67 protein-coding genes and 1 tRNA gene (2 of these 68 cut by a window edge) are annotated in these 56,885 nt (G+C 29.0%); 67 read left to right on the top strand and 1 reads right to left on the bottom strand.

Going from position 1 to position 56,885, the window contains the following annotated elements:
• The 37 genes from ACLGL0_RS02890 to fabZ form a co-directional block, all read left to right on the top strand.
• Nucleotides 1–1,398: the 3' portion of a DUF2207 family protein gene (locus ACLGL0_RS02890; protein ID WP_411013553.1), read on the top strand. It extends 330 nt beyond the left edge of the window; the window shows 1,398 of its 1,728 coding nt (coding positions 331–1,728); the start codon falls outside the window, past its left edge; it ends in the stop codon at nt 1,396–1,398.
• A 59-nt stretch (nt 1,399–1,457) separates the two neighbouring features.
• Nucleotides 1,458–2,006, top strand: coding sequence for a LemA family protein (locus tag ACLGL0_RS02885; RefSeq protein WP_313962280.1), 549 nt, complete (start codon nt 1,458–1,460; stop codon nt 2,004–2,006).
• 86 nt (nt 2,007–2,092) lie between these two features.
• Complete coding sequence (locus ACLGL0_RS02880) at nt 2,093–2,566, top strand: YehR family lipoprotein (RefSeq protein WP_411013552.1); 474 nt, start codon at nt 2,093–2,095, stop codon at nt 2,564–2,566.
• Nucleotides 2,567–2,670: 104 nt separating this feature from the next.
• On the top strand, nt 2,671–3,132 hold the full coding sequence (locus ACLGL0_RS02875; protein WP_314558381.1) for a DUF1307 domain-containing protein: 462 nt from the start codon (nt 2,671–2,673) through the stop codon (nt 3,130–3,132).
• Nucleotides 3,133–3,159: 27 nt separating this feature from the next.
• Complete coding sequence (locus ACLGL0_RS02870) at nt 3,160–3,627, top strand: YehR family lipoprotein (protein WP_411013551.1); 468 nt, start codon at nt 3,160–3,162, stop codon at nt 3,625–3,627.
• Nucleotides 3,628–3,728: 101 nt separating this feature from the next.
• Entirely contained in the window at nt 3,729–4,199 is a 471-nt protein-coding gene (locus tag ACLGL0_RS02865) for a YehR family lipoprotein (protein WP_411013550.1), read from the top strand.
• Between the two features lie 103 nt (nt 4,200–4,302).
• Entirely contained in the window at nt 4,303–4,848 is a 546-nt protein-coding gene (locus ACLGL0_RS02860) for a DUF1307 domain-containing protein (protein WP_411013549.1), read from the top strand.
• Nucleotides 4,849–4,884: 36 nt separating this feature from the next.
• Nucleotides 4,885–5,358: a DUF1307 domain-containing protein gene (locus tag ACLGL0_RS02855; protein WP_411013548.1), complete on the top strand. Its 474-nt coding sequence runs from the start codon at nt 4,885–4,887 to the stop codon at nt 5,356–5,358.
• Between the two features lie 694 nt (nt 5,359–6,052).
• Nucleotides 6,053–6,532 (top strand): DUF1307 domain-containing protein, encoded by a 480-nt coding sequence (locus ACLGL0_RS02850; protein WP_411013547.1) that lies wholly within the window; start codon nt 6,053–6,055, stop codon nt 6,530–6,532.
• Nucleotides 6,533–6,555: 23 nt separating this feature from the next.
• Nucleotides 6,556–7,023, top strand: a complete 468-nt coding sequence (locus ACLGL0_RS02845; protein WP_411013546.1) for a DUF1307 domain-containing protein — start codon at nt 6,556–6,558, stop codon at nt 7,021–7,023.
• A gap of 18 nt (nt 7,024–7,041) precedes the next feature.
• Nucleotides 7,042–7,524 (top strand): DUF1307 domain-containing protein, encoded by a 483-nt coding sequence (locus tag ACLGL0_RS02840; RefSeq protein ID WP_411013545.1) that lies wholly within the window; start codon nt 7,042–7,044, stop codon nt 7,522–7,524.
• 217 nt (nt 7,525–7,741) lie between these two features.
• Nucleotides 7,742–8,212 carry a YehR family lipoprotein gene (locus ACLGL0_RS02835; protein WP_233056082.1) on the top strand — a complete coding sequence of 157 codons (471 nt, stop codon included), beginning with the start codon at nt 7,742–7,744 and terminating at the stop codon, nt 8,210–8,212.
• Between the two features lie 18 nt (nt 8,213–8,230).
• Nucleotides 8,231–8,710 carry a DUF1307 domain-containing protein gene (locus tag ACLGL0_RS02830; protein ID WP_411013544.1) on the top strand — a complete coding sequence of 160 codons (480 nt, stop codon included), beginning with the start codon at nt 8,231–8,233 and terminating at the stop codon, nt 8,708–8,710.
• Nucleotides 8,711–8,825: 115 nt separating this feature from the next.
• Nucleotides 8,826–9,296, top strand: a complete 471-nt coding sequence (locus ACLGL0_RS02825; protein WP_233056084.1) for a YehR family lipoprotein — start codon at nt 8,826–8,828, stop codon at nt 9,294–9,296.
• Nucleotides 9,297–9,723: 427 nt separating this feature from the next.
• Nucleotides 9,724–10,686 carry a metal ABC transporter solute-binding protein, Zn/Mn family gene (locus ACLGL0_RS02820; RefSeq protein WP_411013543.1) on the top strand — a complete coding sequence of 321 codons (963 nt, stop codon included), beginning with the start codon at nt 9,724–9,726 and terminating at the stop codon, nt 10,684–10,686.
• Nucleotides 10,687–10,755: 69 nt separating this feature from the next.
• Nucleotides 10,756–11,466, top strand: a complete 711-nt coding sequence (locus ACLGL0_RS02815; RefSeq protein ID WP_411013542.1) for a metal ABC transporter ATP-binding protein — start codon at nt 10,756–10,758, stop codon at nt 11,464–11,466.
• 3 nt (nt 11,467–11,469) lie between these two features.
• Nucleotides 11,470–12,354 (top strand): metal ABC transporter permease, encoded by an 885-nt coding sequence (locus tag ACLGL0_RS02810; protein WP_411013541.1) that lies wholly within the window; start codon nt 11,470–11,472, stop codon nt 12,352–12,354.
• Complete coding sequence (locus tag ACLGL0_RS02805) at nt 12,351–13,460, top strand: metal ABC transporter permease (protein ID WP_411013540.1); 1,110 nt, start codon at nt 12,351–12,353, stop codon at nt 13,458–13,460. The genes ACLGL0_RS02810 and ACLGL0_RS02805 overlap by 4 nt, the downstream gene beginning before the upstream one ends.
• 332 nt (nt 13,461–13,792) lie before the next feature.
• Entirely contained in the window at nt 13,793–14,851 is a 1,059-nt protein-coding gene (locus ACLGL0_RS02800) for an ABC transporter substrate-binding protein (RefSeq protein ID WP_233056092.1), read from the top strand.
• A gap of 92 nt (nt 14,852–14,943) precedes the next feature.
• Nucleotides 14,944–16,629 (top strand): ABC transporter permease, encoded by a 1,686-nt coding sequence (locus ACLGL0_RS02795; RefSeq protein WP_411013539.1) that lies wholly within the window; start codon nt 14,944–14,946, stop codon nt 16,627–16,629.
• Between the two features lie 8 nt (nt 16,630–16,637).
• Complete coding sequence (locus ACLGL0_RS02790) at nt 16,638–17,708, top strand: ABC transporter ATP-binding protein (protein WP_411013538.1); 1,071 nt, start codon at nt 16,638–16,640, stop codon at nt 17,706–17,708.
• Nucleotides 17,709–17,829: 121 nt separating this feature from the next.
• Complete coding sequence (locus ACLGL0_RS02785; protein ID WP_411013537.1) at nt 17,830–18,414, top strand: DUF3841 domain-containing protein; 585 nt, start codon at nt 17,830–17,832, stop codon at nt 18,412–18,414.
• A 173-nt stretch (nt 18,415–18,587) separates the two neighbouring features.
• The gene (locus ACLGL0_RS02780; RefSeq protein ID WP_411013536.1) at nt 18,588–19,034 is read left to right on the top strand and encodes a hypothetical protein; all 447 of its coding nucleotides are present in this window, start codon (nt 18,588–18,590) and stop codon (nt 19,032–19,034) included.
• A gap of 75 nt (nt 19,035–19,109) precedes the next feature.
• Nucleotides 19,110–19,709, top strand: coding sequence for a hypothetical protein (locus ACLGL0_RS02775; protein WP_314558428.1), 600 nt, complete (start codon nt 19,110–19,112; stop codon nt 19,707–19,709).
• A gap of 174 nt (nt 19,710–19,883) precedes the next feature.
• Nucleotides 19,884–20,402, top strand: coding sequence for a biotin transporter BioY (locus tag ACLGL0_RS02770; protein WP_233056099.1), 519 nt, complete (start codon nt 19,884–19,886; stop codon nt 20,400–20,402).
• Between the two features lie 231 nt (nt 20,403–20,633).
• Complete coding sequence (locus ACLGL0_RS02765) at nt 20,634–20,861, top strand: acyl carrier protein (protein WP_411013535.1); 228 nt, start codon at nt 20,634–20,636, stop codon at nt 20,859–20,861.
• Nucleotides 20,862–20,904: 43 nt separating this feature from the next.
• Nucleotides 20,905–21,342: an acetyl-CoA carboxylase biotin carboxyl carrier protein gene (gene accB / locus ACLGL0_RS02760; protein ID WP_314558434.1), complete on the top strand. Its 438-nt coding sequence runs from the start codon at nt 20,905–20,907 to the stop codon at nt 21,340–21,342.
• Between the two features lies 1 nt (nt 21,343).
• Nucleotides 21,344–22,711: an acetyl-CoA carboxylase biotin carboxylase subunit gene (gene accC / locus ACLGL0_RS02755; RefSeq protein WP_411013534.1), complete on the top strand. Its 1,368-nt coding sequence runs from the start codon at nt 21,344–21,346 to the stop codon at nt 22,709–22,711.
• A complete protein-coding gene (gene accD / locus ACLGL0_RS02750; protein ID WP_233056104.1) occupies nt 22,695–23,561 on the top strand; it encodes an acetyl-CoA carboxylase, carboxyltransferase subunit beta in 867 nt (288 codons plus the stop codon). Before accC ends, accD begins: the two co-directional genes overlap by 17 nt.
• On the top strand, nt 23,561–24,478 hold the full coding sequence (locus ACLGL0_RS02745; RefSeq protein ID WP_314558447.1) for an acetyl-CoA carboxylase carboxyltransferase subunit alpha: 918 nt from the start codon (nt 23,561–23,563) through the stop codon (nt 24,476–24,478). The genes accD and ACLGL0_RS02745 overlap by 1 nt, the downstream gene beginning before the upstream one ends.
• On the top strand, nt 24,478–25,425 hold the full coding sequence (locus ACLGL0_RS02740; RefSeq protein ID WP_411013533.1) for a beta-ketoacyl-ACP synthase III: 948 nt from the start codon (nt 24,478–24,480) through the stop codon (nt 25,423–25,425). Before ACLGL0_RS02745 ends, ACLGL0_RS02740 begins: the two co-directional genes overlap by 1 nt.
• A 9-nt stretch (nt 25,426–25,434) precedes the next feature.
• On the top strand, nt 25,435–26,379 hold the full coding sequence (gene fabK / locus ACLGL0_RS02735) for an enoyl-[acyl-carrier-protein] reductase FabK (RefSeq protein WP_411013532.1): 945 nt from the start codon (nt 25,435–25,437) through the stop codon (nt 26,377–26,379).
• Nucleotides 26,372–27,451, top strand: coding sequence for an NAD(P)H-dependent flavin oxidoreductase (locus tag ACLGL0_RS02730; protein ID WP_314558453.1), 1,080 nt, complete (start codon nt 26,372–26,374; stop codon nt 27,449–27,451). Before fabK ends, ACLGL0_RS02730 begins: the two co-directional genes overlap by 8 nt.
• A 4-nt stretch (nt 27,452–27,455) precedes the next feature.
• Nucleotides 27,456–28,352 (top strand): ACP S-malonyltransferase, encoded by an 897-nt coding sequence (gene fabD / locus ACLGL0_RS02725; RefSeq protein WP_411013531.1) that lies wholly within the window; start codon nt 27,456–27,458, stop codon nt 28,350–28,352.
• Nucleotides 28,345–29,079, top strand: a complete 735-nt coding sequence (fabG, locus tag ACLGL0_RS02720) for a 3-oxoacyl-[acyl-carrier-protein] reductase (protein ID WP_411013530.1) — start codon at nt 28,345–28,347, stop codon at nt 29,077–29,079. Before fabD ends, fabG begins: the two co-directional genes overlap by 8 nt.
• A gap of 7 nt (nt 29,080–29,086) precedes the next feature.
• Nucleotides 29,087–30,319 carry a beta-ketoacyl-ACP synthase II gene (gene fabF / locus ACLGL0_RS02715; RefSeq protein ID WP_411010261.1) on the top strand — a complete coding sequence of 411 codons (1,233 nt, stop codon included), beginning with the start codon at nt 29,087–29,089 and terminating at the stop codon, nt 30,317–30,319.
• A gap of 1 nt (nt 30,320) precedes the next feature.
• A complete protein-coding gene (fabZ, locus tag ACLGL0_RS02710; protein WP_313961726.1) occupies nt 30,321–30,752 on the top strand; it encodes a 3-hydroxyacyl-ACP dehydratase FabZ in 432 nt (143 codons plus the stop codon).
• A gap of 21 nt (nt 30,753–30,773) precedes the next feature.
• Here the strand turns inward: fabZ and ACLGL0_RS02705 are convergent, their stop codons facing one another.
• On the bottom strand, nt 30,774–31,544 hold the full coding sequence (locus tag ACLGL0_RS02705) for a biotin--[acetyl-CoA-carboxylase] ligase (RefSeq protein WP_411013529.1): 771 nt from the start codon (nt 31,542–31,544) through the stop codon (nt 30,774–30,776).
• Nucleotides 31,545–31,651: 107 nt separating this feature from the next.
• Here ACLGL0_RS02705 and ACLGL0_RS02700 point away from each other — a divergent pair, with 107 nt between their 5' ends.
• The 30 genes from ACLGL0_RS02700 to ACLGL0_RS02555 form a co-directional block, all read left to right on the top strand.
• Nucleotides 31,652–32,194 carry a MarR family winged helix-turn-helix transcriptional regulator gene (locus ACLGL0_RS02700; protein ID WP_314558468.1) on the top strand — a complete coding sequence of 181 codons (543 nt, stop codon included), beginning with the start codon at nt 31,652–31,654 and terminating at the stop codon, nt 32,192–32,194.
• Nucleotides 32,195–32,297: 103 nt separating this feature from the next.
• Nucleotides 32,298–32,582 carry an Asp-tRNA(Asn)/Glu-tRNA(Gln) amidotransferase subunit GatC gene (gatC, locus tag ACLGL0_RS02695; RefSeq protein ID WP_233056122.1) on the top strand — a complete coding sequence of 95 codons (285 nt, stop codon included), beginning with the start codon at nt 32,298–32,300 and terminating at the stop codon, nt 32,580–32,582.
• Nucleotides 32,582–33,988 carry an Asp-tRNA(Asn)/Glu-tRNA(Gln) amidotransferase subunit GatA gene (gene gatA, locus ACLGL0_RS02690; RefSeq protein ID WP_411013528.1) on the top strand — a complete coding sequence of 469 codons (1,407 nt, stop codon included), beginning with the start codon at nt 32,582–32,584 and terminating at the stop codon, nt 33,986–33,988. The genes gatC and gatA overlap by 1 nt, the downstream gene beginning before the upstream one ends.
• A gap of 1 nt (nt 33,989) precedes the next feature.
• Nucleotides 33,990–35,417, top strand: a complete 1,428-nt coding sequence (gatB, locus tag ACLGL0_RS02685) for an Asp-tRNA(Asn)/Glu-tRNA(Gln) amidotransferase subunit GatB (RefSeq protein WP_411013527.1) — start codon at nt 33,990–33,992, stop codon at nt 35,415–35,417.
• A complete protein-coding gene (rdgB, locus tag ACLGL0_RS02680) occupies nt 35,417–36,019 on the top strand; it encodes an RdgB/HAM1 family non-canonical purine NTP pyrophosphatase (RefSeq protein WP_314558474.1) in 603 nt (200 codons plus the stop codon). Before gatB ends, rdgB begins: the two co-directional genes overlap by 1 nt.
• A complete protein-coding gene (locus ACLGL0_RS02675) occupies nt 36,000–36,470 on the top strand; it encodes a YfcE family phosphodiesterase (RefSeq protein ID WP_411013526.1) in 471 nt (156 codons plus the stop codon). Before rdgB ends, ACLGL0_RS02675 begins: the two co-directional genes overlap by 20 nt.
• A gap of 59 nt (nt 36,471–36,529) precedes the next feature.
• Nucleotides 36,530–37,561 (top strand): S66 family peptidase, encoded by a 1,032-nt coding sequence (locus tag ACLGL0_RS02670; RefSeq protein WP_411013525.1) that lies wholly within the window; start codon nt 36,530–36,532, stop codon nt 37,559–37,561.
• A 4-nt stretch (nt 37,562–37,565) separates the two neighbouring features.
• On the top strand, nt 37,566–37,889 hold the full coding sequence (locus tag ACLGL0_RS02665) for a nitrous oxide-stimulated promoter family protein (RefSeq protein ID WP_314558478.1): 324 nt from the start codon (nt 37,566–37,568) through the stop codon (nt 37,887–37,889).
• Nucleotides 37,890–38,236: 347 nt separating this feature from the next.
• The gene (locus tag ACLGL0_RS02660) at nt 38,237–38,665 is read left to right on the top strand and encodes a hypothetical protein (RefSeq protein WP_411013524.1); all 429 of its coding nucleotides are present in this window, start codon (nt 38,237–38,239) and stop codon (nt 38,663–38,665) included.
• Nucleotides 38,652–40,595 carry a V-type ATP synthase subunit I gene (locus ACLGL0_RS02655; protein ID WP_411013523.1) on the top strand — a complete coding sequence of 648 codons (1,944 nt, stop codon included), beginning with the start codon at nt 38,652–38,654 and terminating at the stop codon, nt 40,593–40,595. The genes ACLGL0_RS02660 and ACLGL0_RS02655 overlap by 14 nt, the downstream gene beginning before the upstream one ends.
• A gap of 44 nt (nt 40,596–40,639) precedes the next feature.
• On the top strand, nt 40,640–41,125 hold the full coding sequence (locus ACLGL0_RS02650; protein ID WP_411013522.1) for a V-type ATP synthase subunit K: 486 nt from the start codon (nt 40,640–40,642) through the stop codon (nt 41,123–41,125).
• A 34-nt stretch (nt 41,126–41,159) separates the two neighbouring features.
• Nucleotides 41,160–41,711, top strand: a complete 552-nt coding sequence (locus ACLGL0_RS02645) for a V-type ATP synthase subunit E (RefSeq protein WP_411013521.1) — start codon at nt 41,160–41,162, stop codon at nt 41,709–41,711.
• A gap of 13 nt (nt 41,712–41,724) precedes the next feature.
• The gene (locus tag ACLGL0_RS02640) at nt 41,725–42,711 is read left to right on the top strand and encodes a V-type ATP synthase subunit C (RefSeq protein ID WP_411013520.1); all 987 of its coding nucleotides are present in this window, start codon (nt 41,725–41,727) and stop codon (nt 42,709–42,711) included.
• Complete coding sequence (locus tag ACLGL0_RS02635; protein ID WP_233056135.1) at nt 42,704–43,012, top strand: V-type ATP synthase subunit F; 309 nt, start codon at nt 42,704–42,706, stop codon at nt 43,010–43,012. Before ACLGL0_RS02640 ends, ACLGL0_RS02635 begins: the two co-directional genes overlap by 8 nt.
• A 16-nt stretch (nt 43,013–43,028) precedes the next feature.
• Nucleotides 43,029–44,798 (top strand): V-type ATP synthase subunit A, encoded by a 1,770-nt coding sequence (locus ACLGL0_RS02630; protein ID WP_411013519.1) that lies wholly within the window; start codon nt 43,029–43,031, stop codon nt 44,796–44,798.
• Nucleotides 44,791–46,167, top strand: a complete 1,377-nt coding sequence (locus tag ACLGL0_RS02625; RefSeq protein ID WP_233056138.1) for a V-type ATP synthase subunit B — start codon at nt 44,791–44,793, stop codon at nt 46,165–46,167. Before ACLGL0_RS02630 ends, ACLGL0_RS02625 begins: the two co-directional genes overlap by 8 nt.
• A gap of 13 nt (nt 46,168–46,180) precedes the next feature.
• The gene (locus tag ACLGL0_RS02620; protein ID WP_233056139.1) at nt 46,181–46,816 is read left to right on the top strand and encodes a V-type ATP synthase subunit D; all 636 of its coding nucleotides are present in this window, start codon (nt 46,181–46,183) and stop codon (nt 46,814–46,816) included.
• Between the two features lie 151 nt (nt 46,817–46,967).
• A complete protein-coding gene (locus ACLGL0_RS02615; protein ID WP_411013518.1) occupies nt 46,968–47,744 on the top strand; it encodes a hypothetical protein in 777 nt (258 codons plus the stop codon).
• A 560-nt stretch (nt 47,745–48,304) separates the two neighbouring features.
• A complete protein-coding gene (locus tag ACLGL0_RS02610; RefSeq protein ID WP_411010275.1) occupies nt 48,305–48,625 on the top strand; it encodes a PadR family transcriptional regulator in 321 nt (106 codons plus the stop codon).
• Nucleotides 48,618–49,232, top strand: a complete 615-nt coding sequence (locus ACLGL0_RS02605; RefSeq protein ID WP_411013517.1) for a DUF1700 domain-containing protein — start codon at nt 48,618–48,620, stop codon at nt 49,230–49,232. Before ACLGL0_RS02610 ends, ACLGL0_RS02605 begins: the two co-directional genes overlap by 8 nt.
• Nucleotides 49,225–50,157, top strand: a complete 933-nt coding sequence (locus ACLGL0_RS02600) for a DUF4097 family beta strand repeat-containing protein (RefSeq protein WP_411013516.1) — start codon at nt 49,225–49,227, stop codon at nt 50,155–50,157. The genes ACLGL0_RS02605 and ACLGL0_RS02600 overlap by 8 nt, the downstream gene beginning before the upstream one ends.
• A gap of 143 nt (nt 50,158–50,300) precedes the next feature.
• Nucleotides 50,301–50,603 carry a DUF1292 domain-containing protein gene (locus ACLGL0_RS02595; RefSeq protein ID WP_411013515.1) on the top strand — a complete coding sequence of 101 codons (303 nt, stop codon included), beginning with the start codon at nt 50,301–50,303 and terminating at the stop codon, nt 50,601–50,603.
• A 56-nt stretch (nt 50,604–50,659) separates the two neighbouring features.
• Nucleotides 50,660–51,508 (top strand): Cof-type HAD-IIB family hydrolase, encoded by an 849-nt coding sequence (locus ACLGL0_RS02590; protein ID WP_411013514.1) that lies wholly within the window; start codon nt 50,660–50,662, stop codon nt 51,506–51,508.
• A gap of 1 nt (nt 51,509) precedes the next feature.
• A complete protein-coding gene (locus tag ACLGL0_RS02585) occupies nt 51,510–51,950 on the top strand; it encodes a peroxiredoxin (protein ID WP_411013513.1) in 441 nt (146 codons plus the stop codon).
• On the top strand, nt 51,950–52,897 hold the full coding sequence (gene mnmL, locus ACLGL0_RS02580) for a tRNA modification radical SAM protein MnmL/YtqA (protein ID WP_411013512.1): 948 nt from the start codon (nt 51,950–51,952) through the stop codon (nt 52,895–52,897). The genes ACLGL0_RS02585 and mnmL overlap by 1 nt, the downstream gene beginning before the upstream one ends.
• Nucleotides 52,897–53,559, top strand: coding sequence for an L-serine ammonia-lyase, iron-sulfur-dependent subunit beta (gene sdaAB, locus ACLGL0_RS02575; protein WP_314558504.1), 663 nt, complete (start codon nt 52,897–52,899; stop codon nt 53,557–53,559). Before mnmL ends, sdaAB begins: the two co-directional genes overlap by 1 nt.
• Before the next feature lie 8 nt (nt 53,560–53,567).
• Complete coding sequence (gene sdaAA, locus ACLGL0_RS02570) at nt 53,568–54,449, top strand: L-serine ammonia-lyase, iron-sulfur-dependent, subunit alpha (protein ID WP_411013511.1); 882 nt, start codon at nt 53,568–53,570, stop codon at nt 54,447–54,449.
• A 26-nt stretch (nt 54,450–54,475) separates the two neighbouring features.
• Nucleotides 54,476–54,561, top strand: a tRNA-Leu gene (locus ACLGL0_RS02565).
• A gap of 347 nt (nt 54,562–54,908) precedes the next feature.
• Entirely contained in the window at nt 54,909–56,234 is a 1,326-nt protein-coding gene (gene rsxC, locus ACLGL0_RS02560) for an electron transport complex subunit RsxC (RefSeq protein ID WP_411013510.1), read from the top strand.
• Nucleotides 56,235–56,244: 10 nt separating this feature from the next.
• Nucleotides 56,245–56,885, top strand: partial view of an RnfABCDGE type electron transport complex subunit D gene (locus tag ACLGL0_RS02555; protein ID WP_411013509.1) — the 5' portion only. 814 nt of this gene lie beyond the right edge of the window; 641 of the gene's 1,455 nt are visible here — the first part of the coding sequence; its start codon is at nt 56,245–56,247; its stop codon lies beyond the right edge, outside the window.

The raw sequence follows: 56,885 nt of genomic DNA, 5'->3' as shown, positions 1-56,885 counted from the left end.
AAATCTGGAGTTGTAAAAACTTCAAATGGTTATGAACTTTGCTTTGGTTTTGGAGATTATCACAGAAAAACTTTTAAATTAAGTTATAGAGTTACAAATTTTGTAAAACTTTTAAATGATTCTGATATGGTTTTTTGGAAGTTTGTAAATGATGATTTAGAAGCACCACCTCAAAAGGTTAAAGTTACTATCACTAAGGAAGAGGGAAAATTTGACAATACAAATTCCAAAATTTGGGCTTTTGGTAATAAGGGTAAGATAGTTTTTGATAATGGAAATATTGTTTTTGAAAGCTTAACAAGTCTTTCAAGATCAAATTATGTAACTGTTTTAATTCAAATCAATAAGGGTGAATTCACAACAGGAGAAAAAATAAGTAGAAACTTTTCTTATTATCAAGATCAAGCGTTTCAAGGCTCAAGCTATACTAAAAACACTAACAATACGGGAAGTACTAAGAAAAGAAAAACTGTATTTCCAGTTAAAGCTATAGTTAGATTGGTAATATTAATTGTATGTATAGCGTTTGGTTCAAAAGCAGTAGGTCAAAAGAAATTCAAAGGCGGATATAAGAAATCTGATTTGAAAGGACAATATTATAGAGATATTCCAGAAAAAGAATGGTGGAGACTTTCACACATTCTAAAATGTGCTGGTTTTGATGGACCTGAGGCCATAATTAGAGCTTATTTCTTAAAATGGATACAAACAAAACTTCTAATTCCAATGACTGAACAAAAAGGCTTCATATTTAAGAAAGATATTCTTTCTCTAAAAATTGACTATAAAAAAGATTATCCTTTTGAGACTAAAAATGAGAGAGAATTATTTGAAATGGTTATTGAAGCTGCAAGAGACGATGGAATATTACAAGAAGATGAATTTACAAATTATTTAAGAAAGACACATAATCAAAATCAATTCAGACAATTACAAGATGAGTTTAGAAAAGATTCTGTAACTTATGCAGCGGAAAATGACTTGCTTGTAAAGAATAATAGAGATAAGAATACTTACACTTACAATGAAAAAGGTAAGGAATTTACTGCGAAATTAGTAAAATACTATAATTATTTGAAAGATTTCTCTCTATTAAGCGAAAGAGAAGTTCAAGAAATTAAAGTTTGGAAAGATTTATTGATTTATGCTACATTATATGATGTTGCTGATCAAGTTGAAAAACAATTAAAGAATTTATCACCAGAATTTTTAGAAAATTACGATGTAGATGTTTACTCATTGCATTCAGCTATGATTTACTCACATGTATTCTCTAATAACTTCATAGATGCTTATTCAAGAAGTGTTTCAAGATCCTCAGGAGGAGGCGGAGGCTTCTCAAGTATCGGTGGAGGCGGAGGCTCCTTTGGTGGAGGTTCCGGTGGCGGTAGTAGATAATTGGGTATATATTTGATATAATATTAATGCAATTAATATAAATTTGAAAGGAGAAAATTATGATAGTTTTAGGCGTAGTTTTAGGAGTAGTTGTCTTATTAGGACTTTGGTTAATGGCTAGCTACAATAACTTAATAAGATTAAGAGAAATGGTTAAGAATGCTATGGGACAAATAGCAGCAAATGTTGAATCAAGATGGGATGCTTTAAAATCTTTAATTGATGCAACTAAAAAATATTCTGCTCATGAAGCTGAAACTTTAGAAAAAGTTGTTCAAGCAAGAGGAGGAGTTAATAGTTCAAGTTCTGTAAAAGATATTGAAGCTGATGATAATATGTTTACTCAAGCTTTATCAAGACTTGCAGTAGTTGTTGAATCATATCCAGAATTAAAGGCAAATACACTATACTTAAATACAATGGATAAAATTGATTCTTATGAACAAGATGTAAAGAATTCAAGAATGATTTACAATGATACAGTTACAAGATTTAATAGAGCTATGTTAGTATTTCCAGTAGTATTAATTTCAAGAATGTTAGGATTCTCAGAATACGAATACTTCCAACATACAGAATCAAAATCAAATCCACCAAGTTGGGATTAATTTAAAGCACTCGAAAGAGTGCTTTTTTTATTGTAAAAACTTGATTTTTATGTTAAAATGAATTATTGTATTTTAGGAGGGAATTAATGAAAAATATAAAAAGAATAGTATTAACATTTGCAATGTTATTTTTTGTAGTTTTAGCAACAGCTTGTTCAAATAGTAGAGAAACAGCGAAAAAAACTTTTACTTTAGAAGATAGTGGTTTAAAAACAACTCAAGTGTTTACTTATATTGAAAAAGAAGACAAGATAATTAAACAAGAAACAATAAGTGAAGGAACTTATGCGGAGTTTCAACCTGGAAAAACAAAAGAAGAAATTATAAAAATGATAGAGCCAATTGCTAAAAAATTTGAAGGTATTAAAGGTCTTAAATACTCAATAGATTATAAAGATGAAAGCTTTGTTGAAACAATAGAAATTGATTATGAAAATCTTGATTACGAAAAGGCAAAAGTAGCTCTTGACGAAGAGTTTCAAGATCCTTCAAAAGGAATAGTTAGTATGAAAATTACAGAAAAAGCTCTATTAGAAGATGGTTATGTAGAACAAAAATAGTCTAATTTAAAAGTAGTATTTTACTACTTTTTTTATTTTGTATTAAAATTGAAAAAAGTGTTGATATATGGTAGAATTTAAGTATAAAATATAAGGAGGGTAAAATGAAAAAACTTAAGAATATTTTATTGGCATTTACTATGCTATTTGTTGTTGTTTTAACAACAGCATGTTCTGATGGAACTAAAAAAAGAGTTTTCGTCAAAGATGCAGATGGTCAAAAATCAACAATTACTTATGTTTATAGCGAAAAAGAAGATAAAGTACTTAAACAATTGACAATAAATGAAGGAATTTATGATAAATTAAATCCTGCAATGACTAAAGAAGAAGTTAAGAAAATTATCGACAAGGAAATTGAAGAAACAAAAGGAATAAAAGGAATCAAGCATACTGTAGAGTATAAAGAGGATAGATTCATTGAAAGTCTTGAAGTTGACTTAGAAAATTTGGACTATGAAAAGGCAAAAAATTATCTTTCAATTAAAGATCCAAAAAAAGTAAGAGTTAGCATGAAGGTATCTGCAGAAATTATGTATAATCAAGGATATAAGGAACAAAAATAATTTTAATATATAAAAGTGGAGGTAAAAATGAAAAATTTAAAAAAGGTATTACTAGCATTTACTATGTTATTTGTTGTTGTTTTATCAACAGCTTGTTCAAGCAAGGATGCAACTAGCACAAAAACTTTTGTATTAGATAAAAATGGTTTAAAAACAACTGTTGTGTATACTTATATTGAAAAAGAAGACAAAGTAATTAAACAAGTAACAACAAATGAAGGGCTTTATGCAAATCTAAACAGATCTAAAGAAGATATTCAAAAGATTTTAGATTCAATAGCTGCAAAATATCAGGGAATTGATGGAATTAAACAATCTATAGATTATCAAGAAGATAAATTTATAGAAACTATTGAAGTTGATTACGAAAATCTTGACTATGAAAAATCAAAAGTAGTTATGGGAACAAACTTCCAAGATCCTAAAAAAGTTAAAATTAGCTTGAAAAAGTCAGAAGAAACTTTAATAAAAGCTGGATATCAAGAACAAAAATAATAATAATTTAAGAAAAGTAGTATTTTACTACTTTTTTTGCTTATTGAAAAATATTTAAAAATATGTTACAATAAGTCATAAATTTCATTTGGAGGTAAATAATGAAGAATTTAAGAAGAATTTTATTAACAATTACAATGTTATTCGTGGTAGTTTTAACAGCTGCTTGTTCAAAGAAAAATGAGTATGCAACAAAAGTTTTCTATTTAGAAAAAAATGGGTTAAAGACAACAATTACTTATACTTATGATGAAAAAGAAGACAAAATAATTAAGCAAGAAACTAAAAACGAAGGCATTTATTCTGAGTTCAGACCAGGAGCAAGCAAAGAAGATGTTCAAAAACTTTTAGATCCAATAGCTGCAAAATATCAAGGAATTACTGGATTAAAAGAAAGCATTGAATATCAAGATGATAAATTCATCGAAACTTTAGAAGTAGATTACGAAAATATTGACTTTGAAAAAGCAAAAACAGTTTTCGGACCAAACTTCCAAGATCCTAAAAAAGTTAGAGTATCTATGAAAAAGACTGAAGATTCTTTAACAAAAGCAGGTTATACTGTAAAATAATTAATTTACTAAAAAAGATAGCATAGCTATCTTTTTTTATGTAGTTTGAAAAAAATTTCGTAATATGATAGAATTAGTTAATAAATTTTTTAGGAGGTAAATGATGAAAAATTTTAGAAGATTTTTAGTAACATTTGCAATGCTATTTGTTATAGTATTGACAACATCATGTTCAAATAAAGGAACAGATAATGAAAATAAAAAAGAAGAAAAAGAAAAAGTAGAAGTAGAAGATACAACTCCAAAGGAAAAGAAGAATCCTTCAAAAACTTTTGTAAAGGAAACACCAGGTTATAAACAAACTGCTACTTATTATTATATAGAAAGTGAAGACAGAATTGTATATCAAGAAACTACAACTGAATCAACTTACGAAGCATACAAAATAGGTGGTGGAAATAAGGAAAAAATTCAAAAAATTTTAAAAGATGTAAATGAACATCAAAAAGGATATAGCTGGATTAAAAGTACTTTAGAATTGAGAGATGATGGATTTAAAACAGTTACAGAAATAAATTTTGGAACTCTTATTTATGAAGAAGCTCAAAAAGTATTTGGAGAAAATTACATTAATCCACATAAAGAAAAATTTAGCATGAAACAAACAGAAGATGCATTGTTAAAAGGTGGATATGTAGAAAAAAAATAAATTTTGGAATATCCATAAAATTTAGGGAGAGATTTTATGAAAAATTTTAAAAGAATTTTATTAGTGTTTACTATACTTTTTACTGTTGTATTAACAACTGCTTGTATAAAAACTGAATCTATTTCAACAAAAACTTTTTTACTTGATAATGGTATTATAAAAAAAACAATAATTTATACTTATAAAGTAAAAGAAGATAAAATTCTTAAACAGGAGACAAAAACTGAAGGAAATTTTTCAACATATAAACCTGAATCAACTAAAGAAGAAATTATAGATATGTTTGAAAAGGCTCTTGTTAAATATAAAGGTATTGAGGGTCTTAAAGCAGATATAACTTATGAAGGTGATACCTTTGTTGAAAATGTTGAAATAGACTATGAAAGTATCGATTATAAAAAAGCACAAACAGTTTTTGGACCAAGTTTTAAAAGTCCTAAAGAAGTAAAATATACTATGAAAGGAATTGAAAAACAACTTCTTGATGAGGGCTATGTGGAACAGAAATAATTTTAAAAGACAGTTGTACTGTTTTTTTTTATTGTGAAATAACAAGGTTCCAAGATACCCAATGTATCTTCGATACATTTACTTATTCTTGTAAACAAGAATAAGTATGAGATCTTCTCAGTCGATTGTACTCAAATCAAAGATTTGAACAATCTTTGCGTCAGACCTACTTTTGCTTGTAAACAAGCAAAGTTAGGGCTAGATTCACGTTGGTCGAGATGACGTATAAAGAAAGTACCTTTGTTTAAGAGCTAGACGTTAAATGTAAATAAACATCAAATTATTTTTATAAATGTAGTAGAAAAAGCATAACAAAAATATAATAAAATAACATAATAACTTATTTACAAATATAGGCTATGAAACTAAATGTTTCACGTCACGATACTTTTCAAAGAAAAGCTCCCAACACGTCATCTCGACCGTAGTGGAGAGATCTCAATTATTGTTTGTTTACAAACAATAATATTTCTGAAAGAAATAAAAAATAAATTTCTATATGTATCTGCAATACATTCAGAGTAAAGATAAAGTATAATTTTTGTCTTTGCTTTTTTATATTTTTGTTTTTATTGTGAAACAACAAGGTTCCCGGGTGTCCATCCGATGCAAAGTATCGTGAAATGGTTGGGGTTCTTGTTTGAAAAAAATTCCATATTGTGATAGAATAAGTTAACCTAAAAGGAGGGTAATTATGAAAAGAATTAATAAAATTCTGTTAGCATTTGCTATGCTTTTTGTTGTTGTATTAACGACTGCTTGTTCTGGTTTAGGAGTAAAAACTGCTACAAGAACTTTTGAAAAAGAAGAAAAAGAAAGTGGTATAAAAACAACTATTGAATATACGTATATAGAAAAAGAAGATAAGGTTCTAAAAGAAGTAACTACTACTGAAGTACCATATAGTATATATAAAGATTTATCAATGGATGAAATCAAAATTAAAGTAGAGGCTGTTTCAGCAAGATATCAATATATAAAAGGCGTGAAGGAAATTATTGAATATAAAGAAAATACTTTTATTGAAGTTATGGAAATCGACTATGAAAATCTTGATTTTGAAACAGCAAATAAAGCATTTAACTCAAATATAAAAGATCCTAAACAATCTAAAGTTAGTATGGAAGAAACAGTAAAAAAATTAACAAATGATGGTTATACAGAAAAGAAATAATTTAACCCAAAAGGAGAAACATTATGAAAAGAATTAGTAGATTAATATTAACATTTGCAATGCTATTTATTGTAGTATTAACAACAGCTTGTGAAAGTAACAAACCTATTACAAAAACTTTTGTATTAAAACAAGATAATGTTACTATAACTGAAACGATAACTTATATTAAAAGTAAGGATAAAGTTTTAAAGTCTAATAAGGTTACAGATGCAAAAATGATTTTAAAATCTGAAGAAGCAAGAAAAAAAATTGTAACAATTTTAAATGCCCATTTAGCTAGTCTTCAAGGTATTAATGGTTTGACTGCAACTTTAGATATTCAAGAAAATAAATATATTCAAACTGTTGAAATCGACTATGAAAATCTTGATTTTGAAAAAGCTAAACAACAAATTAAAGGATTTGAGGAAGCATATGGTGGCGATAACTTGAGTATGAAAAAGAAAGAAGCTAATTTAATTGAACAAGGCTTTGTAGAACAAAAATAACAATTGTGGAGAAAGAGCATGAGAAAACTAAAAAATATACTTTTTTTATTTTCAATGTTGTTTGTTATACTATTAGCTTCAGCTTGTTCAATGAAGAAAGGAAATCCTACAAAATCCTATGAACTACTTATAAATGATTCAAAAGTAGTTATAACATATACTTACACTGAAAAGGAAGAAAAAGTTTTAAAAGAAAAAGTTAAATCAACTTTTAAATATTCGTCTTATTCGGGATTAAAAGAAAATGAAATTAAAAAAATAGTAAATGAAGTTGTTGGTAAAATTCAAGCAATTGATGGAATAAAAGCGAGTGTTGAATTTAAAGATGATGGGATTATAGAAGATATAGAACTCGACTTTGAAAAACTTGACTATAAAAAATCAAATGAGTTTAATAGACTTTATTTTACTGGTGAACTTAAAAGTAATAATGTTACTTTAAAAGAAATGGAAACTCAATTATTACAAATGGGATTTAAAAAAATTGAAGAAAAAAAATAATTTTAAAAGGCAGTTTAACTGTCTTTTTTTATTGTGAAACAACAAGGTTCCCAGGTACCCACCCGATGTGAAGCATCGTGGAAGGGTGGGGTTGTTATTACGAAGTAACAAGGTTCCCGGGCACCCACCCGATGCAAAGCATCGTGGAAGGGTGGGGTTCTTATTGAAAAAAAATTCTTTTTATGATAGAATTAGTTAACCAAAAAGGAGGAAAATAATGAAAAGAATTAGTAGATTATTATTAGCATTTGCAATGCTATTTGTTATTGTAGTAACTACAGCTTGTGGTAGTAAAGGAGAAAATGCAACAAAGACTTTTGTATTAGAAAAAAACGGTATAAAAATTACCTTAGTTTATACTTACATAGAAAGCGAAGATAAAGTAATTAAACAAACATCTAATACAATTGCTCCATATTCAGGATTTAATGGTTTAAGTAAAGAAGAAGTAAAAAGCAGAATAGAAGCGGCTGCTAAACAATATCAAGGAATTAAAGGTTTAAAAGAATCTGTTACTTTTAATGATGATGGATTTACAGAAGAACTTGAAGTAGATTATGAAAATATTGATTTTGAGAAGGCAAGACAATTACCAGGAATGATATTTTCAGGTGATCCTTCAGCAAATAAAGTTAGCATGAAAGCAAGTGAAGAAATGTTATTACAACAAGGATTCGAAGAAAAATAATTTTTATGGAGGTATCCTATGAAAAATTTAAAAAGAATTATAACAAGTTTTGTATTACTTTTTACAATTGTAATTCTTGCATCTTGTAGTTCTGGTGGACAAACAAAAACTTATTTTTTTGAAAACGAAGAAATTACAAGTACTATAAAGGTTAATTATGAAGAAGATACTATTAAAGCTATTGATGCAGAAGTTAAAATAAGTTATAAAAATTTGGGAGTTGAAAATGAAGAGCAAGCAAAAGCGATGGCATCAATGGCAGGAAATTTTGTTAACTCAATAGAGGGTTTTAAATATGAACTTAAATATAATGATACAGGGATAGTAGCTAATATTTCAATTGATTTTACAAAAATTGATATTAATAAATTCAGCGGGCTATTAGGTATGAAATTATCTGAAGAAGAAGTAGAACAAGCTAAAGAGAAAATAAAAGAATCTTTAAGTTTTAAAGAGTTTGAAAAGAATATTTTAAAATATGGATTTAAAGAAAAATAATAAAAAGCAGTTATACTGCTTTTTTATTTGCATAAAATAACTTTGTTAAAAAATATTTGAAAAAACTTTTCATATATGCTAAAATTAGTTATAATTTTTTAAATGGAGGTTAAGAATGAAAAATTTAAAAAGAACTTTATTAGCATTTGCTATGTTATTTGTTGTAGTACTAACTACTGCTTGTTCAGGAAGTAAAACTGCTACAAAGACTTTTGTTAGAGAAAACAATGGAGTTAAAACAACTTTAACTTATACTTATAATGAAAGTGACGATAAAGTAATTAAACAAACAACTGTAAACGAAGGTGTTTATGCTAATATTCCAAACTTAAAGACAAAAGAAGCAGTTAAGGCTGTTTTAGATCCAATCGCTGAAAAATACCAAGGAATCAAAGGTATTAAAGAATCTATAGATTATCAAGAAGATAAATTCGTTGAAACTTTAGAAGTTGATTATGAAAATCTTGACTATGAAAAAGCAAAAACTATAATGGGTGAAAGTTTCCAAGATCCTAAAAAAGTTAAAATTAGTATGAAGAAAAGTGAAGAACTTGTAACTCAACAAGGATTCAAAGAACAAAAATAATTAAAAATTAAAAAGTAGTATTTATACTACTCAGAGCGCAGACAAAGCATTAGTTTTGTCTGTGCTTTTTTTGTATATTTTTGTTTTTATTAAATTATTTGACTATTATACTAGTTATTCTCTTTTTCTCTACTAAAAAGCGACAATAATTGTTTTTTTAACGCTTTTTATCGGTCTGAGTTGAGGAAATCCTCAACTATTTTTTTATTACGAAGTAACAATGTTCTCGGGCACCCACCCGATGCAAAGCGTCGAGGAAGGGTGAGGTTCTTTCTTGAATTTATTTTTTAAGGTATATCTATAATATATAAAAAATTAAAAAAATTTTTATAATTTTAATAATAATTATTGTTATTAATTAAAAAATATGGTAATATATAATGGTAAGAGATAAAAAAACTCTTAACGGTATTTTTAGGAGGAAAAAATGAAAAAAAAATTTATGTTATTACTGGCTCTAGTACTTTCTGTAGGTATTTTAGGAGCATGTACAAAAAAAGAAGCAAATAAATCTAAGGATGTTGATAATAAAACTGAGCAAAAAGCTTCAAAGAAAAAAGTTGTTGCTACAAGTACAATGTTAACAGATTTGGTAAAGCAAATTGGTGGAGATAATTTTGAAGTTGAAGGAATGATGAAAGCGGGAGTAGATCCTCATTTATATAAACCCACTGCTGGAGATGTTGATAAACTTGAAAAAGCAGATGTTGTAGTTGTAAATGGATTACATTTAGAAGGACAAATGGGAGAAATACTACAAGGCTTAGAAAAACAAAATAAAAATGTTGTTACTGCAGCAAAAAATATACCATCAGATAAATTGCTTCCATGGGATGAAGAAGGAGCAGGTCCTAATGATCCACATATTTGGTTCAGTGTTCAAAATTGGAAAATAGCTGCTAAAAATGTTGCAGAAGGATTAAAAAAAGCTGATAGTTCAAAAGCAGAAGAAATTGATAAGAATCTTGCTAAATATGAAAAAGAGCTTGATGAACTTTCAGAATATATAAAGAAAAAAGTTTCAGAATTACCAGAAAATCAAAGAGTATTAGTTACTGCTCATGATGCTTTTAATTATTTTGCGAAAGAATTTGGTTTCAAAGTAGAAGCTATACAAGGAATTAGTACAGAATCAGAAGCTAGTGCGGCTGATATTAAAAAACTATCTGATTTTTTAGTTGAATCAAAAATAAAAGCTGTTTTTGTTGAATCTTCTGTTCCTAAGAAAACAATTGAATCTTTGGTTGAATCTTGTAAGGCAAAAGGTCATGATGTTAAGATAGGTGGAGAATTATATTCTGACTCATTGGGAGATGATAAAACAAAGGAAAATACTTATATCTCAATGTTTAAATACAATATAGATACAATAGTTAATGCTTTAAAATAAAACTTGAAAAAAATCTCCTAAATATATATACTTATATTAGGAGATTTTTTAATTATTTGGAGGAATAAAATGGATGAAATAGCAGTAAAAGTTGAAGATTTAACCATAGCTTACTATTTAAAACCTGTAGTTTGGGATGTTGATTTAGATATAAAAAAGGGAAAATTAACTGCAATTATGGGACCAAATGGTGCTGGTAAGTCAACTTTACTAAAAGCGATGTTGAATTTAATTCCAACTTCATCTGGAAAGATTTCATTTTTTGGTAAAACATATAAGGAATTTAGAAAAGATATTTCTTATGTTCCACAAAGTGAATCAGTAGATTGGGATTTTCCAACAAATGTTTTGGATGTAGTTATGATGGGAACTTATGGAAAACTTGGTTGGATTAAGAGACCTGGAAAGAGAGAAAAAGAGTTGTCTTTGGAGTCTTTAAAGAAACTAGGAATGGAAGATTATGTTGAAAGACAAATTAGCGACCTTTCAGGAGGTCAACAACAAAGAGTTTTTTTAGCGAGAGCATTAGTTCAAGATAGTGAAATATATTTTTTAGATGAGCCTTTAAAAGGTGTTGATGCTAAAACAGAAAAAGAAATAATGAAGATTTTAAAGGAACTTAGAGATAATGGAAAGACAATCATTGTTGTTCATCACGATTTAAGAACTGTTGAGGAATATTTTGATGAGGTTGTGCTTTTAAATAAATTAGTTATCACATCTGGTTCAGTTAAGGATGTTTTTACAGAAGAAAATATAAATAAGGCATATAGGGTATAGATTATGAACGAAATTTTAGATTTACTTACCGACTATACTTTTGTTATGATAGCTCTTGGGTCTGGTCTTTTAGGCTTATTAAGTGGAATTATGGGAGTATATGTTACAGTAAAAAAACAAGGGCTTATCTGCGATGCAATCAGCCATTCAACATTACCTGGAGTTTGTATTGCCTTTATGGTTCTTGGAATTAAAAATTTGGAATTTTTACTTTTTGGGGCTTTTTTAGCAGGAGTTATTGCTGCTCTCCTAATTTTTGGAATAGATTTAAAATCTAAAGTAAAATTTGATAGTGCATTGGCGATAGTTTTGTCCACATTTTTTGGGCTTGGTATTGTGTTATTAACTTTAATTCAAAGAAAAGCAAATACTAATCAAGCCGGTCTTGATAAATTCATATTTGGACAAGCTGCTGCTTTTTTAAAAAAGGATATATATTTTTTAATTGGAATAATTATTGTAGTATTGTTTGTGATTTTATTATTATGGAAAGAGCTAAAACTATTTTCTTTTGATCCGGAATTTGCACAAACAAAGGGATTTTCAATAAATGTAATGACAGGAATACTTATAGTTTTACTTGTAATTTCAATAGTTATGGGGATTCAATCAGTAGGAGTAATTCTTATGAGTACAATGCTTATTGCGCCCCCTGTTGCAGCAAGACAATGGACTGATAAATTCAATGTAATGATGATTTTATCAGGAATTTTTGGTGCATTTTCTGGAATTGTAGGTTCTTTTATAAGTATGTACTATAAAGGGCTTTCAACTGGACCAGTTATAACGATAGTTGCAAGTTTGATTGTTTTTTTTAGTGTATTATTTTCACCAAAAAAAGGAATTGTGTTTAAAAGAAAAAGAACTTTGCAAGGAGGTACTAGATGAGACAATTAGAGATTTTATTAGCTGTTAGTTTAGTTTCTGCTGCTTGTTCATTATTAGGACCATTTTTAATTCTTAGAAAAATGTCTATGATGATTGACTCTATAACACATACTATTTTACTTGGAATTGTAATTGCTTTTTTCATTACTAAAGATTTAACAAGTCCATTGTTAATTATTGGAGCAGGATTAGTTGGAATATTTACAGTATTTTTAACAGAACTTATTAATCAAAAGACAACATTGCATGAGGATTCATCAATAGGTCTTGTATTTCCTTTTTTATTTAGTATTGCAATTATTTTGATTTCAAAATTTTTAAGAGGAGTACATCTTGATGTTGACTCTGTTTTGGTTGGGGAAGTTGCATTTTCAATAATTCCAAGAATTGAATTTTTTGGATATGAGATGTCAAAAGTTATTTTTATAATGGCAGTAATCTTTATAATTGATTTAGTTTTTGTTGGAGTATTCTTTAAGGAATTAAAAATTTCTACTTTTGATAAAAATTTAAGCTTAATATCTGGATTTACACCTGTTGTTATCTACTATGCATTGATGAGTTTAGTATCTATTACAACAGTTGGAGCGTTTAATGCAGTGGGGTCAATACTTGTAATTTCATATATGGTTGTTCCATCTACAACAGCATATCTTTTAACACATGATTTAAAGAAAATGATATTTATTAGTGTGTTTATAGGAGTTTTAAGCAGTGTATTAGGATTTTATGCAGCTTATCTATATGACCTTTCTATTGCAGGAACAATTGCAGTGGTAAATGGTATGATATTTTTCCTAGTTTTCATTTTTGAACCAAGATATGGAATTATCAGAAAAATAATAAATGAGAAGAGAAAAAGAAATGAATTTGCAGAAGTTACTATGATGTTACATTTAATAAATCATGAAAATACAGATAGAGAATGTACAGAATGTAATATTAAAAAAATTAATGAACATTTATGCTATGCAAAAAATAAATTTGAAAAAGTTTTAAAAGACATATTAAATAAAGATTTTATATATATTGAAAATGACATCATTAAAGTTACTGAAAATGGCAGAAAAAAGACATTGGACAAGTTTAATGATTGGATGAAATAGAAGGTTATTGATTTTCTATATCGTTTTCAAAATATCAAAAATATTTTATTAAATTATTTCAAAAAATTAATAAAATTTTTAAAAGAGAGACAATTTTTCATAAATTTTCTCTCTTTTTTATTTGCTTTTTTAGATAGTAAATTTTAAATAAAAAATAACATATTGGGATAAATATTTTAACAGGGACAAATTAGTCCCTTTTTTTAAAGTTTGAAATTTCAAAATTATTTTAAAAAACGACTTAAAATATATAGATTTTTTTAAAGATTTTGAATATAATTAATCTTGAGATATTACTCAATTAAATATATCATTTCTATTTAGGAGGATTTATGAAAAAGAAATTTTTGGCACTTATGTTGTCGGCGTTAATGATTGGTACTACTGCTTGTGGTGGAAAGACTGAAAAGAAAGAAGAAGCAAGCAAGGATATGAAAGCAAATGAAGAAGTTACAGGAAAAGTAAGAATTTATACTTCAATGTATGAAGATATAATTGCTAATATGAAACCTGCTTTAAAGAAGAAATTCCCAAATTGTGAAATTGAATTTTTCCAAGGTGGAACTGGAACATTACAAACAAAGATTGCTGGTGAAATTGATGCAGGGAAACTTGCTTGTGATATTATAATGGTTGCAGAACCTTCATATGCTTATGAATTAAAAGAAAAGAAAGTATTACATAAATTTGATATCGATAACAAAGATAAATTAGCATTTGAATATGATAAAGAAGGATATTGGTATCCAGTTAGAATTTCTAACATGGTATTAGCTTACAATCCTGAAAAAACTAAGAAAGAAGATTTAGCTTTAAGTTTTAAAGATTTCGCTGAAAAACAAAGTCTTACTGGAAAAATTTCTATGTCAGACCCATTAAAATCTGGTACTGCTCTTGCAGCAATCAGTGGATTAAAAGATAAATATACTGAAGATTATTTCAAAAAATTAGCTGAAAGAAAAGTTGCTATCGAAGCTGGTAGTGTTGCTTTAACAAAACTTGAAACTGGTGAAATGGACGAACTTATGATTCTTGAAGAATCAGTTCTTAAGAAAAGACAAGATGATAACTCATCATTAGAAGTTATTTATCCAACAGACGGAACAATTGTAGTTCCTTCACCAATTATGATTGTAGATGAAAAATTAACTGAAAATAAGAATACAAAAGCTGCTGAAGCTATTTCAAAATGGTTTTTATCAGATGAAGGTCAAAAATTTATAGTTAAAGGCTGGATGCATTCAGTATTAAAAGATTTCCCTGAAGTTCCATACGATGCAATTAAAACTTCTGAAATTACAGGAAATAGTATCAATGTTAAATGGGAACAAATGGTAAAAGATAGAGATTCTCTAAGAAAGATGTTCACTGATACAATCGGTAAAAAATAATTATTTTTCTAGAATTTAAAGAAATATTATTTCACAATAAAAAAATATAACAGAGGGAGGAAACTCCCTCTTGTTAATGAAAGGTTTATTTTATGCAAAAGACAGAAAGAAAATTTAAATTAGATATAAAATGGATAATTATGTTATCTATTGTTGCACTTTTACTTATTTTTGAAGTTTTTCCACTTTTATATCTATTTGTTAAATCCGTATTTCCTAATGGAAGTTTTACTTTTGAGGCTTTTAAAAGAGTTTATAGCTACGATGCAAACTTTATAGCTATTAGAAATACTCTTGTTACAGCGGTTGCAACTACATTTTTTGGGATGTTAATAGCATTTCCGCTAGCTTTCTTAGTAGGAAGAACAAATTTATACGGTAAAAAAATATTTAGAACTATGTTTGTAATTACATATATGGTTCCACCTTATGTTGGAGCTATGGCTTGGCTTAGACTTTTAAATCCAAGAGTTGGATCTTTAAATATGTTTATACAAAAAATATTTGGACTTAGTGAACCTATTTTCAATATTTATAGTGTATGGGGAATGATTTGGGTACTAACTTGTTTTTATTATCCTTATGCATTTATTACAATTTCTCGTGCAATGGAAAAAATGGATCCTTCTCTTGAAGAAGCAGCTAGAATTTCAGGAGCCAGTCCTTTAAAAACATTATTTACAGTAACAATCCCAATGATGACACCGAGTTTAATAGCTGCGGGACTTTTAGTTTTCGTAACAGCTGCATCTTGTTATGGTATTCCATCTATTATCGGTGCTCCAGGACAAATTCATACAGTTACAACAAGAATAATCGAATTTGTTCATATTGGAAATGAAGAAGGTATTATTGATGCCACAACTCTTGCTGTATTCTTAATGATAATTGCCAATTTGGTTTTATATTTTTCAACATTTGTACTTGGAAAGAAACAATATATTACAATGAGTGGAAAATCTACAAGACCTACAATAGTTGATTTAGGAAAATGGAGAACTCCTCTTACAATCTTAGTTTCACTATTCGCTTTTATAGTAGTTATTGTTCCATTTATAACAGTAGCACTTACTTCCGTAACTATCAATATGGGTAAGCCTTTAAATGCAAGGAATTTTTCATTTAGATTCTGGCAGCAAATGCTAACAAGAGATAGTATACTAAGTTCTACAATAAACAGTTTAATTGCAGCTTCTGCAGCAGCACTTATAGGAATTATAATCTCTTGTATGATGGCTTATTTGTTACAAAGAACTAAAGTAAAAGGAAGAAAGCTTCCAGACTTCTTAATTACAGTTGGGTCGGGAACACCAAGTATTGCAATAGCTCTTGCCCTTATAATGACAATGAGTGGTAAATTTGGAATAAATATTTACAATACAATATATATTATGATAATTGCATATATGATTAAGTATATGCTAATGGGAATGAGAACAGTTGTCTCTGGAATGAGTCAGGTGCATCCATCTTTGGAAGAGGCATCACAAATTTCTGGAGCTAGTTGGTTAAGAATGATAAAAGATGTTACTGCACCACTTATTATGCCATCAATAGTTGCAGGTATTTTCTTAATTTTCATGCCTAGTTTCTATGAACTTACAATGAGTACATTATTGTATTCATCTCATACAAAGACAATTGGTTTCGAACTATATAATTATCAAACATATCATAGTCAACAAATAGCAAGTGTACTTGCTACTGCAATTTTGATTTTTGTATTGGTAGTAAACTGGATTTTAAATAAGATTACAAAAGGTAAGTTTTCAATTTAGGAGGAAAAATGTCAACTATTACGATAAAAGAAATAAGTAAATCTTTTGGTGATGTAGAAGTTTTAAAACCTTTTACAGAAACATTTAAAGATGGAGAATTTATAACTTTATTAGGACCTTCAGGTTGTGGAAAAACAACAATGTTAAGACTAATTGCTGGTTTTGAAAAACCAACAAGTGGAGAAATCCTAATAGGGGATAAAGTTGTATCAGGAGGAAAAACATTCCTTCCACCTGAAAAAAGAGGAATAGGAATGGTATTTCAATCATATGCAGTTTGGCCTCATATGAATGTTTTTGATAATGTTGCCTATCCATTAAAAATAGCAGGTGTTAAGAAAGAAGAAATAAAAGAAAGAGTTGAAAAAGTTTTAGAAATAGTTCACTTATCTCAATATAAAGATAGAGAACCATCAGAACTTTCCGGTGGACAACAACAAAGAGTTGCTCTTGGACGTGCTTTAATTTCTAGACCAAAATTACTTTTACTTGATGAACCTCTTTCAAATTTGGACGCAAAACTTAGAGAAGAAATGCGTTTTGAAATAAAGGAAATTCAAAAAAGACTTGGAATTACAGTTGTATATGTAACTCATGATCAAATTGAAGCTATGACAATGAGTGATAAAATTATCTTGATAAATAAAGGTGTAGTTCAACAAATAGGAACTCCAGAAGAAATTTACAGAAATCCTGTAAATCCATTCGTTGCAAACTTTGTTGGTCGTGTAAACTTCATTAAGGGAGTTGTAAAAGACTGCTTTGTTGAACTTGCAGACACTGGAAAGAAATTGCCATATGATGGAGATAAGACTGGTAATGTTATTGTTGCAATAAGACCTGAAGCTCTAAGAATTGATGAAAAAGATGGAACAATTGATGCAAAACTTGTAAGTCAATTCTATCTTGGAGATGTTAATGATTGTAAGGTAGATTTAGGTAATAATAATGTAGTCAGAGTTATTGACCATGTTGAAACTTATGGTGTATATGAAGAAAATGCAGATATTAAATTAAGAATTAAAAACTTTATGGTATTTGATGACGACGGAAAAGATTACACTAAAATAATAACATAAAAATTAATTTTAAAGCTATTGAATTTTTTCAATAGCTTTTTTATGTTTTATAGTCATATTGAGTTTTGCAATTTAATGTGATATAATTAATTATAGAGAGATAAGAAGGGATGTGAGATGTATGGAAACTGTAAGATTATATACAAGACAAGATATTAGATCTTTAAAAGAAATTGAAGAAAAAGGATATTTTACGAATAAAATTTCTTATGTTAAAGAAAATTTTGGCGTGATTTCTGATTATATTTTAAATTGTTATAATTATTTTGTAAAAGAGGCAAGTAAAAGAGTTCCAAAACCGGATGACGTTGAAATGCCTGTTTGGTGTGGAGTAAGCAATAAAAATTGTATGCCTCCAATTGAAAATTCAATTCTATATGTTTTAGACGTTCCAGAAGATGAGGTAATCTATTTTGACGGAGTTAAATGGGATTATGTACTCAATCATCATTATATTCCATTGGATGAAGAAGATGATAAAAAGTATAAAAAGAGATTAAAAGATAAGGGAATAGATAATGGCTTCGAATTTTTTGAAGGAAAGTATAAAAATTTTTATCCCGAAGAAAGACAGATAGTTATAGACAGTTGGACTAGAATATTCGATATTGATGAATGGAATATTTATAGAGTTCAAGCAAACATTTGGAAAATAAAAAAAGAATGGATTTTTGCTTTGGTAAAAAAAGGAGATATTATTCCTTAAATTTCATATTTAAGTGATAATTTAATAAATATTTATTTTAAAATCATTAACATTTTTTAGAAGTTAGTATAATAAAATTGAGATAGTAATGTCTTTTTATTTAGAGAATTATAATATAACATCTGGCATACATATTTTTTTGGGTGATTCATAAAAAAATTAAGGAGGGTTTTATGAAAAAATTTTTTAGGAAATTGGTTTTAATTTTGCCTGTTTTTATTGCTTTGTCAGGTTGTTCTAAAAGTTCAAAGGTTGATGATGATAATACAAAAAAGCAAGTAGTTAGAAAGGCAAGTAAAGAGATAGAAAAAATCTGTGGATATTATTATGCCTATGATTCACAAATTGTTTTAGATAATGGTGAATATTATGGTGTGCCTTGTATGTATTATAAGGCTAAACCTATAGACTTTGATAAATGTTCAAAAGAATCTGTTAAAAAACTTCGTGGAGATTTTACGGATGATGGAAATTTTTTGGAACCGAAAATTTTTGAAGAAGGCGAAAAAAAGTATTTAACAGCTAATTTTTTCCCTGAAAAGAAGTTTTGGATAAAAGATGAAAAAACCATTGTTGATGTTGAAACGAATACGGAATATAAAAAGGGCGACCCTAAATAAATATGTGAAATTAATTAAACAACAAATGATTTTTGCCATTGGTTGTTTTTTAAAATAAAAAGTAGAGTGGATATTATGAAAAATAAATTTAAAATTTTAGTTATATTTTGCATTTTATTGACTTCTTGTAGTAAAGGAAATGTTAAAGAGACAGAAAATACCAGTGAAAAAAATAAATTTGGGAATCATATTATTGCTGAAGCTAAGATGGATTCTTATATGAATTTGAATGATGTTGAAAAAGAAACGGAAGTAATTGTTTTGGGTAAAAAAATAAAGCAAAATCCGTCAACAATACAAAAGAATAATGGTTATGTTAATGGTGTATATACAATCTCGAATTTTAAAATAGAAAAGGTTATAAAGGGTAATTTCAAAGCGGGAGATGTTATAGATGTTTTTGAAAGTGCCGGAATAGATGAGGAAACTGGAAAGATTTATCATATTGCAGGATATGAGTTAATGGAAAAGGATGAGGAATATTTACTGTTTTTAAGACATTCGGAAACAGATCCTTGGTATATGATATCAGGATTGAAATTTGGTAAAATTTCACTTTTAGGTAAAAAATCAGAGTTCAGAATAGAATTAGAAAAAATAGATCATTATCCGGAAGAATTTGAACTTGAAGGTAAAATAAGAGAAGAAGCGATAAAAAAATATATTGAAAAATAATAAAAAATTTTAAAAATGGTCTGTCAGATGATTTTGACAGACCGTTTTTTATGTAATATAAACTTAAATTATATTAAATAAATTTTCAAATTTTAAATAATTAATAATGAATATTGACAAAAAGATTTTTTTGTGTTCTAATTCTTATGTAATATTAAATTGAAAGGAGAAAAAATGAATATAAGAACAAAAGATCTTACTTTAGCAGCTCTATTTAGTGCATTAATTGCAGTAGGAGCATTTATAAAGATTCCATTTTTCATTGTTCCTATTACATTACAAACTCTGTTTGTAGTTCTATCAGGATTAGTACTTGAACGTAAATTTGCTGTATTAAGTGTAATTGTATATTTGATGATTGGACTTGCGGGTTTCCCAGTGTTTGCAAATGGTGGAGGAATTAATTATATTTTTAGTCCAACTTTTGGTTATTTAGTAGCATTTGCTTTTGCGACATATTTTATTGCAAGTTTTAAGGAAAAAAATATATTCTTAGCTACTGGAATTGGAATTTTAATTATTTACATTATTGGTATGTTGTATTTTGTATTTTTACAATATGCTCTTAATGGAAAAGTGTATTCAATAAGCTTTTTATTATATAATTTATTTTTAATATTCTTACCAGGAGATATACTTTCCTGTGTAGTTGCAATCATTGGATATAGAAAGATACTTAAAATAATGAAATAAATTTATAAAGACAACAATTTTTTAATTGTTGTTTTTTTATTGCAGTTTAGAGAATTTTTTAATTTAATTATTTTGAAATATACGATTTTATTTGTTTTTTGTAACATTTTGTTAAAATTTTTTTATAAACCTGCAAAAAACTTGACTTTACAAATCAAATAATATATAATTTGACTGTCAAAAGATTGACTGTCAAATATTTGATAATCAAAATAAAAAGGAGATTAAATTATGTTAGAAAAAGTTAAAGAAATTTTAGTTGAATCATTAAATATTGAAGGAAGCGAAGTAGTTCCAACTGCAAGATTAAATGAAGATTTAGGAATTGATTCTTTATCATCAATAGAACTTGCATTAGAATTAGAATCAGCATTCGATGTAAAGATTGAAGATGAAGAACTTGTAAAATTACAAACAGTTCAAGATGTAATAGATATAATAGAGTCAAAAACTAAGTAGTAAGCTATAATGAGTAGCTTACTTAATTTTTAGGGAGAAATTTATGGATATAGAAAAAATAAATAGTATTGTTGAACTGTTTAAAAATTCGGGATTAGATGAAATGACTTTAGAACTTAAAGACTTTAAGATTAATTTAAAGAATAATAAAGTTGAATATGTTGCTAAGGAATTTGTTAATGTTGTTGAAAAGAGTAGTCCTGTAAAAGTTGAAAAAGTTGAAGAACAAGTTAATGATATTAAAGGAGAATGGATTAAAGCTCCTTTTGTTGGAACTTTTTATGCAGCGCCAAGTGCTAATGAAGCTCCATATGTAAAAGTTGGCCAAAAGATAAATAAGGGCGATGTTATTTGCATATTAGAGGCAATGAAAGTTATGAATGAGATAAAGTCCAACAAGAGTGGAACTGTACTTGAAATTAAAGCACAAAATGGAAATATGGTTGAATTTGATGAGGAGCTTATCTTAATAGGAGATTAAAATGATTAGAAAGTTATTAGTTGCTAATCGTGGAGAGATAGCAGTAAGAATAATTAGAACTTGTAAGGAAATGGGAATTACAACAGTTGCAGTTCATTCAGTAGGAGATAAGGAAGCATTACATGTTAATTTAGCAGATGAATCAATATGTATAGGTCCTGATAATCCTTTAAAATCATATCTTAATATGAATAATATTATTCAGGCTGCTTGTAGTAGTGGATGTGATGCAATTCATCCTGGATTTGGTTTTTTAAGTGAAAATCCAAAATTTGCCAAATTGGTTGAAGAATGTGGTTTAATTTTTGTAGGCCCTAATCATGAATTGATTAGTATGTTAGGGGATAAAAATGAAGCCAGATTACAAATGGGAATTATTGGTGTACCAGTTATTCCTGGAAGTAAGGATGTAATTGAGACTGCTGAAATTGGACTTCAAGAAGCTGAAAAAATAGGTTATCCGGTTATTATAAAAGCTTCTAGTGGTGGTGGCGGTAAAGGAATGAGAATTGTTTGGAACAGTTCAGATTTTGTTGAAAATTATAATACTGCTAAATCAGAAGCGAAGATTAGTTTTAATGATGATAGAGTTTATATTGAAAAATATATAGAATCTCCAAAACATATTGAAGTACAACTTTTAGGAGATATGTTTGGAAATGTAATTCATCTTTATGAACGTGATTGTTCAATGCAAAGAAAAAATCAAAAAATTTTAGAAGAGGCGCCTTGTCATGTTCTCGATAATCATGTTCGAGAAAAGTTGATTAAAGACGCTGTTAAAATTTGTAAGCATTTAAAATATTATTCAGCAGGAACTATTGAATTTTTAGTTGATAAATCTGGAAATTATTATTTTATGGAGATGAATACAAGAATTCAGGTAGAACATCCTATTACTGAGATGATAACTGGAGTTGATATTGTAAGACAACAAATTCGTATTGCTTCTGGGTTGAAACTTAATATTAAGCAAGAAGATGTTAAAATCAACGGTTATGCAATAGAATGTAGAATTACAGCTGAAGATACCAAGAATAATTTTGCACCATCACCAGGCAAGATTAAGTTTTTAAATGTACCTTGTGGAAATGGTGTTCGTATTGAAACTGCAGTATATAATGGTTATACAATTCCACCTTTTTATGATTCAATGATAATGAAGGTAATAACTTATGCACCTACAAGACTTGCTTGTATCAAGAAGATGAGAGCAACTCTTGAGGAGTTATTTGTTGATGGAGTAAAGACAAATATAGAATTTCAATACTTGCTACTACATAGTGCCAAATTTATAAGTGGAAGATACGATACAAGCTATGTTGCAAATTATATAAAGGAGTTAAGTGAAAATGCAGAATTTATTTAATCATAGAAAAATTGAGATAAGTAAACTTAAAATATATAGAAAAAATAATCCTACATTTTTACCAAAGGAAATTCCGGATAATCTTTTTAAAGCTTGTCCAAATTGTAATGAAAATATCACCAAGGAAGAATGGGAGTCCAACTTATTTGTTTGTAATAAATGTGGACATCATTTAAGAATTGGAGCTGTTGAAAGAATTAGAGAGCTTTGTGATATTAACTCTTTTAGTGAATTTGATGCAGAGATTACTACTTATAATGAAGAAAATTTTTACCAATATGATGAAAAGCTAGAAAAAGCTAGAACAAATAGTGGAATTAATGAAGCTGTTGTTTGTGGAGTTGGAGAAATTTCAGGAATTAAAGCTGTTGTTTGTGCTATGGATAGTAATTTTATGATGGGAAGTATGGGAAAAGTTGTAGGAGAAAAAATTACTCGTTCAATTGAATATGCGACTTTGAAAAAATTACCTTTAATCGTAGCTACTGCAAGTGGTGGAGCTAGAATGCAAGAGGGGATTATCTCCTTAATGCAAATGGCAAAAACAAGTGCAGCTTTAAAAAAATTTAATGATAAAGGTCTATTGTATATAACTATTTTAACTGATCCAACTACTGGTGGAGTAAGTGCAAGTTTTGCAATGCTTGGAGATATTATTATCGCTGAGCCAAAAGCTTATATTGGTTTTGCTGGAAAGAGAGTTATTGAAAAAACAATAAATGAGAAATTGCCTGAAGAATTCCAAAAAAGCGAATTTTTGCTTAAAAAAGGCTTTGTAGATCTTATTGTAAGTAGAAATAGATTAAAAGATACTCTACATAAACTTTTAATCTTACATGGAGTGAAGTAATGGAATATAAAGATTATGAATTAATAATTAGAGACCTTATAGAAAAAAAGAATAATGCAACTGATGAGGAAGAAAGAGAAAATCTTTCAAATAAAATAAAGAAACTATGTCATGAAGCAAATCAAAATTTGACTTCTTGGGATAGAGTTTGTATAGCTAGAAATAGAATGCATCCAAAAGCTGAAGACTATATTAAAAGACTTTTTACAAATTTTGTGGAATTGCATGGAGATCGCTTTTTTGGGGACGATAAAGCTATAATTTCTGGTATTGGACTATTTCATGATATTCCAGTTACAGTTATTGCACAAGCAAAGGGAAAAACTACTGAAGAAAATATTGAAAGAAATTTTGGTATGAGTAATCCTGAAGGTTATCGTAAGGCGATAAGAATTGCAAAACAAGCAGAAAAATTTAAAAGACCAATAATTACTTTTGTAGATACTGCTGGTGCTTATCCGGGAAAAGATGCAGAAGAAAGAGGTCAAGCAGAGGCAATTGCAAAATGTCTTTATGAGTTTTCAACTCTTGAAACACCAGTTATCTGTGTTGTTATTGGTGAAGGTGGAAGTGGTGGAGCTCTAGCTTTAAGTCTTGGAGATTGTATTATAATGCTTGAAAATTCAATTTATTCTGTTTTATCTCCTGAAGGCTTTTCATCAATTTTATGGAAAGATGAAACTAGATGTAAAGAAGCTAGTGAAATGATGAAGCTTACTGCATATGATTTAAGAGAAAAGGGAATAGTTGATGAGATAATAAAGGAGCCTTTTGGTGGAGCTCAAAATAATTTTTCTGAAGTTATAAAACTTTTAGATGAAAGTATTTATAAGAGAATAAAGGAACTTAGAAAAGCTAGTAAGAGTAGTTTACTTTCTAATAGGTATAAAAAATATAGAAATATTGGAGTATATTAATGAAGATTTTAGGTTTTGGGAAAGCTGTTCCTAAAAAAGTTGTTACTAATGATGATCTATCAAAATTCGTTGAAACAAGTGATGAATGGATTTTTCAAAGAACAGGAATTAGGGAACGTAGAATTTCAGATGAAAATACAAGTGAATTAGCGTATAGATCTGCTGTTGAGGCAATTAAGAATTCAAATATTGATAAGAATGAAATTGACTTGATTGTTTGTGCGACAATGACTCCTGATAATTATACTCCATCTGTAGCATGTATGGTACAAGAAAAATTAGGGCTAGGAGAAAATGTAACAGCATTTGACGTCAATGCAGCATGTACTGGATTTGTATTTGCTCTAAAAGTTGTTGCCTCCATGCTTAATACATATCATAAAAAAGCATTGGTAATTGGTTGTGAAACACTTAGTAAGATAATTGATTTTGGAGATAGAAATACTTGTGTTTTATTTGGAGATGGTGCCGGTGCAATAGTAGTTGAAAAAGACGGTAAAAATGAAGAATTTTATGCTTGTAGTTTAGGAAATGATAAAGATCTTGTTGCAGAAAATGTTGAGATGAATTTTGAAATGAAAAATAAAGTTCTTAAATCTGGCTTCTTAAAGATGGATGGTAAAGAAGTATTTAAGTTTGCAATCAATGTAGTAGAAAAATCAATTAACAATATTTTAGAAATGACAAATTTAAAAATGGAAGATATTAAATTGATTATTCCTCATCAAGCAAATCAAAGAATAATAAGTAATGTTGCAAAAAAACTTAATGTAGATAATGATAAGTTTTTTGTTAATTTAGAAAAATATGGCAATACAAGTGCTGCAAGTATCCCTATGGCTTTTTGTGAAGCTTTTGAATCAAAGAAAATTACAAAAGGAGATAAAGTAATATTAGTGGGCTTTGGCGGCGGACTTACATGGGGTTCTACAATTATTGAAATATAGGAGAATAGTATGATTAATGAAATATTAGGTATAAAGTATCCAATTTTTCAAGGCGCAATGGCAAATATTTCAACGGCAGAATTTGCAGCGGATGTTAGCAATTCTGGAGCTCTTGGGATTATTGGAACAGGAGCTATGGATGCTAAAATGGTAAGGGATTCTATTAGAAAGTGTAAAGAGCTTACAGATAAACCTTTTGGTGTTAATATAATGTTAATGAATCCATATTGCGACGAGATTATTGAGGTTATTTTAGAAGAAAAAGTAGCAGTTGTTACAACTGGAGCAGGAAATCCAGGTGCTTATGTTGAAAGATTGAAAGCTAAAGGGATTAAAATTATTCCTGTTGTTCCATCTGTTGCACTTGCTAGAAGAATGGAAAGTATTGGTGTTGATGCAGTTATTGTTGAGGGAACTGAATCAGGTGGTCATGTTGGAGAGCTTACAACTATGGCACTAGTTCCACAAGTTGTAGATGCAATCAATATTCCAGTAATTGCTGCTGGAGGAATTGCAGATGGTAGAGGTTTTAATGCTGCTATCGCTTTAGGAGCAATTGGAGTTCAAGTTGGAACTTGTCTTTTAGTTGCTAAAGAATGTCCAGTACATCAAAATTATAAAAATGCAGTAATCAAAGCAAAAGATATTGATACTGTAGTTACAGGTAGAACTATAAATACACCTGTTAGAATTTTAAAAAATGATATGAGTAGAAAATTTTTACAATTAGAAAAAGAAATTTCATCAAGAGAGGAATTAGAAAAATTGACATTGGGTTCTTTAAAAAGAGCAGTTGTTGAAGGTGATGTTAAAAATGGTTCCGTTATGCTTGGACAAATTTCTGGTTTAATAAAAGAAGAAAAGACTCTAAATGAAATTTTTGAAAATATAATGAAAGAAAGTAAGGAAGAGTTTGAAAGATTGAAAAAATTAATAGGTGGAGACAATGCTTAAGTCTGTTAAATTAAAAGATAAGATTTTAGAAGTTCCTATTATTCAAGGTGGTATGGGAGTTGGAATATCCCTATCAGGCTTGGTAGGAAATGTTATGAGGGAAAATTGTATGGGAGTACTAAGTTTCGCTCATCCTGGTTATAGTTGTAAAACATTTTTAAAAGAAACTTCTAAAGATAATTTTCTTGCAATGAAAGAAGAAGTTGATAAGGCAAGAAAAATTTCCGGTGGAAAGGGACTACTTGGAGTTAATGTAATGGTTGCAACAACTGAATATGCGTCTTATGTTAAGGAATGTGTTAAATTAGGTGTGGATGCAATCATCTCTGGAGCCGGACTTCCTCTTAATTTACCAGAATTAACTAAAGGGAGTGATGTTCTTATTGCTCCAATTATATCAAGTGGAAAGGCTTTAAATCTAATACTAAGGAGATGGGATCAACATCATAATAAGATTCCTGATTTTGTTGTTATTGAAGGAAGTGAAGCTGGAGGTCATCTTGGTTTTAAAAAAGATGATATTTTAAATGATACTTGTGAAAGTATTGATGAGATTTTAGAAGACTGTTTGAAATTAGTTGTTAATTATGAAGAAAAATATAATCAAAAAATTCCAATTTTTGTAGCTGGTGGTATTTATACTGGAAAGGACATTGCAAAATATGTTAAGCAAGGTGCAAGTGGTGTTCAAATGGGAACAAGATTTATTGCTACAGAAGAATGTGATGCTCATGAAAAATACAAAGATATGTTTGTAAAAGCTACAAAAGAAGATATTGTTATTGTTAAAAGCCCAGCGGGATTTCCTGGAAGGGCAATAAGAAATAAATTCACAGAAAGATTGGATAAAGATGGGAGAATTCCTGTTAGATATTGTGTTGATTGTATTTTACCATGTAATCCTAAAAATACAGTTTATTGTATAACAGAAGCTTTGATAAATGCTGTTAAAGGCGATGTGGATAATGGACTAATATTTTCAGGGACTAATGCTTATAGAATTGATAAGATAACAACTGTTAAAGAATTAATTTCAGAATTAGTTTCTGAAGCTAATAATGAATTGAGGTGATTATATGAAGATAGCATTTTTATTTGCCGGTCAAGGCGCTCAATATGTAGGAATGGGAAAAGAATTGGCAGACAGTTCGGCATTTAAAGAAGTATTTGAATATTTACCTTCAAATTTACAAAAAATTTGTTTTGAAGGTCCTGCTGAAGACTTAAATAATACTTTAAATGCCCAACCATGTTTAGTCGCAGTATCTTTAGGAATAGCTAAAGTTTTAAAAAGCCATGGCATTGATTGTGAGTATGCAGCAGGATTGAGTTTAGGAGAATATACAGCTTTAGCATATAGTGATGCATTATCTGTAAAAGATGTTTTAGAGCTTGTTAGAAAGCGTAGTGAAATAATGTCTAATGCTGTTCCTAAAAATACTGGTATGGCTGCGATTTTTAGTTGTGAAGCAAAAGTAATTGAAGATGTAATTAAAGATATAAAAAATGTAGAAATAGCAAATTATAACAGTCCAAAACAGATTGTAATTACAGGAAGTATGGAAGGAATAGATGAAGCTATTTTAAAGTTAAAAGATTTGGGATATAAGTCTAAAAAATTGAATGTAAGTGGAGCTTTTCATTCAAGTTATTTAAACAAAGCAAGTGAGGAATTATTCACTGTTTTAAAAGAGGTTGATTTTAAAGAACCAAATAAAAAAATAGTATTTAATACTGTTGGAAAGACAAGTGATGAGGATGTTAAAATCCTTTTGAAAAATCAAATTAAGTCAAGTGTTAAATTCATGCAAAGTGTTGAGTTTATGATTGAAAATGGTGTAGATACTTTTATAGAAATAGGACCTGGAAAAGTTTTAAGTGGTCTGGTAAAACAAATTAATCCAGATGTGAATATTTATTCAGTTGAAAATCTTGAGTCCATTGGAAAGGTGGTTGAATTATTAAATGAATAAGGTTGCATTAGTTACAGGAGGAAGTGGTGGAATAGGTAAAGCTATTTCTATTAAACTTGCCCAATCAGGATATGATGTAGTAATAAACTATAATTCTGACTACGAAAAAGCTCTTGAAGTTAAAAAAATATGTGAAGAATATAATGTTAAAGTTCTTTTATATAAATGTAATATTTCAAATTTTGAAGAAGTTGAACTCATGTTTAAAGAAGTTGTAAAAGAAATGGGTAGAGTTGATGTTTTAGTAAATAACTCTGGTATTACAAGAGATACATTAATTTTAAGAATGAGTGAAGAAGATTTTGACAAGGTAATAGATGTTAATTTAAAAGGATGCTTTAATTGTATTAAAAATGTTTCAAGATTTATGATGAAACAAAAATCTGGTGTAATTGTTAATATTTCAAGTGTAGTCGGACTTTCTGGAAATATCGGACAGGTTAATTATGCCGCAAGTAAGGCAGGAATTTTAGGTTTAACTAAATCTGTTGCTAGAGAATTAGTTTCTTTAAATGTTAGATGTAATGCAGTTGCTCCTGGTTTTATAGAAACTGAAATGACAGATCAACTTTCTGATAATGTTAAAGAAAGTGTTTTAAAGTCAATCCCTATGAATAAGATGGGAAGCCCAGAGGACGTTGCAAATTTAGTTAATTTTTTAGTTAGTGATGAATCAAAATATATAACAGGTCAAGTAATTAATGTTGACGGTGGAATGATAATGTAGGTGTGATATGAAAAGAAGAGTTGTAATAAGTGGATTGGGTGTTGTTTCACCAATTGGAAATGATAAAGAAGAACTTTGGAATTCTATAGAAAATGGAAAATGTGGAATTGATGAAATTACTTTTTTTGATACAAGCGAACATAAGGTAAAACTTGCTGCTGAAATTAAGGATTTAGATTTTGAAAAATATTACAATAAACGTGATTTAAAATTTAATGATCGTTTTGTAAAATTTGCAAGAATAGCAACAAAACAAGCTTTTGAAGATTCTAATCTTCAAGATTTTGATAGAGATAGAACTGGAGTCATCTTAGCAAGTGGAATAGGTGGAATTGAAACTATTTCAAATTGTGAAAATGTATTAAACGAAAAAGGTCCTAGTAGAGTATCTCCATATTTTATTCCTATGGCATTGATCAATATAGCAGCAGGAACTGTAGCAATTGACTTGGATGCAAGAGGATATTGTAGTAGTGTTGTTACTGCTTGTGCTGCTGGGACAAACGCCATTGGAGAAGGCTTTTTGAAAATTAGAGATGGATACATGGATATTGTTTTTGCAGGGGGAAGTGAAGCATCAATAACACCACTTGCTGTAGCGGGCTTTGCTAGTATGAGAGCTTTAAGTGAAAGTACAGATAAAAATAGAGCTAGTATTCCTTTTGACAAAGAAAGAAATGGATTTGTAATGGGAGAAGGAAGTGCAGTTTTAGTGCTTGAAGAATTAGAACATGCTTTAAAACGTAATGCTAAAATTTATGCTGAAATTGTAGGTTATGGAAATTCTTGTGATGCTAATCATATTACTGCTCCTTTAAGTGATGGTAGTGGTGCTGGAAAAGCAATGTTAAATGCTATTAGCGATGCTGGAATTGAAGCAAAAGATATCGGATATATCAATGCTCATGGAACAAGTACTCCTTTAAACGATAAGTCAGAAACATTGGCAATAAAATATGCTTTTGGCGAAAACTTTAAAGATGTATTAGTTAGTTCTACAAAATCTGCTACAGGACATTTGCTTGGAGCAAGTGGCGCTGTTGAAGCTTTAATTACAACATTAGCATTGAAAAATTCATATATTCCTGCAACATTAAATTTAAATGAAATTGATGAAGAATGTGATTTGAATATCGTTAAAAATAAGGGATTAGAAAAGAATATTAAATATGCAATGAGTAATTCCTTAGGTTTCGGTGGACATAATGCAAGTATAATATTGAAAAAATGGGAGGACTAATATGGTTTATAATTCAAATGAAATTCAAGAAATAATACCACATAGATATCCATTTTTACTTGTAGATAGAATTGATTTTATTAATGAAGAAAAAACTGAGATAGTTGGAACAAAATGTGTAAGTGCTAATGAAATGCAGTTTATGGGACATTTTCCTAATAAGCATGTTATGCCAGGAGTTTTAATTGTTGAGGCTTTGGCTCAAACTGGCTGTGTTTTACTTCTTAGTAAAGAGGAAAACAAAGGTAAAATTGGTTATTTTGCTGGAATTAATAAAATGAGATTTAAACAAATGGTTCTACCAGGAGATGTACTTACTTTGAAGGTAAAACTAGTTAATAGTAAAGCAAATATCTATATTGCTGATGTTTGTGCAATGGTAGAAAATAAGGTTGTTTGTAGTGGTGAAATAATCTGTTCTGTAGGAAATTAAAAAAAGATATAAGTATAAGAGTTATCTTATACTTATATCTGAACTAATTAATTTGATTATTCTATCTTGAGCTTGGACTATTAAAGAGCCATTATCATCAATATCAATAGCTGTTGCATTGAATTGTTCATCATTTTGAATTACTGATATATCTTTTCCAAGTACATAAGAATTTTCTTTGTATATTTTAAGATAATCTTCCTTTTCTAAAAAATATGAATCAAAGAAATTAATTATTTCAGAAATCAGTTTGTTTCTTGAAATATCATTATTTATATTATTTTCTATTGATGTTGCAATATTTTTTAAACTTGAAGGAAAATCAAATTTTTTTACATTTATTCCAATTCCTACGATCATATTGTCAATGATGTTGGTATTAAGGTTAATTTGACTTTCGCATAGAATGCCACCAACCTTTAAATCATTTAGAATTATATCATTGACCCATTTTAATTTTACATCTAAATTACAAACAGATTTTATTGCTGAAAGAATAGCGACACTGGTTAAAATTGTAATTTTTAAACTCTCCTCTATTAAGCAATTTGGATTAATTAAAATAGACATATATATTCCAATATCTTTATTTGACATAAATTGTCTACTCTTTTTTCCATAACCATTTGTCTGCTCATTACTGATAACAATAGTACCATATTTTTTTTCATTTATTTTTGATTTTAGATATTTATTTGTTGAATTAATACTGTCAAAAATTTCAATATCATGTTCATACTTTAGATTTTGTTTAATCTCTTGTATATTTAAGTTGTTTTGTATAGTTTTCATATTGTAATTATATATAAATTTAATGAAAAAAACAACTATACTGATTTTGTATATTGACTAAAAGAAAATACTATTATATACTTTTAATAGAATTTAGGAGGATGAAAATGGCTGAGTGCAAAACGAGACAGACATTAAATGAATTATTAGTTGATTTATTTAATTTCATATTATATATACAAGAAAAATATATGAAAGAAAAGGGAGTGCCTTTAACAATGTATGAAGTTCATCTACTTGAAAATGTTTCAAAGATTGAAAATAATACAATTGGAAATATTGCAGACGCAATGTTAGTTACAAAGGGAACTCTTTCAGTAAATGCAAGTAGACTTATTAAAAAAGGATATTTAACAAAATATGTGGATAAAGAAGATAGAAGAGTTGTTAGAGTTGAAATAACTGATAAGGCAAGAGATATTTTAAAAATTCACGATGAATTCCATGAGAATTTAATTGATAGAGCTTTAGAAGATTTAAATTTATCTGATAATGAAGTTTTAAATAAAAGCTTTGAATCTATTTTGACATATTTTAAGACTGAATATAGAAAGATGAGTCAAAAATTTGAGGAACCAAAAGTTAAGGAAACTGAAATTAAAAAGATTAAAAAATTAAATATGAAAAGAAAGTTGAAATATACTGTTTAAATAGGGAATGTGGCTGTTTTTTTTAAAATCAGCCTTTTTGTTTTTTTGGTAAAAATGTGTTAAAATAATACTTAAGAATTTATATTTCAGATAGGAGATTTTTATGGTTAGTAAGGAAGAAGTAAAGAAAATTTATTATCTTGCAAACTTGAATGTAGAAGAAAACGAACTTGATGTTATTGCTAAAAAGTTTGATGATGTTCTTGTTTTTGCTAATGAAATTATGGAACTTGATACTTCAGAATGTGAAGAACTAGAAATAGTTGTTGAACACAACAGCCCGTTGAGAGAAGATGTTGTTGAAGAAAGTATTTCAAGAGAAGATGCACTTTTAAATGCAAGTGACAAAGAGTATGGATATTTTAGATTACAAAGGGTTGTGAAATAATGGATATTTTAAGTATAAGAGAAGATTTTATCAGCGGTAAAGTGGACCTAGTTTCCTTTTATAGTGATGTTATAAAGAGAATTGAAGATAAAAAAGAATTAAATATTTTCCTTGATTTTTCAAAAGAAAAAGTTATGGAAAGAGTTGAATTTTTAAATAATAAATTAAAGAATAAAGAAAAATTAGGATCTCTTTTTGGAATTTCTGTTTCCATTAAGGACAATATTTTAGTTAAGGGATATAAAAATACATGTGGCTCAAAAATTTTAGAAAATTATTCTCCGATTTTTAATGCTACAATTATTGACAGACTTTTAGAAGAAGATGCTGTAATCTTAGGAAAAGTTAATATGGATGAATTTGCAATGGGAGGTTCAGGTGAAACTTCTTATTTTGGAGCAACAAAAAACCCTCTAGATGAGATTTTAATACCAGGAGGATCTTCTTCAGGTTCTGCAAGTAGTGTAAGTGCTGACCTCGCGATGATTAGTTTAGGTTCTGATACGGGTGGCTCTGTAAGAAATCCTGCGTCTTTCTGTGCTTGTGTAGGTTACAAACCAACATATGGAATGATTTCAAGATATGGTGTTGTTTCAATGGCAAGCAGTTTAGACCAAGTTGGTATTTTATCAAATGATGTTAAATCAATTTTACCTGTTATAAATACAATTGGTGGAGTTGATAAGATGGATGCAGTTACTATGAGAGATACTGTTGATTTTAAAGAAGATAATAACTTTTCAATCAAAGGGCTAAAAATTGCTACTGTTTCTAATATTGAAGAATATGAAATTGATGATGTTGTTCTAAGTGATTATAAAAAAGCTATCGAAAATTTAAAGAGTCAAGGAGCAATAATCGAAGAAGTAGATTTTAAATATATTAAACATTCAACAAATGTATACAATGTTGTTATGAGTGCAGAAGTTTCAAGTAATATGTCTAGATTTGACGGTATCAGATATGGATATAGAACTGAAAATTATGACTCAACAAGAGAATTATTTACAAATACAAGAAGTGAAGGTTTTGGAGAAGAAGTTCAAAGAAGAATTGCAATGGGAACTTTCTATTTAGCAAGTTCTAATAACCAAGTACTTTATAAAAAAGGTTTGAAAGTTAGAGATTTGATTAGTAAAGAAGTAAATAAAGTTCTTTCAGAATATGATTTTATTTTAACTCCAACAACTACTTGTCTTCCTGGTAAGATAGGTGCTGAAAAGGATAATGCTTTAAAATCTTATGCTGGGGATACTTTTAATGTTCCAGTTAACTTTGCAGGTCTTCCTGCTATTTCTATTCCTTTAAATCTTAAGAAAATTGGCGGAAGCGTTCAATTTATAGCTAAGAGATTTGATGATGAAAAATTATTAAATCTTGCAATGAATTTTGAAAGGGGGCTTTAATATGAGTTTAAAGACAATAATAGGACTTGAAATTCACGTTGAATTACAAACTGATACAAAAATGTTCTGTGGTTGTAAAAATGAATATGGTTGTCCTCCAAATACTAATGTATGTCCTACATGTTTAGGTCATCCTGGAACTCTTCCAAGAATAAATAAAAGAGCTATTGAATATGCAATTATGGCTGGAAATGCGTTTAATTGTGAAATTTCTATGGATATGAAAATGGATAGAAAAAAATATTTTTATCCAGACTTGGTTAAGGGTTATCAAATTACTCAAGAGAGAACTCCTATTTGTAAAAATGGATATATAGAAATTGATACTGAAAATGGAGTTAAAAAACTTAGATTACAAAGAATTCATATTGAAGAAGATACAGGAAAATCAATTCATAATGAAAGTGGTCATACTCTTATGGACTATAATAGAGCTGGGGTTCCACTAATTGAAATTGTATCAGAACCTGATATGAATAGTCCTGAAGAAGCTATTGCGTTTTTAACAAATTTAAAAGAAACAATTAAGTATCTTGGAATTTCAGATGTTAAAATGGAAGAAGGATCTCTTCGTTGTGATGTAAACTTAAATGTTGTTGATGAAGAAAGTGGATTTAAAACAAAAATTACTGAAATTAAAAACTTAAACTCATTTAAGGCTGCACTTCGTGCTATGGAATATGAACAAAAAAGACATATAGAAAATATTAAGAATAACGTAGTTGGTGAAAAGGAAACAAGACGTTGGGATGAATCAAAGTTAGAAACTATAATTATGCGTCATAAAGAAGAAGGAAATGATTATAGATTTAGTGTTGAGCCTGATATTCCATATATCAAACTTGAAAAAGATTTTGTTGAAAAAATTAAGGAAAGAATGCCAGAACTTCCAAAGAATAAGAAAAATAGATTTTTGAGTGAATACAAACTTTCAGAATATGATGCAAATGTATTAACTCAAAATAAATATTTATCTGAATATTTTGAAAAAGTCGTTCAAAAGGTTAATGATGCAACTTTAGTATCAAACTGGTTACTTTCTGATGTGTTAAGAAGAGTTAAAGATTTAGAAATTGAATTTGAAGAAATTCCATTAAATATTGAATCTTTTGCAAGTCTATTAAAATTAGTAAAAGAAAATAAAATTAATGCTAATGTTGGTAAAAAACTTCTTAGAGAATTATTTGAAGATGGAGATTTTGATCCACTAAAAGTTGTTGAAGAAAGAGGATTAATCCAAATTTCTGATGACAGTGCATTAATTGAGATAGTTGAAGAAGTTTTAAAGAATAATCCATCTTCAATAGAAGACTATAAGAACGGGAAAGATAGAGCTTTAGGATTCTTAATGGGACAATGTATGAAGGCTTCTAAAGGTAAGGGAAATCCTCAAAAATTCAATGAATTAATTTTAGAAAGGTTAGTTTAATGAAAAAGGTTGCATTATCTACAGATAATAAGAATAAAATTAAAGAAATATTTGATATTTTAAATAAATACGATTTTGAAATAGTAACTAAAAGTGAATTAGGTGTTACTGAAGAATTTGAAGAAATTTATGATACACTTGAAGGAAACTCAAAACTTAAAGCGGAAAAGTTAAGAGAATACTGTTCATATGCTGTTTTAGCTGATGATACTGGACTTTTTGTAAATGCTTTAAATGGAGAGCCAGGAGTTCTATCTGCAAGATATGCTGGAGAGCATGGAGATAGTGATGCAAATAGAAAAAAACTTTTAAAAAATCTTGAAGGTAAAACAGATAGAAGTGCATATTTTAAAACGGTAATGGTTTTTGTCGATGAAAATGGAAAAGAATATGTTGCAAAGGGTATTCTAAAGGGTACTATTTCATTAGAAGAACGTGGAGAAAATGGCTTTGGATATGATAAGATTTTTGTTCCAGAAAATATGGACAAAACTTTGGCAGAAATTGCGCCTGAGGAAAAAAATAAATTTAGTCATAGAAAAAGAGCATTAGAAGATTTAAAAAATATTTTAGGTGATAAGTATGATAATAGCAGTTGTTAGTGATACTCACGGAATTGTACTTCCAGTAGCATATAGCTTACAAAGAAACAAGGTTGATATAGTTCTACATCTTGGAGATAATGCTTCAGATGCGAAAAAAATTGAACAAATAACTGGAATGGAAATTTATGCCGTTGCTGGAAACTGTGATGAGAATTCAAAAGATGTACCAGAAGAATTAGTTTTAGAAATTAGAAGAAAGAAATTCTTTTTAACTCATGGTCATAATTATGATGTTGATAATGGTATTGATAAAATAGTTGAAAAAGCTAAAGAAGTCGGAGCAGACTATGCTCTTTTTGGGCATACTCATGTGCATTTAAGAGAAAGAGTTGATGGAATAACTGTGTTGAATCCAGGTAGTACAACTCTTCCAAGAAAGGGAGATACAAAAGGTTACTATATAGTAAACTTAATTGAAAAAAGTGTAAATAGAATAAACTTAAAATAATCAGCTTAATAACCGATCAAATGGTCGGTTATTAGCTGATTTTTTCTAAGGAGTCATAAATGAAAGTAAAAAAAATAGGAATAGTAAGTCTATCGAGCGGAATTTTAGGAGAAGATTTTGTCTCTCATGAAGTTAAAATTGGAATTGAAAGACTTAAAAAATATGGAATAGAAGTTGAATTTTTACCTAACTCAACAAAGGGGATTGAATTTTTAAAAAATAACCCAAAAGCAAGAGCAAAAGATTTAATAGATGCTTTTAAAGATGATTCGATTGATATGATTTTATGTGCAATAGGTGGAGACGATACTTATAGATTATTGCCTTATCTGTTTGAAAATAATGAATTAGAAATGGCAGTAAAGCAGAAAATATTTTTAGGTTTTTCGGACACAACAATGAATCATTTTATGCTTAACAAAGTAGGAATAAAAACATTCTATGGACAGGCCTTTCTCCCTGATGTCTGCGAATTGTCAAAAGAAATGCTACCATATTCAAAGCATTTTTTTGAAGAATTGATTAATAACGGAGAAATTAAAGAAATTTATCCTAGTGATGTTTGGTATAATGAGAGAGAAGACTTTAGCGAAAAAGCTATAGGAATTTCTATGGAAGAGCATCATAATGATGGATTTGAATTAATAAGAGGAAATGCAAAATTCGAAGGTAAAATATTGGGAGGATGTCTAGATTCTATATTTGATATTTTTGATAATTCAAGATATAAAGATACGGTATATCTATGTCAAAAATATAATTTGTTTCCAAGTTTGGATGAGTGGAAGAATAAAATATTGCTACTAGAAACTAGCGAAGAAAGGCCTAAACCTGAGCTATTTAGAAAGATGATTCTTAAACTTGAAGAATATGGAATATTTGATGTTATTTCAGGTTTGATTATCGGAAAGCCACAAAATGAAGAGTATTATGAAGAGTATAAACAAATTCTTCTAGATGAAATAAAAAACAAAGATTTATCCATTGTATATAATATAAATGTGGGACACAGCACTCCAAGATGTATAATTCCATTTGGAGTAAATGCAAAAGTAGATATTGAAAGGCAAATTATAGAATTTAAAGAATAAACATATGAGTAAAAATATAGAAAAGAAAAGAAATAGAGAGAAAAAAGTAATAACAGAAATGATAAGACTCTATTGCAAGAAAAATCACAAAAATGGAGAATTATGTGATGAATGTAAAGAAGTTTTAGAATATTCTCTGAAAAGGATTGACCATTGTAGATATATGGAAACTAAAACTTTTTGTGCAAATTGTAAAACTCCATGCTATAGTCCACAAATGAAAGAAAAAATCAAAAAGATAATGAAATTTTCTGGTCCTAGAATGTTGATTTACCATCCAATATTGGTTGTTTATCATATTATAAGTGGAGCAAAAAAACAAAAATAAAAAAATTTTTTAAATAAAAGAAATTTATTGAATAAAATAAGCTGGAATACTGTCGTAAAAAGTTGAGTTTTTATTGAAATTTAAATATTTATTAACAGTGTTCTTTCTTATTTATCACTGACATTAATTGATTTTCATAATATATTAAACATAGGAAAAATAACGTAAATTTTATGTTTTAGTCTATTAAAAATAATGTTTGTGAAAAAGATTTTTTATAAAAAACACTTGAAATAAATAAAAAAAAGGTTTATAATAATCCTATGATTAAAATGGGGGAGAATTTTTGATTTTTTTTGAAAAAATTCAACTTTGTTTTATCGTAACATACAAAATGGTGTTTTAAATTGGTATTAATTATAAAATTTTTCTGTTGTAGTTGTAATAGTTATGAAAATGTTATTTTTAATTTAAATTTAAAGTATCGTTCAATATTAGGAGGTGATGAAATGACTACTGATGCTATAAACAGAGTTAAAGAAGCAGAGATGAAAGCGAAATCTTTACTTGATGAAGCTAAACAACAAGCTATTGCTTTGAAGAAGAATTCAGAAAAAGAGTGTGAAAGCATTTCTGAAAAAGTTATTAGTGATGCTAATAAAAAAGCCGAAGAAATCAAGTTTAGCTTAATTAATGAGGGAGAAATGCTAGCAAAACCTGTTATTGAAAAAGCTAGGATTGACGTGGATCTCATTAAATCTGTTGACGACAAAAAGTTAGAATCTGTGGTTAATTCAATAGTAGAGAGGATTGTGAGTGTAAATGGCAATAGTTAAGATGAAGAAATTCACTTTGTTTGCTTTTGAAGCTGAGAGAAAGCGATTGCTAGAAGAACTTCAAAGATTTGGTTATGTAAACTTTTCGAAATCTGATCCTATTGAGGAATTTGATTATCTTAAAGATGTAGAAGTATCTACAGTAGGTAATAACTATGTAGAAGAATCTACAAGAATAAAATGGATGATTGATTATGTAGGGAGATTCGTTGAGAAGGAAAAAGGTTTATCCGCTTTGAAGAAAGGTCCCGTAGTTTATACATTTAATGAACTTGAAAAAGAGGCTAATTCTTATGATTATATTCCAGATTTTAATGAATTGAGTGAGATTAGTAAAAAGATTGATTCAAATAATCAAAAGATTACAGCCATAGACAATTCCATTAAAGAGATATCACCTTGGAAGTCTATTAAAGAACCTATTGAAGATTTGAATTCATTTAGGAAGTTAAAATTTATTATGGGATACTTACCAACAAAGAGTCTTGAAAAATTTAAAACTTCAATTGTTGATTTAAAATCAACATATTTTGAAGAAATAGATATCGTTGGTAGAAATTCATATTGTATTATTTTTACAAATCAGCTTGAAAAAGAAGCAGTTTATGAAAATTTAAGATTAAATGGTTTTTCTGAAGTTAATCTTGAAATCAAAGGTGTAGTTTCTGAAGAAATTCAAAGACTAGAAGATGAAAAGAGAATCTTAGAAGAAGAAAATTCTAAGTTGACTGATGAAATTAAGAAATTTACAGTTAATCTTCAAAAGATGCAAAGCATTTATGAGTACTATCAAAATTTATCTCTTAGAAATACAGTGGTTTCAAATTTTAAAGCCACTGATAAGCTAGATATTATCCAAGGATATATTCCTGCTGACAAAGAGAATAATTTTAAGGAGCTACTTGAAAAACTTTCAGCATCTAAGGTTTATTTAGAAATTGAAGATGCAAAAAAAGATGATCCGGATGTTCCAATCATCTTAAAGAATAATAAAATAGCATCACTTTTTGAATCAGTTACAAAAATGTATGCTCTTCCAAAATATGATGAAGTCGATCCTACATTTATATTATCAATATTTTATTGGATATTCTTTGGAATGATGGTTGCAGACTTTGCTTATGGATTGATTTTATTTATTGGTTCAGGAATAGCATTAAAGACATTGAAGTTTAATGATTCGACAAAGAAATTTTTAAAATTTTTCTTCGCCCTTAGTTTTTCAACTATGATATGGGGATTAATTTACGGTTCAGCTTTCGGTGATTTGATTACTTTACCAACTCAAATATTGGACTCTTCAAAAGACTTTATGACTGTTCTGATGTTATCTTTAGCATTTGGTGGAGTACATTTAGCTTTTGGATTAGGAATGAAAGCATATGTTTTAATAAAAAACGGTAATCCTATGGATGCATTCTACGATGTATTCCTTTGGTACTTAACTTTAACAACTGTTATTTTAGTTATTGTTGGAAAGGTAATAACACTTCCAAGTATAGTAAATACAATAGCATTTTATGGAATGATAGTTGGTATGTTAGGAATCATTGCATTCGGAGCTAGAGATTCAAAAAGCATTGCCGGAAGAATAGCTGGTGGATTATATTCACTATATGGAATAACTTCATATATAGGTGATTTTGTTTCATATTTAAGACTTATGGCTCTTGGACTTGCAGGTGGATTTATTGCTGTAGCGATTAATATTATCGTAAAAATGCTTGTAGGCGGAGGAATTGTAGGTATTATTTTTGGAGTAATAGTTTTCGTATTTGCTCAATTATTTAATATATTCTTAAGTTTCTTATCAGCTTATGTTCATACTTCAAGACTTATGTATGTAGAATTTTTCAGTAAATTCTATGAAGGTGGCGGAAAAGCGTTCAAGAAATTTAGAAGTGAAAATAAATATATAGAAGTAAAATAATTCTAAAAAAAATAAAAAAAAACAAACGAAAAGGAGATTTTGTTATGAAAGATTTTATGGCTGTATTAGCAGAAAATGGTGGAGTTGTATTTGGTATATTAGGAGCAGCACTAGCTGTATTATTAGCAGGTATTGGATCTGCAAGAGGTGTTCAAATGGCAGGGGAAGCTGCTGCAGGATTAGTTATTGATGAACCAGAAAAATTTGGTAAAGCAATGGTATTACAATTATTACCAGGTACACAAGGACTTTACGGATTTGTAATTGGACTTTTCATAATGTTTAAATTAAGAGTAGATATGAGCTTAGTTGAAGGTTTATACTATGTTATGGTTTCATTACCAGTTGGTATCGTTGGATTAAAATCAGCTTATTACCAAGCGAGAGTAGCTGTTGCAGGTATTAATATCTTAGCTAAAAACGAAGAACATCAAACAAAAGGTATTATCCTTGCAGTAATGGTTGAAACTTACGCAATCTTAGCATTTGCAATGTCATTCTTACTACTTTCAAGCGTTGCATTCAAATAAAAAGCATTAAATAAAATAAAAGGGATGTGATTGAATGTCTAATTTGGACAATATAATAGATGAAATCCTTCAAGATGCTAAAAATGAATCTGAAAAAATAGTAGAAGATGCTAAAAGTGATGTTGCAGATCTTGTTGGAAAAACAGAAAGTGAAGCTCAAAAAAAGGCTGACAAGATAGTTGAAAAAGCAAAAGTAGAGGGCGCACAATCTAAAGATAGAATAATCTCAAACTCAAGTTTAACAGCAAGAGATATGGTTTTGGTTGCAAAACAAGAAATGATAAATAAAGTTTTTGAATTGACTAAAGAAAAATTAAAAACATTAAATCATGAAGATTATTTAAGTTTTGTAGAAAATTCTCTAAAGAAATTAGAAGTTAAAGAAGATAGTGAAATTATTCTTACAGAAAGCGAAAAGAAACTTGCAGGAGAAAAATTGTTTGGTATTAAGGTATCAGAAGATACTGTTGAAAGTGGATTTTCACTAAGAAATGGAAAAATAATTTTAAATAACGAATTTTCAAGTTTAATAGATTTAGTAAAGGAAGACTTGGAACAAGAAGTAGCAGAAAAGTTATTTAGTTAATAGGAGGTGTATTATGGATAGAGAAAATTTTATCCAATCAAGTGTTAGAATTCGTCATGCTGAGAAAAAACTCCTTACTAAACAACAACTTCAAAGACTTGCAGATGCAAAAAATCTTGAAGATGCAATTAAGTTGCTAAATGAAACTTCTTATTCAAGCGAACTTTCAAAACTAGATAGACCAGAGAATTATGAACAGGTTTTATCAGAAGTTTTGAATAAGACATACAAAGAGGCAATGGAAATTTCTCCAGAGAAGTCCTTAGTTGAAATTCTTTCTTGTAAATATGATTATCATAACTTAAAAGTTTTGGTAAAAGAAAATATTTTAAAAGAAAAATTTGACTCCATGTATTGTATGTTAGATGGAAATGAAATTGAAGCATTTAGAGAATTAGCTTTAAAAAATGATGAGGGATTATCAAAAGATTTTAAGGAATGTTTAGATTTCTTTGAAACTACTAAAGATCCTCAAGACATTGATATCTTTATAGATAAAAAATATTTTGAAAAAGTTTTAAGTTTAGCAGAAGGATTTAAACTTGAAATGATTACAGAATATTTTAAAGCTATGATTGATTTTATAAATCTTAGAACTTTCATAAGATGTAGAAAACAAAATCAAGTAAAGGAAACTTTAGAAAAAGTTTTAATTAAAGGTGGAGATGTTGAAACTGATAAGATTTTAGATATGTTTTATGAAGATATAGAAATTTTACCTGTTAAGTTAAAAGCATATAAAATTGGTAGAGTTCTTTCTAAAATCGTTGAAGAGTATAAAAACACTAATTCTCTTAATAGTTTTGAAAAAAGTATGGATGACTATTTAGTTGAAATTGTAAGAAAAGCTAAATCCATCCATTATGGAGCAGAAGTTATTTTTAGTTTCCTTTTTGCTAAAGAATTGGAAATTAAGAATTTAAGACTTATTTTAGTAGGAAAAGTCAATGGATTATCTGCTGATTTTATTAAGGAAAGGTTGCGTGAAGTTTATGTATAAGATAGCTGTAATTGGCGATAAGGATTCAGTTCTTGCCTTTAGAGCTCTTGGAGTTCATGTATTTACTGCAATCGAAGGTAATGAAGCCAGAAGAATTATTGACAAACTAGCAAAAGAAGAATATGGAATTATTTTTGTTACTGAACAATTAGCACAAGAAATTCCAGAAACTATTCAAAGATATAACAATGAAGTTATTCCAGCAGTAATTTTAATACCTAGCAACAGAGGTAGTTTGAATATAGGCTTAGATAATATCAACAAGAATGTTGAAAAAGCTGTTGGATCAAATATATTATAGAAAGCGAGGGCTTATATTGAAAGTCGGTAAAGTTATTAAAGTTTCCGGACCTCTTGTAGTTGCAGAAGGAATGGAAGATGCGAACGTATATGATGTTGTTGAAGTTTCTGATAATAAGCTCATTGGAGAAATTATAGAAATGAGAGGCGACAAAGCCTCAATCCAAGTTTATGAAGAAACAACTGGTATAGGACCTGGAGATGTTGTAGTATCAACAGGTAATCCACTTTCTATTGAACTTGGACCTGGAATGATAGAACAAATGTTCGACGGTATTCAAAGACCTCTTGAAGCTCTTCAAGCTAAAGCAGGAGATTTTCTTTTAAGAGGTGTAAGCGTATTACCATTAAATAGAGAAAAGAAATGGGATTTTGTACCAACAGTAAATGTTGGAGATGAAGTTTCAGAAGGAAATGTAATCGGTACAGTACAAGAAACATCAGTTGTTTCTCACAAGATTATGGTTCCACCATCAGTAAGTGGTAAAATTGTAGAAATTAATTCAGGAGAACATACTGTTGATGAAATTATCTGCAAAATTGAAACTGAAAATGGAATTAAAGAATTAAATATGATTCAAAAATGGCCAGTTCGTCGTGGACGTCCATATTCAAGAAAATTGGATCCAGTTAGACCGCTTGTAACAGGTCAAAGAATTATAGATACATTCTTCCCAGTTGCAAAAGGTGGAGCTGCTGCTATTCCAGGACCTTTCGGTTCAGGAAAAACAGTTGTTCAACACCAACTTGCTAAATGGGCAGATGCAGAAATTGTTGTTTATGTAGGTTGTGGAGAACGTGGAAACGAAATGACTGACGTTCTTATGGAATTCCCAGAAATTATTGACCCTAAGACTGGCGAATCACTTATGAAAAGAACAGTTCTTATAGCAAATACTTCTAACATGCCAGTAGCTGCTCGTGAAGCTTCTATATACACAGGTATTACTATTGGAGAATACTTTAGAGATATGGGATATTCAGTAGCACTTATGGCTGACTCAACATCTCGTTGGGCAGAAGCGCTTCGTGAAATGTCTGGTCGTCTTGAAGAAATGCCTGGTGACGAAGGTTACCCTGCATATCTTGCATCAAGAGTTGCAGACTTCTATGAAAGAGCTGGATTTGTTAAATGTTTAGGTGAAGATAGAGAAGGTGCTTTAACTGTAATCGGAGCCGTTTCTCCTCCAGGTGGAGATATTTCTGAACCAGTTTCACAAGCAACACTTAGAATTGTAAAAGTATTCTGGGGACTTGACTATGCATTATCATACAGAAGACATTTCCCAGCTATTAACTGGTTGAACTCTTATTCACTATATCAACATAAAATGGATAAATTTATGGATGAAAATATAAATAAAAAATTCTCAGAACATAGAATTCAATCAATGGCACTTTTACAAGAAGAATCTAATTTACAAGAAGTTGTACGTCTTGTAGGTAGAGATTCACTTTCAGAAGCAGATCAATTAAAGCTTGAAGTTGCTAAGTCTTTAAGAGAAGATTTCTTACAACAAAATGCTTTCCATGAAGTTGATACTTATTGTTCACTTCCAAAACAATTCAAAATGTTAGAAGTTATTTTAGGATTCTATGAAGAAGCTAAAAAAGCTTTAAATTCAGGTGTTTATCTTGATGAAATTTTGAAGATTAATTCTCGTGAAGGAATAACAAGAAGTAAAAATATTTCTGAAAATGAATTAGAAAAATTTGACACATTATTTGAAACAGTTAAAGCTGATATTGAAAAATTAATAAGCGAAGGAGGTAACTCTAATGCTTAAAGAGTATAAGACAGTAAAAGAAGTAGTAGGACCTTTGATGGTTGTTGAAGGTGTCGAAGGAGTTAAGTACGAAGAGTTAGTTGAAGTTAGACTTCAAAACGGAGAAAAGAGAAGAGGAAAAGTTCTTGAAATTAATGGAGATAAAGCAATGGTTCAATTGTTTGAAGGCTCATCAGGAATTAACCTAAGAGATACAACTTGTAGATTTTTAGGTCATCCACTTGAACTTGGCGTTTCTGAAGATATGATTGGTAGAATCTTTGACGGACTTGGTAATCCTATTGATAAAGGACCTAAGATTATTCCTGAAATGAAGATTGATATTAATGGCTCTCCAATTAACCCTGTATCAAGAGACTATCCTTCAGAATTTATTCAAACAGGTATTTCTACAATAGATGGACTTAATACATTAGTTAGAGGACAAAAGTTACCTATTTTCTCAGGTTCAGGTCTTCCTCATAACAATGTAGCAGCACAAATCGCTAGACAAGCAAGAGTACTTGGTGGTGGAGAAAAATTCGCCGTAGTATTCGGGGCAATGGGTATTACTTTTGAAGAAGCTCAATTCTTTATTGATGACTTTACAAAAACTGGTGCGATAGATAGAGCTGTTCTATTTATGAACCTTGCTAATGACCCTGCAATCGAAAGAATTGCAACTCCTCGTATGGCTCTTACTTGTGCAGAATATTTAGCATTTGAAAAAGGAATGCATGTTTTGGTAATCTTAACTGACCTTACAAATTATGCTGAAGCACTTCGTGAAGTTTCTGCAGCCAGAAAAGAAGTTCCAGGACGTCGTGGATATCCAGGTTACCTATATACTGACCTTTCAACAATTTATGAAAGAGCCGGAAGACTTAAAGGAAGACCAGGATCAATTACACAAATTCCTATTTTAACAATGCCTGAAGATGATATTACTCACCCAATTCCTGACCTTACAGGATATATCACTGAAGGACAAATTATTCTTTCAAGAGAATTATACAAACAAGGTATTCAACCACCAATCTTTGTAATTCCATCATTATCAAGACTTAAAGATAAAGGTATCGGTAAAGGAAAGACAAGAGAAGATCATGCTGATACAATGAACCAAATCTATGCTGGATATGCATCTGGTAGAGAAGCTCGTGAATTAGCAGTAATCTTAGGTGAATCAGCATTATCAGAAGCAGATAAAGCATTTGCAAAATTTGCAGACGCTTTTGATAAGAGATATGTTGACCAAGGATACGAAACAAATAGAACTATAGAAGAAACTTTAAACTTAGGTTGGGAATTATTAAGTATAGTTCCAAGAACAGAACTTAAGAGAATTAGAGAGGAATATATTGATAAATATTTAGGAAAGACAGAATAAAGGGGAGATATAGATGGCAAAGCTAAATGTAAATCCTACACGTATGGCTCTTTCAAATCTTAAAGGAAGACTTGTAACTGCTAAAAGAGGTCATAAACTTCTTAAAGATAAACAAGACGAACTTATGAGAAGATTTATAGAAATGATTAGAAAAAACAAAAAACTTCGTATTGAAGTTGAAAAAGAACTCTCAAATTCATTTAAATCTTTTCTTTTAGCCAGTGCTGTTATGAGTCCCGAATTTTTGGAACAAGCTGTGGCCTTTCCGAAAGAACAAGTATCTGTTGCCATTGAAACAAAGAATGTAATGAGTGTAAATATTCCTAAAATGGAATTTGATAGAACAGAAACAAGTGGAGCAATTTTCCCTTATGGTTATGCTCAAACATCTTCTGAACTTGATGATGCTATTTTAGAACTACATTCGGTAATGGACATGCTTTTAGAACTTGCAGAAGTTGAAAAAGCTTGTCAGCTTATGGCAGATGAAATTGAAAAAACTCGTAGAAGAGTAAATGCTCTTGAGTATAGAACAATTCCAGATCTTGAAGAAACAATTAAATTCATCAGAATGAAATTAGATGAAAACGAAAGAGCTACTATTACAAGACTTATGAAAGTTAAGGATATAATAGCTAAACAAGCATAATAAAAAGCTGTTGCGACTTGCAACAGCTTTTTTTATTAAATTTCTATAATATTATATAAAAATTACTTGAAAAAGTCTTTATGTAATAGTATAATAAAAAAGTATAATATAATTGTTAAATTATTATATAATATATTTAAAGGGGGATATCATGGATAATTTAGAAAAAGAAGGATCAGAAGTTGATAAAGTAGAAGAAAAAGTGGAATCAGCTAAAGAAGTTGTTAAAGAAAAAGTAGAACAAGCTAAAGAAGTTGCTGAAGAAAAAGTAGAATCAGCTAAAGAGGTTGTTGAAGAAAAAGTAGAACATGCTAAAGAAGTTACTGAAGAAAAAGTAGAACATGCTAAAGAAGTTGTTGAAGAAAAAGTAGAAGAAGCTAAAGCTGATTGTAAAAGCTGTTCAAATGATCAAGTTGACGTTAAAGCAAAATTCGATGAAATTATTTCTAAAAAGAACTTATTAGATTATATTATTTGTGGATTTTCAGCTGTATTTTCATTAAATTTACTATATATGATTATTAAACTTATAAGCTTTGGTAGTTTTAATAACTCATCTTCAAATGGACAAAATGTAGTAGCAAATTTATCAAAAACTATGTCTAAGTTAGAATCTTTAAAAACTGTTGCAAATCTAAGAGACTTTGCACATGTTTTAATATTTTTATCATTAATTTTATTAGCAGTTATCTACTACAAAACTACAATTCTTGATAAGAGAAATGATTTCTTAAATACTAAAAAGAATTTATATTTCATTTGTGGACTTCTAGTAACAGAAATCGGAAATTTCGTCTTAAAAGGTGCGTTTTCTAAGGCTTCAACTTTTATGTTATATTTAACAGTTTTAGTTTACCTTGGAGCAGTTGCAGTTTTTGGATATACAGCTTACACTCTTTATTTAGAATTATTTAAAAACAAAAAGTAATTTTATAAAAAGTTAATATTAAAAAATTAAGTTTATCAATTTATGTTGATAAACTTTTTTATTACAAAGAAATAAGGTTCTTGGGTATCCACTTAATGTAAGTCATCGTTGAGGTTAGTAGTTATTTTTTGATTAAAAACCACCTAATAATTTATGTTATAATACAAAATTATCACACAATTGCACTATTTTTATGCTACTGACGTGTTTTTTATAGGAGCAAATTTATCACTTAACATCACTATTATGATTGACTAAATGATAATAAAAAAAGTAAATACCCTTATGTAAAATTGTGGATAAGTTGAATAACTTGTGGATAAGTGGATATTTTGCCCTTTATTTTGTGGATAACTTTTATAAAAATAGTGAATAACTTTAAGTTTTGTAGATAAAATTGTAAAAAATATTATAATTTTAACATTATCAATTGAAAAAATGCAAATTAAAAAAATTTTAAAAAAATCTATTTACAAAAGAAATGTTTTGTGCTAATATTAATATATAAAAATTTTATATATTAAAAATTTATATATTGGAAATTTATATAGAGGTGAATTATGTATTATCCAATTTCAGCGTTATTGATTGAGTGTTTAATTCTATCAATTTTAGATGTTAAAGATTCCTATGGATATGAAATTAGTCAAAGTGTAAAAAAAATTTCAGATATAAAAGAATCAACTCTTTATCCAATTTTAAAAAAGATGGAACAAAATGAGTTTTTAACAACTTATGATGGAGAATTTAATGGAAGAAAAAGAAAGTATTATAGAATTACATCTAGTGGAAAAACTCAGCTTAGATTTTTAAAATCTGAGTGGATAGAGTATAGAGATGAAGTTGACAAAATAATTATAGGAGGAGTGTTCAATGAATAGAGAAGAATATCTTAAAGAACTATCAAAATATTTGAAGAGATTACCTAAAAAAGACTATGATGATACTATGAATTATTTTGAAGAATATTTTGAAGAAGTTGGAATTGAAGGTGAACAAGATTTAATAAGAGAATTGGGTTCTCCAAGTACTGCTGCAAGTGAAATTCTATCGAAGTTGTTAAATGAAAATAAAGGTAAAAACGAAGGAAAAAACAAGCTTTTTAATTTTGGAGAAAATAAACTACTAAGAACTTTTTTGATTGCCATACTTTGTATATTAGCTGCTCCATTTGGAATACCAGCTACAATTGTTGTGATTAGTATAATTTTATCTTTTTTTATGATTTGTGTTTCTATAATTTTTGTATTATTTGCTCTTTCTTTAGTTGGCATATTTTTTAGTTTTAAGTTCCTTATTGCAGGACTATTTACAATATTTCTTTTATCTATTCCAGGAGGAATGTTTCTTCTTGGGTGCGGATTAATTATATTAGGGCTTAATGGATTGTTATATATAGCTGGCAAATATGTTGTTAGTTTTTTAATTAATTTATGTAAAGAAACTGTTTCATATATTTCAAGAAGAAGAGGTAAAAAGTATGAATAATAAAGTATTAAAAACTTCTATAATAATGTTAATTTTAGGTTTTGTTTTATTTTTATTAGGAATTCAAAATGGGGGTTTAGAGTATTTAAAAGATACCGATATAGATAGTTATAGATTAGGTAACAGTACTAAAGTTAATAAATACACTATGGAATTAGATAAAATTACTTCTACAGAAGTAAAATTTACAAAATCAAATTTTAAAATTAAAAAGTCTGAAAATGGAAAAAACTATATTGAATATTTTTCTGAAAATAAAGAAGACTTCAAAATAACAAATAATGAAGGAAAGCTATTAATAGAAGATTTAGAAGAAGATAGTAAATTTTCTTTTAGCATAATTATTAATTTAAATTTCTATAAAAATCTTCTATTCAATGATGAGATAAGTAATAAATCTTTTGTTTTATATCTTTCTGAACCTGAATTAGAAAACTTTGATTTTAATAGTTTTAGTAGTAAAGTGACAATCTCAGATGTTAATATTAAAAATATAAAAATTAGTCAAAATGCTGGTAACTGTGAATTAAAGAATATAAATTCAGAGAATATTGAATTAACAAATTTAGCAGGTAATATTGATTTGAATAAAGTTAATAATTCAAATCATTTTAGATCAGTGAATAAAGCGGGCAATCTATATGTGGAAGATTCTAAATTTAATTCATGTAAAGTAGATAAAAAAGCTGGAAATGTTTCGTTTTCTAATGTTGAAATAAATGAATTACTAGAAGTTGAAAATAACGCCGGAAATGTAAATTGTTCATTGCTTTATGATGAAAATGTAAATTATGATGTGGATTTAGATTCAGATGTAGGAAATATATATATAGATAAAGATTTCAATAAAAATAGAGAAGAATCTAAGACAGTAAAGATTAGATTGAAATCAAAAGCAGGAAATATAAAATTAGAAAAAAATTAATTAAAAAATTTTTTATAAAAAAGCTATGTTTTTTTATAAAAATGTGGTATTATTAATATAGATATGTATTTCATAATTTGTGATAAATATCTTTTATGAGTTTAAAAATCTAAGATTTTTAAAATTTTAAGGAGGGCATAAAAATGGAAGAAAACAAAGGCTGTGGATGTGGCTGCGGATGTGGTTGCGAAGAAGAATTAGAAGCTGAATTATTAGTTTTTGAAAACGAAGACGGAAAAGAAGAAACTTTTGAAGTTATCGGAGTTTTTGAAGTGGAAGAAAAAGAATATATAGCACTTCAAAGTCAAGAAGATGGAAGTATCTTACTTTGCAAATATATAGAAAAAGAAGACGGAGAATATGAAGTAGAAGAAATCGAAGATGATGAAGAATTCAGTAAGGTTTCTGATGCATTTGATGCTTTAGTTGAAGAAGACGAAGAATAATAAGAAGTCTATAAAGTGCCGTTATCGGCACTTTATTTTTTTGAAAGAGGGGATTTATGTTTAAGGCGGTTTGTTTAGATTTAGATGGAACTCTATTGGATGATGATAAAAAAATATCTGATAGATGTTTTTTATTGTTAGACAATTTGATTGAAAATGGTATAGAAGTTATAATCGCTACTGGAAGACATTTTTATATGGTATCAGATTTTTTGAAACCTTTAAAAAGAGATATAATGGTATGTGCAAATAATGGAGCTATGAGCAGATTTAAGGAATCTAATAAATTAGTAAATGTTGAATATGTAAGTAATTGTAAGTTTTTAGAAATTTATAATAAAGCATTAGAATGTGGAATGAATCCATATATTTATGTAGACTCTTTTGTTGATGGTTATCATTTAGCTATAAAAGATGGACAACCAAAGAAGAGTCATTTCGAAGAAAATATTGTTGATAAAAAAATTGCTGTTGATAGTGTAAGATATTTTAGTCAAATTGATGTAGAATCTTTAGAAACTGTTTTATGTATTGCTTTTTTAGATAAAGAAGAAAGAATTGATGAGTTTTTTGAATATTTCAAAGATGAAGAAGATTTAGTTAAAAATATGTATTTTGTTCCAAACGGGAAAAAAGTTTTGGAATTTCAATCTAAAAAAGCAGATAAATGGATCGCTATAACTAACTATCTTAAGAGCAAGAATATTAGTCTTTCAGAAGTTGTATCTTTTGGTGACGAATTTAATGATAAGTCAATGGTTAAAAACTCAGGTATGGGTTTTGCTATGAAAAATGGTATTGAAGAGTTAAAATCTTTAACAAATAATATAACCGAATTTACAAATAATGAAGATGGGGTATATTTTGAATTGAAGAAAATATTTAAAGATATTGTAGGAGAATAATATGGCTTGTGATTTAAAATTTAATGGAATAAATGGTGAATTTTCTTTAGATAAGTATAAAGGAAAGAAAATAGTATTATATTTTTATCCAAAGGACAATACTTCAGGATGTACTTTGGAAGCAATTCAATTTAGCGAACTTAAAGATGAGTTTGAAAAGTTGAATGCAGTTGTTATTGGGGTTAGCAAGGACTCTCTTGCAAGCCACAAGAAATTTATAGAAAAACACAATTTAACTGTGGAATTAGTTTCAGACGAAGATTTATCAATTCAAGAACATTTTGATGTTTGGAAAATGAAAAAATTATATGGTAAAGAATATATGGGAACTGTTAGATCCACTTTTATTTTGGATGATAAAGGAAATATTCTAAAAGAATTTAGAAATGTAAAAGCGAAAGATCATGCTTTAAAAGTTTTAGAAGCGTTGAAGGAATTATAATGTTAGAGGAAGATTTTTACAGAACGTATTCAAAATATCTAAGAGATATTTATGGAGAAAAAGTTTATAAGTTACCTGTTAAATTAAATTTGAGCTGTCCTAATAGAGATGGAAATATCGCTACAGGAGGTTGTATTTTCTGTGGAGAAGAAGGTGGTTCTTTTGAAAATTGCCATATTTCTATGTCTGTTAAAGATCAAGTTTTGAGAAATAAAGAATATATTTCTAAAAAATATAATGCGAAAAAATTTATTGTGTATTTTCAAAATTTCACAAATACTTATCTTGGAATGGACGATTTTAAAAAGATGATAGAAGATAGTATTGTTGATGATGATATAATTGGTATTTCTTTATCAACAAGGCCGGATTGTATTTTAGAAGAACAATTATTATTTTTGAAAGAATTTCAAAATGGCAGAAATTTAGAAATTGACTTTGAACTTGGATTACAAACTGTAAATTATAGAACTTTAATTAAACTTAACAGAGGACATACATTGGCTGAATTTATAAATGCAGTCAATTTAATTCATAAATTTGGATTTAGAGTTTGTACACATATTATTGTTGGATTGCCTTGGGATGATGAGATAGATATGGTTGAATCTGCAAAGATTTTATCTGCTTTAAATGTTGAAGAGGTTAAATTACATTCGCTATATATTGTTAAAAATACAGTTTTAGGAGAAATGTACTCAAAAGGAGAAATTGAGTTGATAACGAAGGAAAAGTTCATTGATTTAGTTATAGCTTTTTTGAGAAATCTAGATAAAAATATAGTGTTACAAAGATTGCTTGGTCGTGTACCAGAAGAAAATAGTCTTTTCTGTAATTGGAATACGAGTTGGTGGAAAATTAGAGATGAAATTTTAGTAAAAATGGAAAAAAATAATTATAAACAAGGTGATTTGTTTAATAATTTTGAAGGAGTAGTGAAAAAATAATGAAAAACTATGGACTTTTTGATGTTATAGGACCAATAATGATTGGACCATCAAGTTCTCACACTGCAGGAGCTTGTAGACTTGGACGTATTGCTAAAATAATCTATGCAAGAGATATAAAGAAAGTAATTTTTCATTTACATGGTAGTTTTAAAAACACATACCAAGGTCATGGCACTGACAGAGCTTTAGTAGGTGGAATTTTAGGGTATGATACTGATGATGAAAGAATTAGAGATGCTTTAAATATTGCAAAAGGTAGAGGAATTGATTTTTCTTTTGTTCCAATGGATTTGTTATATGCTCATCCTAATACTGTTAAAACTGAATTCATTGACCAAAATGGAGAAAGTTTCTATGTAATTGGTTCATCAATTGGTGGTGGAGCAATCGAAATTACGAATATAAATGGTGTTGAAGTTAAATTTGGAGGATTGTATAATACTATAATCCTCAAATATAATGATAGATATGGAATGATTGCACAAGTAAGTACAATTTTAGCTGAAAACAAGATAAATATCGGTAGTTTAATTATGAATAGAGAAGACGGAGTTGCTTCAGCTATCATGGAAATTGATGGTGGAATTGATGAAATGGCTATTTATAGAATAAGTAAATTACCAGATATGTTAGAATGTATGATTTTAAAACCATTATAGGAGGTTATATGATTTCTTCAGGAGCACAATTATTAAGATTATGTAAAGAGAAAAACAAAAAAATTAGTGAAATTGCATTAGAATATCAATTAGAAGAAATGGATATAACAGAAGAACAACTTATGGATATGCTTAGAGAAACTTATGAAGTTATGAAAGCATCTGCATCTGATGTTATTACTAATGATAAAATCAATCCATTTAAAATAACTGGTGGAAATGCTAAGAAAATATTAAGACATGCACAAAGTGGAAAAAGCATTTTAGGAGAGTCTATGGTAACTGCAATTGCTAGAGGTTTTTCAACATCAGAAGTAAATGCAGGTATGGGAAAGATTGTAGCTGCACCTACTGCAGGGGGAGCTGGAATTTTACCGGGAAGTCTTTCTTGGATACAAGAAGAATTTAATTATACTGATGATCAAATGCTAATGGCGCTTTTAGTTTCTGGAACTGTTGGAAGAATTATTGCAACAAATGCAACTATTTCTGGAGCTGAGGGTGGTTGTCAAGCAGAATGTGGAGCGGCTACTGCAATGAGTGCTGCTGCAATAGTTGAATTACACGGAGGAACACCAGAACAATCTTTAATAGCTGCATCTTTTGCGATGCTTATGGTATTGGGATTGGTGTGCGACCCTGTTGCAGGGCTTGTGGAATTCCCATGTGCATTAAGAAATGGGTCAGGAACAATTAATGCTTTAGTTGCAAGTGATATTGCACTTGCGGGTGTTGAATGTATTGTACCTTTTGATGAAGTAGTTCAAGCAATGTATGAAGTTGGAAATGCACTTCCTGAAACATTAAGAGAAACTGCTTTAGGTGGATGTGCTGCCTGCCCATCTGCTAAAAAAATGGAATGTAAGGTATTCCCAAATAGATTAAGTTAATAAAACGGACGATTAAGTCCGTATATGTAGAAATGGTGGAACTGGTAGACACGCTATCTTGAGGGGGTAGTAAGCACAGCTTGTGAGGGTTCGAGTCCCTTTTTCTGCACCAACTCCGTTAGATAAACTAACGGAGTTTTTTTATTGGGAATGTTTTAAATATAAAATGTTTAAGTATTATTATAAGGTAATTAATAAAGATTGAGTAATTAAACTCAATCTTTTTTTGTAAAAAAGATCAATAAAAATTTTTTATTAAAAACCATAAAAAAGTACTAATATTTGTATATTTTTGTCGCTTTACTGTCCGATTTTAAATTGACATCAAAATAAAAATGGTGTAAAATAATTATGAATACAAGTTTTTAAAAATATTTTTGTATATAAATGATTTTTGTTATTATTAATTTTATTTATTAAAAAATTAAAAACTTGTGATACTAAAAAGAGGTGAGTAAAGTGAGCGTGAACACTTTTAAAGGTGGAAAGCATATCCATGACTTTAAAGAGTTGACTAATTCAAAACCTGTTAATTTTGGTTTTGTACCAAAGGTAGTAACAATACCTCTATCACAACACTCAGGAGCACCAGCTACTTGTTTGGTTAGTAAGAATGATTTAGTAAAAGTTGGACAAAAAATTGGAGAAGCCTCAGCTTTTATTTCTGCTAATGTTCATTCAAGTGTTAGCGGTAAGGTTAAGTCTATTGACGAGATTATGACAGCTACTGGAGTTGTGTGTCAAGGAGTAACTATCGAAAATGATGGTTTAGACGAATTAGGATATGAAGAAAAAAATTTAACAATTGACGAAGTAAGCGCGACAGACATAATAGACGCCATTAAAGAAGCCGGAATTGTCGGCCTTGGTGGTGCAGGATTTCCTACTCATGTTAAGTTAACAGCTAGAGAAGGACAAGTTACAGACTACATAATAATAAACTGCGCTGAATGTGAGCCATATTTAACAAGCGATCAACTTATGATGGAATTATATCCAGATAAAGTTGTTATGGGACTTTTACTTGCAATGAAGGCAATGGGTGCTAAAAAAGGTATTCTAGGTATTGAAGATAATAAGCCTCTTGCTATTGATAAGTTAAAAGAAGCCGCTAAGCCTTATCCTGAGGTAACTGTAAGTGTCGTAAAGACAAAATATCCTCAAGGAGATCAAAAGAGACTTATCCAAGCTACAACAGGAATAGTTGTTCCTTCTGGAGCATCAACTTCTGCGGTTGGAATTAGAGTGATAAATGCAAATACTGCTATTGCTATTAATGATGCAGTTCTTCATGGTAAGCCATTATATGAAAAATTGGTTACAATGACTGGACATGCACTTAAAGAACCGCAAAATGTTATGGTTAGAGTAGGATCTAAAGTTTCTGATGTTGTAGAATATATTGGGGGATATGCTAGTGAACCTGGAAAGATTATTTCAGGAGGACCTATGATGGGTGAAACACAATATACTCCAAATGTAGCTACAGCTAAAGCTATGGGTGGATTGCTTTTCATGACTCAAGAAGAGAGCGCCCCTAAAGCTGTAAGTCCTTGTATTAGATGCGGTAGATGCGTTGATATTTGTCCTGTGTACTTACAGCCTTTATATTTACAGCTATATACTTTGAAAAACAAAGTTGAAGAAGCGGAAAAACTACATTTAATGGATTGTATTGAATGTGGTTCTTGCTCATATATTTGTCCGTCAAACAGACCTTTAGTTGAAACTATCAGACTTGGAAAAGCTGAAGTTAGAAAACAAGGTAAAGGAACTAGAGCATAAGGAGGGTACTATGGACGAAAAAGATTTAAAAGTTGAAGTCCCTTCTGAAAATGGAACGGACCTTGAGACAAATGAAGTGGTATCTGAAAATGTTGAAGAAGTAAAGGAAGTAACTGAGGTTGATACAGAAACTGTTGAAACTGCTTCTGAAACTAAAGAAACAAAGTCAGAAAGACCAGTAAGAGAAAGAAGAGAAAGAGCTCCTAGAGAGCCGAGAGAAAGATCTGAAAGACCTGTAAGGGAGAGAAGATCAAGAGTTGCATCAGAGGAAGAAACAACAACTTCTGATACAACTGAAACTAAAGAATCAGGTGAAGAAGCAAGTGCTGAAAGACCTGATAGAGAAAGACGTGAAAGAACTCCTAGAGAACCTAGAGAAAGAGCTGAACGTCCTGCTAGAGAAAGAAGAGAAAGATCAACAGAAGCTAGTGCAGATTCTGAAGAGAAGCCTGCAAGTGAAAGAAGAGAAAGACCTGCTAGAGGTAGAGGTAGTGAAGAACCTCAAATGAAATTATTTGTTGGCTCATCTCCTCACATACGAAGTGAAGCAACTGTAAGTACAGTTATGAGAGATGTTGTTATAGCTTTAATACCGACTTTATTAGCTGGAATTTACTTCTTTGGATTAAGAGCTTTATTGGTAACATTGGT

This window comes from Parvimonas pharyngis, from assembly GCF_046569675.1.
GTDB lineage: Bacteria > Bacillota > Clostridia > Tissierellales > Peptoniphilaceae > Parvimonas.
The sequence above is the reverse complement of the archived record's forward strand: the minus strand, read 5'-3'. Positions and strand labels throughout refer to the sequence as shown.

Bases quoted from the DNA above. Each gene is read 5' to 3' on its own strand.
- gatC (WP_233056122.1), top strand. From the start codon at position 32,298: ATGGTTAGTAAGGAAGAAGTAAAGAAAATTTATTATCTTGCAAACTTG.
- ACLGL0_RS02640 (WP_411013520.1), top strand. From the start codon at position 41,725: ATGGATAGAGAAAATTTTATCCAATCAAGTGTTAGAATTCGTCATGCT.
- ACLGL0_RS02880 (WP_411013552.1), top strand. From the start codon at position 2,093: ATGAAAAATATAAAAAGAATAGTATTAACATTTGCAATGTTATTTTTT.
- ACLGL0_RS02605 (WP_411013517.1), top strand. From the start codon at position 48,618: ATGAATAGAGAAGAATATCTTAAAGAACTATCAAAATATTTGAAGAGA.
- fabG (WP_411013530.1), top strand. From the start codon at position 28,345: ATGAATAAGGTTGCATTAGTTACAGGAGGAAGTGGTGGAATAGGTAAA.
- fabD (WP_411013531.1), top strand. From the start codon at position 27,456: ATGAAGATAGCATTTTTATTTGCCGGTCAAGGCGCTCAATATGTAGGA.
- ACLGL0_RS02770 (WP_233056099.1), top strand. From the start codon at position 19,884: ATGAATATAAGAACAAAAGATCTTACTTTAGCAGCTCTATTTAGTGCA.
- ACLGL0_RS02795 (WP_411013539.1), top strand. From the start codon at position 14,944: ATGCAAAAGACAGAAAGAAAATTTAAATTAGATATAAAATGGATAATT.
- ACLGL0_RS02870 (WP_411013551.1), top strand. From the start codon at position 3,160: ATGAAAAATTTAAAAAAGGTATTACTAGCATTTACTATGTTATTTGTT.
- accC (WP_411013534.1), top strand. From the start codon at position 21,344: ATGATTAGAAAGTTATTAGTTGCTAATCGTGGAGAGATAGCAGTAAGA.
- ACLGL0_RS02625 (WP_233056138.1), top strand. From the start codon at position 44,791: ATGCTTAAAGAGTATAAGACAGTAAAAGAAGTAGTAGGACCTTTGATG.
- ACLGL0_RS02615 (WP_411013518.1), top strand. From the start codon at position 46,968: ATGGATAATTTAGAAAAAGAAGGATCAGAAGTTGATAAAGTAGAAGAA.
- fabZ (WP_313961726.1), top strand. From the start codon at position 30,321: ATGGTTTATAATTCAAATGAAATTCAAGAAATAATACCACATAGATAT.
- ACLGL0_RS02790 (WP_411013538.1), top strand. From the start codon at position 16,638: ATGTCAACTATTACGATAAAAGAAATAAGTAAATCTTTTGGTGATGTA.
- ACLGL0_RS02740 (WP_411013533.1), top strand. From the start codon at position 24,478: ATGAAGATTTTAGGTTTTGGGAAAGCTGTTCCTAAAAAAGTTGTTACT.
- ACLGL0_RS02815 (WP_411013542.1), top strand. From the start codon at position 10,756: ATGGATGAAATAGCAGTAAAAGTTGAAGATTTAACCATAGCTTACTAT.
- ACLGL0_RS02585 (WP_411013513.1), top strand. From the start codon at position 51,510: ATGGCTTGTGATTTAAAATTTAATGGAATAAATGGTGAATTTTCTTTA.
- sdaAA (WP_411013511.1), top strand. From the start codon at position 53,568: ATGATTTCTTCAGGAGCACAATTATTAAGATTATGTAAAGAGAAAAAC.
- ACLGL0_RS02655 (WP_411013523.1), top strand. From the start codon at position 38,652: ATGGCAATAGTTAAGATGAAGAAATTCACTTTGTTTGCTTTTGAAGCT.
- ACLGL0_RS02700 (WP_314558468.1), top strand. From the start codon at position 31,652: ATGGCTGAGTGCAAAACGAGACAGACATTAAATGAATTATTAGTTGAT.
- ACLGL0_RS02635 (WP_233056135.1), top strand. From the start codon at position 42,704: ATGTATAAGATAGCTGTAATTGGCGATAAGGATTCAGTTCTTGCCTTT.
- ACLGL0_RS02600 (WP_411013516.1), top strand. From the start codon at position 49,225: ATGAATAATAAAGTATTAAAAACTTCTATAATAATGTTAATTTTAGGT.
- ACLGL0_RS02885 (WP_313962280.1), top strand. From the start codon at position 1,458: ATGATAGTTTTAGGCGTAGTTTTAGGAGTAGTTGTCTTATTAGGACTT.
- ACLGL0_RS02785 (WP_411013537.1), top strand. From the start codon at position 17,830: ATGGAAACTGTAAGATTATATACAAGACAAGATATTAGATCTTTAAAA.
- accB (WP_314558434.1), top strand. From the start codon at position 20,905: ATGGATATAGAAAAAATAAATAGTATTGTTGAACTGTTTAAAAATTCG.
- ACLGL0_RS02745 (WP_314558447.1), top strand. From the start codon at position 23,561: ATGGAATATAAAGATTATGAATTAATAATTAGAGACCTTATAGAAAAA.
- gatA (WP_411013528.1), top strand. From the start codon at position 32,582: ATGGATATTTTAAGTATAAGAGAAGATTTTATCAGCGGTAAAGTGGAC.
- ACLGL0_RS02810 (WP_411013541.1), top strand. From the start codon at position 11,470: ATGAACGAAATTTTAGATTTACTTACCGACTATACTTTTGTTATGATA.
- fabF (WP_411010261.1), top strand. From the start codon at position 29,087: ATGAAAAGAAGAGTTGTAATAAGTGGATTGGGTGTTGTTTCACCAATT.
- fabK (WP_411013532.1), top strand. From the start codon at position 25,435: ATGATTAATGAAATATTAGGTATAAAGTATCCAATTTTTCAAGGCGCA.
- ACLGL0_RS02665 (WP_314558478.1), top strand. From the start codon at position 37,566: ATGAGTAAAAATATAGAAAAGAAAAGAAATAGAGAGAAAAAAGTAATA.
- ACLGL0_RS02850 (WP_411013547.1), top strand. From the start codon at position 6,053: ATGAAAAGAATTAATAAAATTCTGTTAGCATTTGCTATGCTTTTTGTT.
- ACLGL0_RS02610 (WP_411010275.1), top strand. From the start codon at position 48,305: ATGTATTATCCAATTTCAGCGTTATTGATTGAGTGTTTAATTCTATCA.
- ACLGL0_RS02730 (WP_314558453.1), top strand. From the start codon at position 26,372: ATGCTTAAGTCTGTTAAATTAAAAGATAAGATTTTAGAAGTTCCTATT.
- ACLGL0_RS02800 (WP_233056092.1), top strand. From the start codon at position 13,793: ATGAAAAAGAAATTTTTGGCACTTATGTTGTCGGCGTTAATGATTGGT.
- ACLGL0_RS02805 (WP_411013540.1), top strand. From the start codon at position 12,351: ATGAGACAATTAGAGATTTTATTAGCTGTTAGTTTAGTTTCTGCTGCT.
- ACLGL0_RS02670 (WP_411013525.1), top strand. From the start codon at position 36,530: ATGAAAGTAAAAAAAATAGGAATAGTAAGTCTATCGAGCGGAATTTTA.
- sdaAB (WP_314558504.1), top strand. From the start codon at position 52,897: ATGAAAAACTATGGACTTTTTGATGTTATAGGACCAATAATGATTGGA.
- ACLGL0_RS02775 (WP_314558428.1), top strand. From the start codon at position 19,110: ATGAAAAATAAATTTAAAATTTTAGTTATATTTTGCATTTTATTGACT.
- ACLGL0_RS02675 (WP_411013526.1), top strand. From the start codon at position 36,000: ATGATAATAGCAGTTGTTAGTGATACTCACGGAATTGTACTTCCAGTA.
- ACLGL0_RS02620 (WP_233056139.1), top strand. From the start codon at position 46,181: ATGGCAAAGCTAAATGTAAATCCTACACGTATGGCTCTTTCAAATCTT.
- ACLGL0_RS02835 (WP_233056082.1), top strand. From the start codon at position 7,742: ATGAAAAGAATTAGTAGATTATTATTAGCATTTGCAATGCTATTTGTT.
- ACLGL0_RS02875 (WP_314558381.1), top strand. From the start codon at position 2,671: ATGAAAAAACTTAAGAATATTTTATTGGCATTTACTATGCTATTTGTT.
- ACLGL0_RS02840 (WP_411013545.1), top strand. From the start codon at position 7,042: ATGAGAAAACTAAAAAATATACTTTTTTTATTTTCAATGTTGTTTGTT.
- accD (WP_233056104.1), top strand. From the start codon at position 22,695: ATGCAGAATTTATTTAATCATAGAAAAATTGAGATAAGTAAACTTAAA.
- rdgB (WP_314558474.1), top strand. From the start codon at position 35,417: ATGAAAAAGGTTGCATTATCTACAGATAATAAGAATAAAATTAAAGAA.
- ACLGL0_RS02830 (WP_411013544.1), top strand. From the start codon at position 8,231: ATGAAAAATTTAAAAAGAATTATAACAAGTTTTGTATTACTTTTTACA.
- ACLGL0_RS02705 (WP_411013529.1), bottom strand. From the start codon at position 31,544: ATGAAAACTATACAAAACAACTTAAATATACAAGAGATTAAACAAAAT.
- ACLGL0_RS02765 (WP_411013535.1), top strand. From the start codon at position 20,634: ATGTTAGAAAAAGTTAAAGAAATTTTAGTTGAATCATTAAATATTGAA.
- ACLGL0_RS02845 (WP_411013546.1), top strand. From the start codon at position 6,556: ATGAAAAGAATTAGTAGATTAATATTAACATTTGCAATGCTATTTATT.
- ACLGL0_RS02645 (WP_411013521.1), top strand. From the start codon at position 41,160: ATGTCTAATTTGGACAATATAATAGATGAAATCCTTCAAGATGCTAAA.
- ACLGL0_RS02820 (WP_411013543.1), top strand. From the start codon at position 9,724: ATGAAAAAAAAATTTATGTTATTACTGGCTCTAGTACTTTCTGTAGGT.
- ACLGL0_RS02650 (WP_411013522.1), top strand. From the start codon at position 40,640: ATGAAAGATTTTATGGCTGTATTAGCAGAAAATGGTGGAGTTGTATTT.
- ACLGL0_RS02860 (WP_411013549.1), top strand. From the start codon at position 4,303: ATGAAAAATTTTAGAAGATTTTTAGTAACATTTGCAATGCTATTTGTT.
- gatB (WP_411013527.1), top strand. From the start codon at position 33,990: ATGAGTTTAAAGACAATAATAGGACTTGAAATTCACGTTGAATTACAA.
- ACLGL0_RS02825 (WP_233056084.1), top strand. From the start codon at position 8,826: ATGAAAAATTTAAAAAGAACTTTATTAGCATTTGCTATGTTATTTGTT.
- ACLGL0_RS02780 (WP_411013536.1), top strand. From the start codon at position 18,588: ATGAAAAAATTTTTTAGGAAATTGGTTTTAATTTTGCCTGTTTTTATT.
- ACLGL0_RS02590 (WP_411013514.1), top strand. From the start codon at position 50,660: ATGTTTAAGGCGGTTTGTTTAGATTTAGATGGAACTCTATTGGATGAT.
- ACLGL0_RS02865 (WP_411013550.1), top strand. From the start codon at position 3,729: ATGAAGAATTTAAGAAGAATTTTATTAACAATTACAATGTTATTCGTG.
- ACLGL0_RS02855 (WP_411013548.1), top strand. From the start codon at position 4,885: ATGAAAAATTTTAAAAGAATTTTATTAGTGTTTACTATACTTTTTACT.
- mnmL (WP_411013512.1), top strand. From the start codon at position 51,950: ATGTTAGAGGAAGATTTTTACAGAACGTATTCAAAATATCTAAGAGAT.
- ACLGL0_RS02595 (WP_411013515.1), top strand. From the start codon at position 50,301: ATGGAAGAAAACAAAGGCTGTGGATGTGGCTGCGGATGTGGTTGCGAA.